Raw genomic sequence first — 57671 nt, 5'->3', positions numbered from 1 at the left:
GGCTGATCAGGGTGGTCGGCCCACCATCAACGTCGGAATTGCCAGAAGCGCGATCGGTCAGGAACGCGCTGCCCGAGCCGTCGAAGTCGGTCTCCGGGTCCTCGCTGCGATCGTCGCCCGCACCCAGCGGACGGCCGCGATCCCAAGCGCCATCGTCCAGGGCGGTGTTCTCCACCGTCCAGCCGGGCGCCGTCTCGAAGTCGAACGAGATGATCTCCTCGCCGACCAGCACCGGGAAGCCGCCCGAGCTCGGCACGCGGACCGTGTCGCCCGTGTCGGCATCGGCCGTGATGAAGTACGCAAGGTCGGTCAGGCCGGGCTGGCCCGGGATCGTGCCAACGAACTCATCGCCATCGGCGACCAGCGGCACCATCTGCGTGTCGCCGTCGATGATCAGGCCCAGCATCTGCGTCCCGAGCTCGAGCGATGCCGTCGAGTCGGTGATGCTGACGCGGACCTCGGCGCTCTGGCCCGAGCTCAGCTGGTCGGGGGCGTCGACAACGGAGATGCTGATGAGATCGAGCTCGGGGCAGTCGATGCCGTGGCGATCGAAGGCCATGCAGATCTCGTCGTAGTTGGGCGTGCCGTTGCCAAGGATGCCGTCGTCGTCATCGATCGTCAGCACCTCGATGGCCGTACGCGGCGTCGCCGAATCGCTGCCGTCGCCGCCGAGCGTGATGATCGACCAGCCGACGAACAGGTCCTGCGCCGTGGCCAAGGCCGCAGCGGAACCCAGCGTGCCGTTCATGTTCAGGCGGATCCAGCGCCACGAGCCGCCCAGCACCTGACCGCAGGTGTGGATGGCCGAGCCGCACGGGAACTGCTGGCGAGCCGCCTCGGGGTTTCGCACCGCGCCGCCACCGGTCAGGAAGCCCTGGCCGACGATGCCGGTGTCATAGAGGTTGATCGCAACCGAGTCGCCGTAACCCTCGCCGAAGGCACCCTGCGACAGGCCCAGCCGGTTCACGATGAAGTGCCCGTACTCGTGGGCGACGACGGTCGAAAACGCCGTGTTCACGCAGCCACCGCCGGCGGTGAAGAAGTTGATCGACAGGTCGGCCCCGCTGAAGAACGCGTTGCAGTTGTCGTTGATGTTGACGTTTGCCGGCGTCTGGCGGTCGAGCCCGGTGAAGCCCGGGGCCCGCGTCTTCATCAGGTCGTACGACAGATTCGTGTGCAGGAAGGTGTTGACCTGGGCCGTGGTGAACTGGTTCGGGCTCGGGTTGAACAGCAGGTCCGCAGGGCCGGGAGGCGTGGTGACCACGCTCGCCGAAAGCTCGGGGCCAGCCACGTCGTTGACGCGCACCCACGGGCCACGCAGCTCGCCGTCGACCGTCACGCTCGACGTGCCCGAGTGCGGGATCACGAACTCACCGTTGATGTCGCTCACCGCGCTCGAGCCGCCTCGCAGCATCACCTCCAGCAACGGCAACCGCTGCTCGGTCGGCGGGTTGCCGGCGGTGTCGGGCAGCAGGCCGGGCGTAGCGCGGCCAGTCGTCGTGCCCTCGACGTCGACGTGCGCGATCGCCGACTGCACGAGCAACTGCTCGCCAGTCTCGGCGTCGACGAACACCTCGTACGCCTGATCGACGACCGGATAGCCCACGTGCTCGGCCGTCACTCGATACGCCGGACGCGTCTGGACCGCGTCTTCGCCCTGGCCGTTGCCATAGAAGGCGACGAGCTCGGGCTGGCTGAAGTTCACGAAGTTCGTGAAGCGGATGTCGTTACGGACGATCGCCGACGCCTGGGCCGGCGTCAGGAACACGAGGTCCTGCAGGTCGCCGGGGCCGTTCTGGGCGAGGTTGCCGGCGGCGTACACCACGGCATGGTCGACGCCACGATCGAGCACCAGCACGCGGCCGATGCCAAGGTGCACGGGGATGCCATCGACCGACTGGTCGAACATGAACGCCGTGAACCTGCCGTCGCGCAGCGTCGTCTGGTGCGCCAGGTTCAATTCCAACTCGCCAACGCCGAACTCCGACCCGTGCTGGGCAAGGAAGTCCATCGCCGCTTGCTCGGCCGTCAGGCCCGTGGTCATCGGCACGCCGTAGAACGCCTCGGTGCGTCCGCTGGAATCCTCGAGCGTGCGCACGCCCGGGTACGTGTCGGCCAGGCTGTCGCCGATGATGATCACGTCGTCGGCCGAAACCGAAGCCGCGGCGACCAGGCCGATGCCCAGGCCCGCGACGAGCCGCAGTGCAACGGCGCTGTTCTTGCTTCCTCGCATGGAAATCCTCCCCTGTTCTCGGGATGTGTGATGTATCGCCGGTGACGCCCGACCGGAGGCCAGCGTCGCACGCGGTCGACCCGACCGCCACCGTCGGTGCAGGGACGATGACGGGACTTGGTTATTACGAGCCCGCTGGCGGCCCCGTTACCTGATAGTTTGGTGTCAATAGGCTCCCCGGGCCACTCCAGCACGCACCTTCTCGAGCCATGACGGTGACCCACCCTTACAACGCGCACGCGCCGAACATCCGTCCGCATAACGCGTGGCTTCCGCATTGATGAAACCACGAATCGGTCACGTCCGTTGGGGCTCCCCGCTCCTGAAACGGATGCGGATCGGCGATGGAGCAGACACAAAAAAGGAGCCGCCCTCCTCAGGCGGCTCCTTCGCGTCAATCAGAGGCGGGCCCGGATCGGCCCCGCGGCTCCGACAGGTTCAGAGACTCAGCAACCCGCGGCGAACTCGTTCTGGAACGCCAGGAAGTCGAAGATGTTCAGCACGCCGTCTCCGTCGAAGTCGGCGGCCAGATCACCAGCGGCGAACGCGTTCTGGAAGGCCAGGAAGTCGAAGATGTCCAGGCTTCCGTTGCCGTCGAAGTCGGCGCGGCAGCCGGTGCCATCATCGCACCGGAATCCCGTCACGCTCACGGCATCCAGCGCGGCCTCGGTGGCCGAGTCGTTGGGGTTGTCAGAGGTGGTGAAGCGAAGCTGGACGCTATCGGTGAGCGAGACGAAGTCGGCGACCGTGATGGTCATCTCCGTCCACTCCTCGCCGCCCGCATCGTGGTCCACCGACTCGATGGTGGTCCAGCCCGAGCCATCGGTGATCTCCACCAGCAGGCGGTCGGCGTCGGTCAGGCCGGCGCGCTGGTCATCGTTCCAGAACCAGCGGGCGTAGCGCAGCTCGACGTCAGACGGAGCACCCGTCAGGTCGAAGACCGGCGAGGTCAGGATGGTCGGACCACCGTCGACGTCCTCGCCACGCTCGTTGCCGGTCACGTAGGCCTGGCCCGAGCCATCGAAGTCGTCATCGGGAGCGCCACGGAAGCCATCGGGCGTGCCGAGCTCCCAGTCGCCCGTGATGGTCGAGCCCGAGACGTTCCAGCCGACGGCCGTCTCGAAGTCGTACTCGCCGTAGTTCAGGTCCTCGCCGACGCGATCGATCGTGTACGGCGCGTCGCCGCCCAGGGCGGGCAGCGTCACGGTCGTGCCACCATCACCGGTCACCTCCATGTAGAAGGTCGGCGCGGTGCCGCACGTGGTCTCGGGCAGGTCGAAGACCCACGTGTCGCCGCTCGCGGACATATCGGCGCGGGTGAAGCCCGAACCGGTCATGTCGTAGTAGATCGAGGGCACGCCAACGAGCATCTCGTCGCCCTCGATGACCTCGATCTCGACGTTGACCTCGGTGCCCGGAAGCACGATGTCCGGAACGTCCGACACCAGCGACATGCCGATAGCCGGGGTCACGCCGGCAACAACCAGCGAGTAAACCGCATCGAGGCCAGCCGTCGCGGGGTTGCCGTCCTGGTTGATCTCGTCGGCGATCACCTCGACCGTCCACACGCCACCCTCGGGCGAATCGACGAACACGTTCTCGACGTTGTCGAGGTCGTTGGCCGAGCCACCGGGCGTGGAGAAGTTGCCGTCGGCCAGGCCGTTGTTGCCCCAGTAGACCGTGCCGCTCGGCGAGGTCACCTTCAGGGTCAGGTCGTTGATGCGGTGCTTGCTCGACGAGGTCGTGCCGCTCACGTCGCGGTACACCATCGTGACGCGCAGGTCCGGCTCGTCGCTGGCGACCTTCAGCGGGTAGCTGTTGGCGCCCAGCGGCGTCAGCGGCTCCGTGGCGTCGACGATGAAGAAGCGCTCGCGCTCGTCGTAGAGCTTGCCGACGTCGGCAAGGCCCCAGCCCTGACGCATGCGGTTCAGGTCGTCGCTCGAGCTCGCGAAGTCATACTGCAGGCCCGTGTTGATCATCATGGCCTTCGACGTGCTGGAGATCGGACGGTTCTCGAAGACCGTACCGCCCGGAACGCCGACCGGACCGAACACGCCCTCGTTCCACATCTGGAAGAACAGGCCGAAGTGGCCGGCGGTGATGGGCGTGGCGCCCGACGTGCCGCCGAACTGCGTGTACGACGTCGGCGAGCCCGTGGTCGCCGCGATGGTCGAGTCGTAGAAGTGGCTCAGGTCGGGCTTGATGCGACCGTCGCGAGCCGGACCCGTGCTGCCCGCCGCGCCGCCGTGGCGGTCATCGCTGCGCGTCAGCGTGCCGAAGTGGTTGATGCCACCAACGGCCACGATGTTTTTCGCCCAGGCCTGGGGACGGCTCGGCGTGCTGCCCGAGTTCGACTGGCTCTGGGTGATGATGATGTTGTGGTCGAACAGGATGTCGTCCATCTCGGCCGAGATCGTCGTGTAGTCGCTCGTGCGCGAGTCGCCCCAGCTGTTGGTCTGGAAGACGGCGCGGTACGGGCCGGACGGATCGACCAGGCGGGCGGTGTGGGCGTAGCGATCGCCCAGCGCGCCGTAGGCCGCCATGATGGTCTGCTCGGCGTCGGGCAGGAAGCCGCGAGCCTGCGGGTTGGTGCCCGGCGCAAACACGATGCTGAACACGCTCGTGCCGTGAGACTGGCTGCCGACCGAACCGTGCAGCAGCGGAGCCGGCGACATGCTGCTGAACTCCTGGTGACTGAGGTACAAGCCGCTGTCCATGACCTCGGCGCGGACGCCCTGGCCGGTGTAGCCGGTCTCGTTCTCGACGTAATCGGCGCCACCGATCATGCGGGCGATGTCGACGTCGAGCTCGGGCTCGCCGCGCACGTCCATGAACAGGACGTCGCTGCGCTGGGCAACCGCCAGGAGCTGCGCATCGGTCAGCCACGCCTGCAGGCGGCCGACCGGCTCGGACTCGAGATCGATCGCCGCGCCGATCGAGCGGATCTGCTGGGCCAGGCCCTTCAGCGAGCCCTCGCCGCGACGCAGCGTCTGGATCGAGTACCGCTGGAACGTGGTCGAGTCACCCATGCCCGCCAGCGCGAGGCGCTGCAGGTCGGGCTCGTCGAGCTTGTACGCCGGGTGGTACTCGCCCACCCACCGCACGAACGGGAGCGCCCGAACGGCGTCAACCATGCTCGCATCGATCGTGACGATCTGCGCCTGGTCGGGCAGGAAGCGCTCGACGGTGCCGCCCAATCGCGCGATGGCATCGCCGTACGCCTCGAGCGGCTGGCTGATGTACTGCACGATGAACGCCTGGTTGCCGTCGACGGCTCGCAGGTCCTGCGGAACGGCGGGGATGAACCCAGCCGGATCGAACTCGGCATAGCGCAGCATGATCGTGCCGCGCTGCTCGACCACGCGCTGCTCGGCGCGACCGTCGAGGCTGATGGCCACCATCGGCTGGCCGGCGTCAACGAAGGTCCGCACGTAGCCGTCGCCCACGCGCACCGTCTGGGCCTGGGTCGGCTGGGCCAACTGCTGCGACGCGAGCGCCAGCCCGCTGCTGGCCAGCAACACCGCCGCCGAAGCGGTCACGACCGTCCATCGATTACTACCACGCTGCATGTGTCGTCCTCTTCCTGATGAGCTGTGGGGTCGCCCGAAGCACGCCCCCCGGGCATGCACGGCAACGCCGGGCGTTCCAGCGCTATATGTCTACCAATACAACAGGCTCGGCCACTGCGTAACCGGCTTCGGGGGTTCCTATACAATGGCGGAAAAGCCGCACCAGGCCAAGCCCAAGTTGCCCTGAATTCGGACAGATTGCGGCATCGCCGGACCATTTGGTCCGGATAAGCCCCAACTGCTACGTCGATCACCCATCAAGACCCGAATCGCATCGCCCGCTGCTCCGGGCGGATCACGAACCGACGGCCAATAGACGACCGGCCCGCGCAGGCAGGCCGGTCGTCCCTTCGCCGTCGCTCGTCAGCATGCCCCCGCGCTCCGTCGGCGGGTGGCAACCCCAAGGCCGAGCCCGAACAACGCCAGCGTCGCCGGCGCCGGCACGGCCGCCCCCGCACCCGCCTCGCTCCGCAGGCCGATGGCCGCCCCGGAGGCGATGATGTCCGCAACGGAGAGATCCCGAACGAGGATTCCCAGATTGAGGCGAGTATCCATGACGCCGTCGTCGAGGTCGCCCAGCAGCATCCGTTCGATGCCCGCTCCATCGATGGGCACCGACAACGCGTGGTCCTCGGTCGCGTCCAGATCGATCATGGACCAGAGCTCGAATTCGAACGGCGTATCGAAGAGCTGGGCGTCGAAGCCGCCCTCGTCGGCGTGGAGGGAGAACAAGTCGTATTCGAGATCCTGGTACAGCAGGCTCGCCTCCCACCCGAAGTTCGCCTCCTCGCCGACGACCTCGCCGCCCGACAGCGTCATCGGGAACCACACGTCGATCTCTTGTTCGAGGAGGAGATCGGCGGCGCCCAACTCGTCCACGGTGATGTAGAACGGGTCCTTGCCGCTCATCCACGTCGACCACTTGGGCTTGTGCTTCTCGGGGCCGCCAAGCGAGCCGGTCGCCGTCACGTTCCACTGCACGCGTCGGGTCCTGATGTTGCTGGTGCCCACGCCCCTCCCGGTCGAAGTGCTGCCAAGGAAGCCCGTGATCGAGTTGCCGCCGTTGAGCGCTCGGCCGGCGGGGGCAGCACCCGGGGCAAACGCAAACTTGGTCTGATTCAGGCCATCGTTATCGCCTGTCCGGTCGGCGCGGAGCTTCCAGCTCCACTTGATGAAGTCTCGCGGCGAGACCCGCTTGAGCAGACGATTACCAGGCTTGCCGATCTCGGGAACCTTGACCTCCGAGCCGGCCTTCGCCGTGCTGCGATGGCTCGGCTGCGCAAGCGCAGGGCTCGCGATCAAAGCCACGAAACCGGTGGCCAACGATGCGATGACGATCGGTCGTACGTTCGAGATCATGATGCACCTCCGTTCTTGTTGCCGGATCTCGCTCGACGCACTCGGTCGAACGATCTCCAACTCCAAGGAGCGCAGGGCACACGCACGACTCACCCCAATCACCACGAAACACGAGCCGCGTGCCGACTGCACGTGGCTCGCTCGATGTCGTTGTTATGTGAAGATGTGCGTTGATCGCCGAGCTCGGATCGCACGGCGGAATGGGCGAGGAGGGATTCGAACCCCCGAAGGCATTGCCAGCAGATTTACAGTCTGCCCCCTTTGGCCACTTGGGTACTCGCCCGCTGGGCCACCATGATAGCCGGCGGATCGCCCGAGGGCCTCACGCGTCGGCGTCGTCGCCCGCCGAAATCTCCGCCGACGCGGTCGATTCGAATTCCAGCGGCGGCGGGTCGACCGGCTGCCCACGCCGCGGCGGCAAGGCGACCGGCTGGGAGCGACCGCCGAGCACCACCGGCACCATCAACGGCTGGCCAGGCTGCGGATCGCCGCCCATCCACGCCACCAGGTCTCGCACGGGGCCGCCCTTGGAAAAGTCGAACTGCCGATATGCCTGCCTGGGCGCACCGCGGCGGACGAGCCCATCACCAACGCCATTGGCCCCGAGGAACCCGGCGACCGCGCCGACGACCTCGGCCATGGGCGTGCCTCCGCCGGGCTCGTGCACGAACGCGCACGGGCACCCGAGCGAAAGTTGCTGCCCGGGCGCGGCAAGGTACACGTCGCCTTCGAAGCCCAATGCTTCCAACAAGCCCACCAGCTCGGCCGGATGCTCCAGGATGGCCGTTGCGTCATCGACGCACCACTCGATGCCGGACGAGAGCGCATCCGCTACTGCCCGCCGCGCATCTTCCAGCAGCTCGTGCAGCTCGTCGGGCCAGGGCACGTCGGCCCAGATCTTCGCCAGGTCGGCCGCGTGCCGATCGATGCCTACCGACGCGGTGTCAATCGCCAGCGCCCGCCCCTCGTCCAACTCGTGCTCGTCGAGGTCGCCCAGAGCCAGCGCGATGGCCTGCAGCCCGATGATCGCCGGCACGCTCTCGCGCCAGCATCCGCCCTCGCCCTCGGTCGGCAGCGCCACCGCCGAGCGCGCAAACTCGGTCCAACGCGCCAGCAGCACCGCCCAGGTCATCGCTTCGGCCATGCCCAAGCGTACGCCAGAGGCTACAGGTCGCCGTCCATTTCTTGCTGGCCGAAGAGCGTGTCGTGGATCGGCGCCAGCGCCTCGAGCGTGTGCTGGAGCACCTGCACCGGCGTTCCGATCGCGTCCACCTCGTGGATGAGGTCCTTGGAATAGAAGTCCAGCACGGGCCGCGTCTCGTGCTCGTAGACCTCCCACCGGCGCCGGATCACGTCCTCGCGGGCGTCGTCGGCCCGGTTCTCTCGAAGGGCGCGCTTGCGCAGCCGGACGAGCATGGCGTTCATGTCGCGGCACACGAGGTGCACGATGGCCTTGACCTCCACGTGCTCTTCGAGCAGCTGGGCCTGCTTGACGTTCCGCGGGATGCCGTCGAGCACCAGGATCTCGGCGTGGGGCTTGTAATAGCTCAGGGTCATCTGCGCGTGGAGGTTTTCCTTCCACATGTCGACCGTCACGTCGTCGGGCACCAGGTTGCCCTTGGACGAATACTCGTAGAACGTCCGGCCCAGCGGGCTGTGGATATCGAGCGTCCGGAACACCTCGCCGCACGACAGGTGGTAGAACCCCGGGATCTGCCCGAGGATCTTGCCCTGGGTGCCCTTGCCCGCACCCGGGGCCCCGAACAGCAACGCGGTTGGAACACGATCGGCCATCGTGGCCTCCCCTTCGCCTGGACTGCGGCGGGCCGAACGAGCCCCGCCCTGAAACACGCCCCCAAGCATAACGCCCACGCGGGTTGGAGGCCGGTTTCGGAGGCCTCCGGGGCGTGGGCGTCTGCGGTCTGGGACGGTTTTCTTGGGACGCTGCCGACCCGCTCCGGCCGGCAGGTCCGATCAGTCGGCCGCGATGACTTCCTGCATCAGGTTCGCCGGCATCGGGCGATACTCCTGGAACTCCATCGACGCCGCGGCCCGGCCCTGGCTCATGCCGCGGAGCGTGGTCGTGTAGCCGAACATCTCGCTCAGCGGGCACTCGCACGTGATCTGGCGGATGCCGGCGCCACGATCCTCGGTGTCGATGATCATGCCGCGGCGGCTCGAGATGTCGCCCGTCACGTTGCCGAAGAACTCCTCGGGCGTCACGATGACGACCTTCATGATCGGCTCGAGCAGCACGCTACGGGCCTTGGAGACGGCCTCGCGGAGCGCCAGGCGAGCCGCCTGCTCGAAGGCAACCTGCGAGCTATCGACCTGGTGGTACGAGCCGTCGACCAGTTCGGCCTTGATGTTGATCAGCGGGTAGCCCGCCGTCACGCCGCTGGCCGCCGTCTGCCGGATGCCCGCCTCGACCGAGGGGATGAATTCCTTGGGGATCGAGCCGCCGACGATCTTGTTCTCGAAGGCCACGCCCTCGACGAACTTGATGCCGTCCTCGTCGGCCTCTTCCTTGGTGTAGGGCCGCAGGTTGATGATCACGTCGCCGAACTGGCCGCGACCACCGGTCTGCTTGACGAACTTGCCGCGGACTTCCTTGGCCTCGCCCTGGATCGCCTCGCGGTAGCTCACGCGCGGCTTGCCGACCTGCACGTCGATCTTCATGTCGCGCGTCAGCTTGTTCTTGATGATCTCAAGGTGCAGCTCGCCCATGCCGGCGATGATGGTCTGCCCAGTCTCGTCGTCGTAGTGGCTCTGGAAGCTCGGGTCCTCGCGGCGGATCGTCACGAGCGCCTCGCTCAGCTTGCGCTTGTCGTCGCTGGTGTTGGGCTCGATCGACATCGAGATCACCGGATCGGGGAAGTCCATCCGCTCCAGCAAGATCGGGTCGCTCGGGTCGCACAGCGTGTCGCCCGTGATCGAGTCCTTGATGCCGATGACCGCCACGATCGAACCCGCGTGGGCGCGATCGAGGGCCTCACGCGTCTTGGCCTGCATCTGGTAGATACGGCTCACGATCTCACGCTTGCCGTTGCCGGGGTTCAGCACGCGGCTGCCCTTCTCGAGCGTGCCCGAGTAGATGCGCGTGTAGGTCAGGTCGCCGTGGCTGTCGGCCACCACCTTAAACACCAGGGCCGACAGCGGGGCCTTGGCATCATGCGGCCGCTTGAGCTTCTTCTCCGAGTCCTTCGGGTCGACGCCCTGCACCTCGGGCACCTCGGTGGGGTTGGGCAGGTAGTCGATGACGCCGTCCAGCAACCGCTGCACGCCGATGTTCTTCAGGGCCGAGCCGCAGAAGACCGGGTTGCACGTCAACGCGAGCGTGCCCTTGCGCAGCGCGCTGCGGATGTCCTCGACCGTGACCGAGTTCTCGTCCTCGAGGTACTTCTCGGTCAGGTCGTCGTCGAGCGAACTGGCCGCATCGACCAGATCGTGACGCCACTTCTCGGCCTCGGCCATCAGGTCGTCGGGGATGTCCTTCTCGGTCACCACAGCGCCCTGCTCGTTGGCATCGAAGTAGTACGCCCGCATGCCCAGCAGATCGATGATGCCCTCGAGCTCGTTGCCCGCGCCGATGGGAATCTGCACGGCGATGGCGTTCGCGCCCAGGCGCTTCTTCACGGAGTTGAAGCTGAACTCGAAGTTCGCGCCGATCTTGTCCATCTTGTTGATGTAACAGATGCGCGGCACGCGGTACCGGTCGGCCTGGCGCCACACCGTCTCGCTCTGGGCCTCGACGCCTTCCTTGCCGTCGAACACGGCGACCGCGCCGTCGAGCACGCGGAGCGAACGCTCGACTTCGATCGTGAAGTCCACGTGGCCCGGCGTATCGATCAGGTTGATCTGGTACTCGACGTCGCTGCGCGTCCAGTGGCACGTCGTCGCCGCCGACTGGATCGTGATGCCACGCTCCTGCTCTTCCTGCAGGAAGTCCATCGTCGCGGTGCCTTCGTGCACCTCGCCCAGCTTGTGGGTCTTGCCCGTGTAAAAGAGGATGCGCTCGGTGACCGTGGTCTTGCCCGCATCGATGTGGGCGGCGATCCCGATGTTACGAACCTTGTTCAGCGGCATCTCGGCCATGGCGTCGTCCTCGTGTCCTCGGTCTGCTCGTCCGCCCGAACGGCGGATCGAATTCGGCGAATCCATCGACCGTCATCCGATCCGGGCACGCGCCCGCGATCCATGATCGGCCTCCCGCCCGGCGTGCCCGGCGGGCCCTGGTTGTCTGGTTCTCATCGGCCCCGGGGCCACGCCCCTCCAGACCGATGACTCGTTCTCGAAGCTCGAATCGTCCGGCCCGATTCGTCGGCTGCCGGGGGCCCCGCCGCCGGGAGCAGCGATCCCATCGCTCTGGGCCATCGACCCATCGCGTGGTCTCGTACATCACCCTGACCGCAGACCATCACCACCGGCGGCCACCGGAAGCCGTGGGCCGAAGGGTAATGCTAGAGCCCAGCGGCTGTCCGTCAAGCGACAGGCCGCCCTAGCGAGCCCCGAGATAGCCCTGGATCTCACGGACCTGGGCCTCGCTCAACCCGGCCCCCAGTGGATCCAGCCGCATCCGCTCGTGGGCCCGCAGCGCCGCAGTCGCGCTCTCGAGTGCCCGCTCGTCCAGCCCGGCCTCCCGCGCGATCCGGAACTGCCGGAACCTGAGCTGCGGGCTGGCCGGGTTCAGGGCCTCAGCCTTTGCCAGGGCTTCGAGCACCTCCTCGGTCTTCGAGCCGTCGGGGTGCAGGGCGGCGAGCACCGTGGCTCGGTAGCCGAAGTTCTGGGCCGAGGCGGGCTCGCTCTCGGTCGCCATCTGCGAGAGCGCGAGGGCCCGCTCGCCCGCCGAGCGGTCTACCGCCATCGCCACGACGAGCCACGCGCGGGAGGCCAGCCGGAGCGTCGGTCCGTCCGCCGGGGCCACCTCGACCGCCCGGTCCGCCTGGCTCGCCGCGGCCAGCGAAGATTGCCGGCCCAGCTCGCCGAGCCCCGCACCCAGGTTGGCCGGGCCCACGGGCCGGCCGATCTCGGCCGACACCTGCTCGGCCACCGCACGGACCACGCGCGGGTCGCCGCCACTGGCCTGGAGCGTGGCGGTGAACTCCGCCGGCCGGCGCGCCGCCGCGGCTGCCCGCTCGACTGCCGTCTGCCACGTCCAGAGCCCGGGCAACGCGAGCACCGCTACCGCGAGCGCCATCACCGCCGGCACCGCCGGCACCGCTCCGACGAGCCGAGCTGCCCGGGCCGGGGCTGCTTCGGTATCCTGACGCGCAACAGCGACCGCCAGCCACGCGGCCCAGAGCGAGGCCGAGCCCACGAGCACCGGCGTCATCTCGATCTGCCCGTGCGCGATCAGCACCAGCGCCGCGGCCCCCGCGCCGAGTGCGATGGCCCGGACCGGCGCGTGCCAGGCGGCCACCGCGATCGCAACCCAAGCCGCCAGCCCGCCGACCCACGCCATCGCCAGGCCGGGGGTCAGCCCGCCGACCGACTCGAGCTCGAACCGAGCACCGATCACGACCGCGATCGCCGGCCCGGCCACGAGCGCCAGCCGCGGCACGCGGCCCGCGTCGTCGGCCTCGACGGTGCTGGCCAGCACCGCCCTCGCCGCGCGCCACGCCGCGAACACCACCAGCGCGAGCACGACCACGCCGACCACGACGCCCATCGAGGCCATCGCGTCGAACACGACGCTGTGCGGGCTGGCCGCGTTCTCGGGGCTGATGGGGTTCTTGGCGATGGCGTAGGCGTCCTTAAAGCCGCCCGGCCCGACGCCCAGGAGCGGGTTGTCGATCGCGATGCGCATCGACGCCTCGACGTAGAACCAGCGGAAGAGCAGGCTCAGCTCGCCCACGCGCTCGCCCACCATGCCGCGTGCGACGAGCGCGAGGAGCGGCCCGATGACGACGACGAACGCGATCGCACCGGCGAGGCGCGCACGCATCCGACCCTCTCGCCAGCGCGTCGGCGCGAACCGCCCGATCGCGACGCACCCCAGGCCCAGCGCGCTCGCGGCCATCGCGCCCTTGCTGCCGCCGTAGACGACCAGGCCGAGCGCGACGAGGGCGCCGACGCCCGCGACGACCGCCGCCCACCGGCGCGCCGAGACGGCGACGGCCGCCAGCAGCACGCCGCCCGCCGCCAGGAACGAGGCGACGACGTTCGAGAAGCCGATCCAGCCGGTGATCTCGGGCTGGCGGAGCCGACGCTCGAACGCCCGCGCGCCGGCCGACCCGGGCTCGAGCCCCTGGGCCGCGAGCATCCGCGCCTCGTCGGCCTCGAACTGCGCGACGGTCGACGGGTGCTCGACCAGGAGCTGGACGAGACCCTTGGCCACGAGCATCGCCGTCAGCCCGGCCAGCAGCGCCGCCACCACGCGGCGGCTCTGAACGTCCGCGCAGCCGCGCGCCAGGCCGCCCGCGCCGGCCAGCGCCGCCAGCCACGCGAGGGCCGGTGAGAGGTCGGCCTGCCTTGGGCCATCGGGCAAGCCATGAACGCACCCGATGACACCAACCAGCACGAGCGCCCCGGCCCAGCCCGTCCACGGCTTCCACCGCGCCGGCGGTGCGAGCAAGAGCACCAGACCGCTCAGCAGGATCGTCAGCACGTCGAGCAGCGCCGCCTCGCGCGGGCCGAAGGCGCCGGCGGGCGCGGCGATGGTGTAGGGATCGAGCCCCCAGCCCGGCACCGGATCAAACGCCACGAGCGCGCGCACACACGCAAGCAGGGCGATGACGATGGTCAGGCCGTGCACCACGCCGGTCGTGCGCGCGCGGTCAGCCATGCGTCTTGCCGCCAATCCCACCCCTGGGCCAGAATTCCAGCACGCCCAGCACCGCCATGAGCACCACCGCCTGCACGCCGATGATGATGGCGCCGGTGGCGTTGACGGTCAGCAGCAGCAGGCCGGACGCGCCGGCGATCGCGCCGAAAGCCCAGAGCACCAGCACCGCCCCGCGCCTGCCGAGGCCGCGATCGGCGATCCGGTGGCTCACGTGCTGCAGGTCTCCGACGAGAGGGCTCTTGCCCTGGCTGAGGCGCAGGCCCACGACGGTCGCCAGGTCGTACAGCGGCACGGCCAGAACGAGCAACGGCAGCAGCACCGCCCACCAGGTCGTGGTTGGTTCGGCGATGCTGACCATGAGCGGTTCGTTCGATCGCGTACCGGCAGCGGGCGAATCTGTGCTGACGTACGTCCCCCGCACGCTCAGGAAACCAAGCACGAAGCCCAGCACGAGCGATCCGCCGTCGCCCATGAAGACGCGCGCCCTCGGGAAGTTGTGCGGCAGGAATCCCAGGCACGCCCCCACCACGCACGCGCTCAGGCCCGCGACGAACCACTGCCCGGCCATCAGCATCGCAATGGTCAGGAACGCGCCGGCAATCGCGGCAACACCCGCGCTCAGGCCGTCCATGTTGTCAAGGAAGTTCAGCGCATTGGTCATCGCCAGCAGCCAGAGCGCGGTGATGGCGATGCTCGCGATCTCGCCTCCGGGGTACGCGTCCAGCAACGTCAGCAGCCGAGAGTCGGTCAGCAGCGGGATGGCGACCGCGGGCAGGGCCATCAGCCCGAGCTTGAGCAGCGGACCAAGCGGCCTGCGGTCGTCGACGAGGCCCAGCACGTGCAGCAGCAGAATGGCGGCGATCAGGACCACGGCGTCGAAGGCCACGGCCGACGGATCGGTCAGCTCGCGGTGCGGGCCGTCGATGATCGGCGAGAGAGCGAGCGCCGCCACGATCGGCACGAGCAGCCCCGCCACCACGCCGATGCCGCCGATGTTGGGAATCCGCCGGGCGTCGGCCTTGACCTGCCCGGCCACGCCCGCGGCGTCGAGCGCGTTCAGCCGCCGGCCCAGGAGCGTGGCCAGACGGGTCGCAACGAGGCTCACCACGAGCGCGACCAACCCCAGGCCCAGCACCAGCCACGGCATGGGGCTGTTGTAGGCCCCGGACGGTCCAACCATCGACGCCGCTCTAGACCGCCCACGTACAGTCGACGTCATCCCAGCCCGAGCGTCGCAGCGTGTCACGCATCCTCGATTGGATGACGGCCCGACGCTGCTCATCTTCGAGCCAGCGGGGGGCCGCGTCGTGCCAGAATCGTGCGGAAACCTGGAACGTCGTGATCCCAGGCTCGGCCGCTGCCCCACGCTCGTCCTCCACCGGGAAGCCGCTCCATCCATCGAACTCGGCGATGTCGAAGTGGGCCTTCTCGTCTACTGCTTCGAGCGTCGCTTGGTCGAAGCTGTTCAGGAGCGAACGCATGAGTCCCGGCTCGTCGGGTCGCCGCCCTTGGATCAACAACACCCGCTTGGCGTCACCACGGTCCCACGGGCCCACGTTGCTGAGCATCGCAAACTCGCTGTGCGGCGTCGACTCGGGCATCGCGCTACCCCAATGGACCGCGGTCGTACCCCGAACGAACGGTCCAGTCTCGGCTGCCACACCCTCCACGCACATCAGCACCGTGCTCGTGCCCAGCATCGATCGACAGGAGCTACGCACGATGTTTGCCGTGTCGTCGGCCAGTCCGTCGGCCGCTTGCGCGAGGTCGCCGAGCAGCCCGAGGCGATCCTCGACGTGCGCAAACAGGTAGCCGTACCGCGCGCCTTCCTCGGGAGCCGCGCGACCCGCGTTGCCATAAGCAGACGTGAACCACCGCGTCGTCGCCCCATGCAGCCGATCAACCTCGTGCTCCAAACCCGCACGGCCATAGAGTTCTTTGACGATGCGATCGATGGCCTCAATCGCCGAGTCTAAGTCGTCGTCCTTGTTCTTCACGCGGAACGCGTGGCGGTACACTTCGGCGTCATTGAGACGATGTATGGCGTCTGCGGCCAGCTTCACGCCCTCTTCCTGACGAATATCCAGCCCGGCGTCGCGGCAGGCATAGCACAGCCGCGAGAGGTCCAGTCGTCGATCGGGCACGGTCAAAGCGAATCTCGCGTGGCCGCCCTCGCGAAAGGCGAATTCCTCCTCGCGACGCATGACTTCCACGTGTAGATTCGTCTTGTGCCGCTCGAAGTACGAACCATTCAACACCGGTGGATCATGATCCAGCCCTCGCAGCGGCAGGGCACGACAGCACATTGCCAGCCAGTCGCGACCGTGCAACAGTTCTTCGGCCGTTCGCCGCGACGTGCATCGAAGTCCCAGTTTCACGTATCCGAAGGGCCCGAAACTCCGTGCACAGGTCTGGTGGATGCACGTGTCCCGGCCCGTCCACGCCCGGTCGGCCTCCGGCCCCACACCTTCAGGTACGGGGATGTTCGACCACCGGCCCGCGATGTAGTCGGCCGCAACGCGTAGCGCCCCGACGCGGTTCATGCCATTGATGCAAAGCAGCAAGCGTGATTCGTCCGAAGCCTTCGCGACCATTGGGCCTCCTCGCGAACTCAGTGCAACGGAGTTCGCCGTTCGGGTGATGTTGGCAGTTTACACGCTTATAGGGCCAGCCCCAGCCTTCGGTTTCAGGGCCGCGACTCGAAGCCCCGCCAATACGCCCCATGGCCCCCGCAAGCGATTTGTCAAGCTTGCTTGACACGTCGCCGATGTCGAGTATACTTGACTCGATGTCGCGGATACTTGACACGCGTCGGGAAGGGAGAATCGCCATGCTGCCGTCGTTCGAGGAGCGGAGCGTCTGGGTGCAACTGGTGGCGCTCGGGCTGGGGCTGGGGGGCTACTTCGCCGCGGCCGGGCCGATGCTGGCCCGGGGGGTGATGGAGATGGGGCCGTACGTGGCCGTCTTCGCCGTGAGCCTGGTGCTGCTGATCGGCGTGATGGTCGCCGGCCACGTGATCGCGGCGGTCTTCGGCGGGACCGATGACGAGACCGACGAGCGCGATCGCCTCATCGGGTGGAAGGCCGAGGCGCGATCGTCGTGGGTGCTGGGGGCGGGCGTGTTCATGGCGATCGGCGCGCTGACCTTCGGCGTCGAGGCGGCGTGGGTGGCCAACGGGCTGCTGCTCGCGCTGTTCGCCAGCGAGATGCTCAAGCTCTTGTTGCAGGCGATCTCGTATCGCTGGGGCGTGTGATGGCCTCCAAGCAGGACGGCCGCGTCGTCAACCACATCCGGCTGTTGCGGGCGGCCGAGGGCGGCATGACCCAGGGCGACCTGGCCAAGCGCGTGGGCGTGAGCCGGCAGACCCTCAACGCCATCGAGGGCGGCAAGTACGCGCCCTCGCTCGAGGTCGCCTTCAAGATCGCCCGCGAGCTGGGGCGGCCGCTGTCGGAGGTGTTCGAGTTCGTCGAGCGCTAGCGGCGGCGACGCATGGCGAGCACGCCGCCGGCCAGCACGAGCGCCGACGCCGGCGCGGGGATGACGCGGATGGTGGCGGCGCCTTCGGTGAGGTCGTCGAGGCGGGACACGGAGAGATACGCGTGCATGTCGACGTACACGGCATACCTCGTGGTCGCCGTTGTCAGGTCGACGTCGAACGGCGCGGCCACATCGATCGGCGCGGTGTAGGTCGCCTGCCAGAACGCGATCGGGTTGGTTGCATCGGCGAAGTATGCTTCGAACGGGTGGTGGACCTGGCCGGCGATGATCTCGTCGTAGCCGGCAGGCGACCGAACGCCGGGATCGGTACCCGGTCCGGCCATTGGAAAGACGAGCTCCGCCCCGCTCCAGCCCTCGCTGCCAGTCGATATGGCGAGGTCCGTGGTGAGGCCGCCCATCGCATAATCCTCGCTCGAATCGAACCCAGCAAACATCGTCACGAGCGTGCTCTCGCCGGGCATCAGCACCGGGTTGTCGACTTCGATCGTGATCGCCGGTTGGGCGAGGGCGGTGCCGCCGATCGCGAGCAGGGCGGTGGTCGCTGTCCTACGCATCGCGGGTCTCCGTTCGATCTGGTTCGCGCCGTCGGCAGAGCGCGGCGAGGCCGAGAGACAGCATGAGGGCCGACGCCGGCGCGGGGATGACGCGGATGGTGGCGGCGCCCTCGGTGAGGTCGGCCAGGCGGGATTCGGAAATGACGCTATCCATCGCCCAGTACACGTCGTACCTTCGCGTGAGTGTCGAAAGCTCGACCTCCATCGGGTCGCGCACATCAACCGGGGCCGTGTAGACAGCTTGCCAAAACGCGATCGGATTGCTGGGATCGGCGTACCCCCAACTGAGGCCGAAGTTAGGCTGGCGGGCCTCGATGCCGTCGTAGCCGGTCACCGAAGGCGTACCCGGAGTTGCGCGTGAGCCGTCCATGGCCCCAACGACGACGGCGTCGCGCCAGCCGTCGCTCCCGACCGATGTGAGCAAGTCTGTTCCAACCTCCGCCATCGCATAGTCCGATGGATCGAAACCCGCGTACATCGTCACCACCGTGCTCTCGCCCGGCATCAGCACCGGATCCTCGACCTCGATCGTGATCGCCGGCTGGGCGAGGGCGGTGCCGCCGATCGCGAGCAGGGCGGTGGTCGCTGTCCTACGCATCGCGGGTCTCCGTTCGATCTGGGTCGCGGCGTCGGCGAAGCGCGGCGAGGCCGAGCGCCAGCACGAGGCCCGACGCCGGCGCGGGGATGACGCGGATGGTGGCGGCGCCCTCGGTGAGGTCGGCGAGGCGGGACTCGGCGACCGGACTGTCTCGGAACGGGTACACCTCGTAGCGCGACGTTTCCGTCGATAGCGCGACGTCGATGGGCCTGGTCACGTCGAGCGGAGCCGTGTAGACCGCTTGCCAGAACGGGATCGGGTTCGTTGGGTCGGCGTAGCTCGTGCTCAGGCCGAAGTTGAGCTGGCCGGCCAAGATTCCGTCGTAGCCGGTCGCCGAGGGCGTGCCCGGCGTCGTCGCGGGACCATCCATCGGGACCACCAGCCTCGCATCGCTCCAGCCCTCGCTGCCCGAGGTGCTCAAGAGATCGGTTTGGACCGCGGCCATGGCATATTCCGATCGAGCGAACCCCGCGTACATCGTGACGAGCGTGCTCTCGCCCGGCATCAGCACCGGGTTGTCGACCTCGATCGTGATCGCCGGCTGGGCGAGGGCGACCTGCATCGGCGTGGCGGCGAGGCACGCGGCGGCGAGAATGACCGAGGGGTTGGCGACGGGATTCTTGGGCACGGCGGGGCTCCCGGAGGTGGTGCGGGCAGACTCGGCCCGCTCCACCCAATCTACCACATGCCGGGGCAAGTCCCAGAACACGAGCCCGAGAAGTTCGCCGCGGGTGTTCCCGGATTACGAACGGGCACCGAAAGACCCGAACAAGGGCCTCGGGGCGGGAAATCGGCCTCGGAGGCGGGTTTTAAGCCAGACAGGGTCCGGATATGGGTCGCCGGAAACAACATCCGGCATGCCTGAAACAATATCCGGGGCCTTCTCCAACGCATCCAGCCGCTCGGATCGAGCCCACGGCGACCCGGCTGCCAGTTCCGGCACGCCGGATGGATCCGTCGGCGGCCCGGCTGCGAGCCCCGGGTGGCCGGGCATGGCACGAGACGCCGCGCCTCCCCCATCGGGGCCCTCCGCGCCCTCTGCGACCTCCGCGTTCGAGCCCCTTCCCGCCGAGACAATCGGGCCCAGCGCCGCTACCCTTGGCACCAATCTCTCTCGGGCCCGGCGGTGGTGGCCGGACGCCCGTGCGTTGCCTTCTTTCGTAAAGGGACAGCCCGCCGTGAAGATCCGAACCGACGAGATCGCCAGCGTCATCCGTACCGAGCTCGAGCAGTACGCCAACGAGCTCGAGGTCTCCGAGGTCGGCCGCGTGGTCGAGGTCGGCGACGGCATCGCCCGCGTCTACGGCCTGGCCAACGCCATGGCCGGCGAGCTGCTCGAGTTCCAGAGCGAGGGCGGCGCGGTCATGGGCCAGGTCATGAACCTGGAGATGGACACCGTCGGCGCCGTCATCTACGGCGACTACCTCAAGGTGAAGGAAGGCGACCTGGTCAAGAGCACCGGCCGCCTGCTCGAGGTGCCGGTCGGCGAGGGCCTGCTCGGCCGCGTGGTCGACCCGCTGGGCCGCCCGCTCGACGACGGCCCGGCCATCGAGGCCGCCGAGTACCGCAAGGTCGACATCATCGCGCCGGGCATCGCCGACCGCCAGCCGGTGAGCGAGCCGCTGCAGTTCGGCGTCAAGGCCGTCGACGCGATGATTCCCGTGGGTCGTGGCCAGCGCGAGCTGGTCATCGGCGACCGCAAGACGGGCAAGACCGCCGTCTGCATCGACGCGATCATCAACCAGAAGCAGTACTGGGGCACCGACGACGCGGTCGTGTGCATCTACGTCGCCGTTGGTCAGAAGGAGTCGACGGTCGCCAGCGTCGTCGAGAAGCTCCGCCGCCACGGCGCGATGGACTACACGATCGTGGTCAACGCCGCGAGCTCCGACCCCGCCCCGATGCAGTACGTCGCGCCGTACTCGGGCTGCGCGATGGGCGAGTACTTCATGTGGCAGGGCAAGGAGGGCAAGACGCCCAAGCACGCCCTGCTGGTGTACGACGACCTGAGCAAGCAGGCCGTCGCGTACCGCCAGCTCTCGCTGCTCCTGCGTCGCCCGCCCGGCCGCGAGGCCTACCCCGGCGACGTGTTCTACCTGCACAGCCGCCTGCTCGAGCGCGCCACCAAGCTCAGCGACGAGAACGGCGGCGGCTCGCTGACCGCCCTGCCCATCATCGAGACGCAGGAAGGCGACGTGTCGGCGTACATCCCGACCAACGTGATTTCGATCACCGATGGCCAGATCTACCTCGAGCCGGAACTGTTCTTCTCGGGCGTGCGTCCCGCGATTAACGTCGGTATCTCCGTGAGCCGCGTGGGTGGTGCCGCCCAGATCGGCGCGATGAAGAAGATCGCCGGCTCGCTGCGACTGGACCTGGCCGCCTTCCGCGAGCTCGAGGCCTTCGCCCAGCTCGGTACCGAGCTCGACAAGGCCACCCAGAACCAGCTCGACCGCGGTGCGCGAATGGTCGAGCTGCTCAAGCAGCCCGAGTTCACGCCCTTCCACGTGGTCGACCAGGTCATCTCGATCTTCGCCGGCACGCGTGGCTACCTCGACGAGGTGGCGCTCACCGACGTCCGCCAGTTCGAGAAGGACCTGCTCGAGGCCTTCCAGACGAGCTACAAGCCGCTGTGGGACAAGATCAACGAGCAGCGGAAGCTGACCGACGAGATCAACACCGAGCTCGACGAGGCCCTCAAGGCGTTCAGCGGCGACTGGCTGCGGAACAAGAAGAGCGGCAAGAAGGACGCCGAGCCGGCGGCCGTCGGCGCCTGAGCCGATCCGCGTTCCAAAAAAGACTCGACCTCGAAGGCCCGCCCCAAGGCGGGCTTCTTCGTGCCCGCGAGAAGATGGGGCGTTTGCGGGCGTTATCGGCTTCGCTTCCCGCGTCCGGGGTGGCTCGCTCCCGCCGGGGCTCGGTCTATCTTTGCGGCATGGCACGCCTCCGACTCGCGATCGTGGGGCTGGCGTCCTGCACGCCGGCGTCCCTTGGCCAGTACGCGTTGCACGAGCTGGCCCCGCCGCCCGGAGCCACCGACACCGTCGTGACGGCGATCGACGAAGACGGCGCCATCGTCGGCTCGGCCCGGTTGGCGACGGGGCGCATCGCCGTGCGGTGGGCGTCGTTCGACTCGATGCCGGAGGTGCTCGGCACGCTCGACGGCGGCGCGACGAGCGAGGCCACGGCGATCTCGGGCGGGCTGGTGGTCGGCGTGAGCGATCGCGCGTGCGGCCAGCGCGGCGCCTTCCTCTGGACGGCCGGCGGCGGCCTCGTCTCGACCGGACCGGCCGCGTGCGTCCGTGTCTCCGCGATCGACGTCAACGCCGCGGGATGGGTGCTGCTGCAGGTGGGCGAGCCGGCATCGCCGGTGGCGTGGCCGCTGGGTGCGGGCACGCCGCGTCCCTTGGACACCTGGGGCCAGCCCGCCTCGTTGTTCCGCATCGAGGACGACGGCGCGGCTCTCGGCAGCTCGCAATTCCACCCCGAGGGCGAGGGCCAGACCCGCGCCATCGAGTGGCCCGCGACGGGGCCCGGCCGGCTGCTCGAACGCCTCGACCCGGACGCGACGGGCACCGACGCCGCACTCGACCGCCACGACTCGGGGCTGATCGTCGGATTCTCGCGCGCCGAGTCCACGAGACGCGCGACCGTGTGGGACGCGGCCGGCGAGCCGACCGACGTGGGCGCATCGCTCGGTGCGGGCGTGGGCTCTCGGCTCAACCGCATTAACGCCGACGGCCTGGCCGTCGGCTGGTCGAGCACTGGCGCCATCGCCTGGGACTCGGACGGCGGCGTGCGGCGACTGGCGGACATGGTCGACGAAAGCGGCGACGGCTGGGAGTTGCTCGATGGTCAGGACGTGAACGACGCGGGGACCATCGTCGGCAACGGCCTCAACCCCGACGGACGTCCCCGCGGCTTCGTCCTGGCCGTGGGCGGGGCCGCGTGCCCGGCCGACCTTGACGGCGACGGCGAGCTGACGATCTTTGATTTCCTGGAGTTCCAGAACCTGTTCGACGCGGGGGACGCACGGGCCGACCTCGACGGCGACGGATCGCTGACGATCTTCGACTTCCTGGCCTTCCAGAACCTGTTCGACGCGGGGTGCTAGCACGTATCAAGGGGGGCCCGACCATGCAACGATTGCGAATCGCGGGCGCCCTGGTCGCGGGATCGGTCATCGCCACAGCGGCGATGGGCCAGTGGATCGCCGAACCGCTCCATCCATCGGGCCTGGCCGGATCCGCTGCGCTGGCCATCGACGAAGACGCCTTCGGGCCGTGGCCAAGGCCGGTGATTGCCGGTTTCGCGCGGTCGGCCAACGACCACGCGGGAACGTGGGCAATTGGCTTCCCGCTCGCCTTCGAGTCGGTCCATCCCGCTGGATGGGAGGACTCGCAGTGCCTCGACGTGCAGGGGGGGCAGCGCGTCGGCTTCACGTCGAACGGCGCCGGCTTCGACGTTAACCGGGCGGCGCTGTGGCAGGGCGACCCCGCGACGTACGTTGGTCTTCATCCCGACGGCGCGCTCGAGTCCCTCGCGTTGGGCGTGTACGAGGGCCAGCAGGTTGGCATCGCGAGATTCGCCGATGCCAATCGCGCGGGCCTCTGGAGGGGAGATGCGGATTCGTGGACCGCGTTGCATCCCGACGGCGCGCTCGAATCCGAAGCGTATGCGGCGGGCGCCGATGCCGACGGGCCCCTGCAGGCGGGCTGGGTGAAGTACGAGGAGGACGCCGCCCGGGCGACGATCTGGCGCGGTACGCCCGGGTCGGCGACCGACGTGCATCCGGACGGCTTCGCGCAATCGTGGATCTACGCGGTCGATGGCGGCGTGCAAGCAGGCGTCGCGCTCGTGACGGGCTTTCCCGATGCGCGGGCGGCGCTGTGGCGCGGGACGGCCGGTTCGTTCGTGTCACTGCACCCCGGCTGGGCCGACTATTCGGTTGCGTATGGCTCGTGGGATCGCTACCAGGTGGGCCTGGCCCGAGATGCGATGGGAACGACGCGCGCCATGCTCTGGCGTTCGCGAGCCGATCGAGCCGAGGACTTGCACGCCGTCCTGCCGGCGAGATTCAGCCACTCCGAAGCTCGCGGCGTGTGGAGCGACGATCGCTTCATCTACGTTGCTGGCATCGGCTACACGATCAGCGGAATCGAAGCGCTGATGTGGTCACGCGAGGTGTCGTGCCACGTCGACCTCGACGGCGACGGCGAACTCACCATCTTCGATTTCCTGGCGTTCCAGAACCTCTTCGACGCCGGTGATCGCCACGCCGACTTCGACGGCGACGGGTTGCTGACGTTCTTCGACTTCCTGGCGTTCCAGAACGAGTTCGACGCGGGGTGCTGATTGCGCTGCCGGGGCGTCCTACGAAACTAATTCGCCCCCGACCAACTCGTAGCGTCCGCCGGCCAGGCCGAGCACGGCGGGAAGATCGCACGCAACGTGGAGCGGTCGTTCGTCGTCCAAGGCACCGAGCACGGCGACGACGAGCGGCGCCGCCTCGACGATGAGCAGACCACGGCCCGGTCCACTGGCCACGCGGCGGACGTCGAGCCGCCCGTCCCAGCGTGCGCACCACGTACCGGCTGCGTCGAGGGGTTCGCCATCGAGCATGACCCGGGCGCCTTCGCTCGGGCGGAGCTGCAACTCGAGCTGAGCGGGCTTGCGACCGGGCCGGCCGAGTGCAACGGCGGCGACGCTCCATCGCACGCGCAAGCACGCAGGCTTGCGGGCCGGCTGCAGCCGTACGCGCCGCTCGAAGGTCGTGCTGGTGTGGGCGGTGGTCATGCTCACGTCACCTTGGCCAGCATCTTGGCGGCCACGCGCAGGCCTCGTCCCTGCGGGCTCGCGAACCGTTGGCCGAGTTGATCGACCGTGGCAAGGAAGTCGAGCAACTCGTCGAGGCGTGCGTTCTGCGCATCGAGTTCCGGGTCGATCGAGCCGCGGGCCACACTTCGCTTGGAGCTCGACTGGTCGCGGATCTCGTGGAGCTGCGCGACGAGGGGCTCGACCTCGCGCTTGAGCCGCTCACGCACGATGGCGCGAAACATCGCCCAGACGTCCTGCTCTGCCTGGAAGTACTCCTTGCGGTCGCCACGCTTGTGGGCCTTGCTGACGATGCCCCACTCGAGCAGGGCGCGCAGCGACATGGACGCGTTGCCGCGAGAGATCTGAAGCCGCTCCATGACCTCGTCGGTGTTCATCGCCCGCCCGGTGATGAAGAGGAGGGCGTGGGCCTCGGCCATCGTCCGGCTGATGCCCCAGGCGCCGGCCATCTGGCCCCACGACGCGACGAAGGCGTCCTGGGCCTCGCGGGCGGCCGCGTCCGGGATGGGGCTGTTCGACGGCTCCATGCCATCAGTATCGCAGAATCAGGCGGCGCAGTCCACTATTGGTTTCAAAAATATCTGAAAAGTCTGCGGCGGATCGCGCCCTTATAGGTGGAAACCCGGTTCTTGAGCGAAGAGGGCTTCGGAGGGAGGCTCGGGCTCGCCATCGCCGACGCGTTTACGATTGGCTGATGCCGAGCGATGCCGACCAGTTTCCCCTGCGGAGCGGGCCAGACGAGCCGCCGACGAGCCCGCCGCCGCCGCAGGAACCCAGGACGCTGGGGCCGCGGCTGCTCGGTGCGATCGTGGCGGGCGTTGCCGCCGCACCCTTGGCCGTGGGCGCGACCCTCACCCCAGCCGCCGAGGGCCACGGCACGCACACCCGGCTGGGGCTGCCCAGTTGCTCGTGGGTGGTGGCGTTCGACGCGCCGTGCCCGACCTGCGGCATGACCACCGCCGTGACGCACGCGGCCCACGGCGACCTGATCGGGTCGTTCCTGGTGCAGCCGGCGGGCGCGGTGTTCTCCGTCCTCGCGGCCTTGGCGTTCTGGTGCGGGCTGCACGGAGCCATCACCGGGGCCGAGACGGTGCGGCAGAGCGCCAAGATCTTCCGCGGCCGCACGTGGTGGCTCGTCGGAGGCATCCTGCTGGCCGCATGGGCGTACAAGATGGTCGTCTTCGAGAGCGGCTGACGCCTGATTCCGGGCCGCCGCCTCGCTCTCTCCTTCCTGTTTCCTCGTCCGGAGGTCGCATGACCGGATCCCGTTCCATCCGATGCTCGGCCGTCGTATCGCTCCTGCTGGCCTGCATGGCCGCGGCGGGATGCAACATCGTGGGCTTCTTCGGCGCCATCGAGGCCGAGCGACGCCGCACGGGCACCATCACGGTCGAGGGCGTGTACGACGGGCTCGAGGGCCAACGGGTCGCGGTCGTGATCGACGCGTCGCGCGAGATCTACATGACCTCGCCGCAGATCGTGGGCGCGATCCTCACGGAGATCATCGCCCGATTGGAGGCCAACGCCGGCGTCGAGAGCGTCGTACCGGCCACCGAGGTCCAGCGCGTGCTGTACGACGAGCCGGGATTGCTCGACCGCACGTTCGACGAGATCGCCGCGCGGTTCGAGGTGGAGCGCCTGGTCATCGTGCAGCTCGACGAGTTCCGCCTGTCGGAGCCGGGCAACCAGTACGTGTGGAGCGGCCAGGCCGCGGGCAACCTCATCGTCATCGAGGCCGACAGCTACCTCGAGGACGACGTCCGCCTCGAGCAATACGTCAACGTGACCTATCCGGACCGCCCCAACACGACCATCGACGATCTCTCGGCCGATGCGGTGGCGCTCGAGCTGCTGCGGCGCTTCGCGAATCGTGCTTCGTGGTTCTTCTACGACCACAAGGAACGCTACCCCGAGTACCAGGAGTACTAGCCCGATGCGCGCCCTCCCGCTGTTCACGCTGCTCGTGCTGGTGCTGTTGAGTGCCGGCTGCAACATCGTCGCGCCCATCGCCGTGCTCGTCCATGGCCCGCCCAAGGTGCCGGCCGAGTACCGCCTCGATCGCCAGCGCAGCGTGGCCGTGGTGATCGACGACCCCGATAGCGTGGTGCCGTCGATGGGCTTCCGGCGCGTCATGCTGTCGTCGGTGCAGGAGCGCCTGGCGTCGGGGGCGAAGATCAGGGAAGTGATCGATGCGCGTGACACCATGGCCGTGCTGCAGCGCGATAGCGCCCAGGAACGCATGAGCCTGGCCGAGATCGGCCGGGCCATCGGAGCCGAGCAGATCGTGTGGGCCCGCGTCGAGGGCTTCAGCCTGGCGGCGCCCACGGGCGAGTACCGCCCCAACGCCCGGCTTCGGGTGAAGGTGATCGATGTCTCGGCCAATGAGAAGGCCTGGCCCGACGAACCGCCCCAGGGCTACAGGCTGGACGTGACCATGCGGGTGCGTTCTGACTTCGTGCCCGCCAGCGGCCCCGAGCAGCGGACGGCCATGGAAGAGCTCGCCGAGTACACGGGCCGGGCGATGGCCGAGCTGTTCTACTCGGTTGAAAAGACCTTCAGCGCCCGCGCCGGGAGCTGAGGCGGCCAACGATCACCCGATGGCCCGAACCCCCTACAGGCTGCTGCACCTCGTCGAAGCAGACCACCCCGGCATGCCGCCGCCCGAGGGCGGGCCGCGGCTGGACCAGCTCGAGCGTGGCGGCGACCTGAGCGCGCTCGCATGTGCCGCGATGCTCGACGCCGAAGACTCGCACGCCCCGGCCGATGTCCACGCCGTCGTCGCGCTCGGACCTCCTGCCGTGCAGCGGCGCGTCGCAGCGTTGGGAGCCGGACCCGTGGCCCGCGTGCCCGTTCCCTTCGGCACGCCGCACTCGACGGCCAACGTCTTGCGGAAGGTCGTTCGTCGGTGCGGCGTGCGGTTCGATGCCTGCGTTGCATGGAGCACGTTTGCGGCGCGTGTCGCGCGGCTGACCGGCTTCGGACCGGGACGCGGCGATCTCGCACCGTTGCTCGAGGCCGACCCGCACCGACCGGACGCCGAAGCGACGAATCCCGAACTCGTCCGCAGCCCGCACGGCGACGAGGGCGAGTTGACGCCGCTGGCCGATCGCGTGATGCGTGCGGCCATCTCGCCCGCGCGGCTGCCGATGGCGGACGCCGGCGCAGCCTCGGACGACGGCATCGTCCGCGTCGCGCTGCTGGCCGACCCGGCGGCCTCGGGTTCGGCGACGCTTGCGTGGCGCAGCGTCGCGCTCGCCGCCGCAGCGTCGGGATCGATAGATCTCGTCTTGCCGACGGGCTGCGCCGCGGCGCGGCGCGTCGCCCGCCTACCCGAGGCCGGCCAGACCCGCATCGTGCTCGACAGCGATGGGCTGCCCCAGCGTCTCGCCCGGGTGCGCCTCGCGCTGGCGGCGTATGGCCCGGCAAGCCACGAGCACGCGAGCCCGGGGCTGGTGGCCTACGCACTGTCCATGGGCGTGGCCGTCGTGGCCGATCGGAAACGCATCGACGGGCTGCACCCCCGCCTTCCCGCGGGCGAGCCGGTCTCGGGCCTGCACGCGCTGCACACGCCCGTGCCCATCGAGATCGCGCGAGCGATGCTGGACGTGATCGGGTCGCCCGCCGCGAGCGCATGAACAACGCCCGCGGCGAGCGGGCGTTGGTGGGTGCTGCGTTGGACCGAGGCGATCAGCGGTTGCGGCGACGCGGGGTCGTCTCGGTCTCGGTCTCGGTCTCGTCCTTGTCCTTGGGCGGCTGGATGGCCAGGAGGCGGTCAACGACGGTCGAGATCTTGTCGCTCCGCAGGCCGGCAGCGCGGATGATGCCTTCGCGATCGACCACGACGTAGTAGGGCCACCATTGCACGCCGTACGCGTCCTTGGTCTGGTCGTTCAGATCGGCAGCCATGGGGAATCGACCGTCGTGGGCCTCGGCGGTCTCCATCATCGAGTCGGAGCCGTTGGTGTTGCAGATGCCCAGGAAGCGGACGTCCTTGCTCGCGTACTTCTCTGCCATCTCGCTGTTCTTGGGCATGGCGGCACGGCACGGCGGGCACCACGTGCCCCAGAAGTCGATGACGACGATGTCGCCGCGCATCGACTTGATGTCGCCGACGTTGGCCTCGCCGCTGAGCTGCTGCCACTCACCGACGTTGAAGCTGGGGGCCGGCTTGCCGATCTGGCTCTGGATCTTGTCCCACGCCGCGTCGTACCGCTCGTTGCCGGGTGTGGCGTAGGTCAGGTCACGGGTCAGCAGGGTCTCGAGCGTGAAGCTCTGCTGGGTCGCCTGCCCGCCCATGTTGCCGTCCTGCCCGGCGTTGACCAGGCCGTTCGAGAGCGCGACCGATGCCGCCATGATCATCACGGCGCCGCCGAGTTGGGTCGTCTTCGAGCACTTGCAGAAGCATGGCATGCGTTGGGTCCTCCACGCGTTGGCCGCCGGCCGCGTCAAGGGCGGGCAGTTCGTCTCGTCATTGCAGCCCGAGCGCCGGGCTCGCCGGTGGTTCGTAACCAGGGTATCGTCGGGCTTCTTCCCTCGATGACCCTGGGATTCCCAGTACGCCCCGTGCGTGGTACGGGTGTTTATGATGGCCCGATGCCCGCGCAGCACTCACCCAGCACCGTCCGCGTCGTCGAAGTCGGCCCCAGGGACGGCCTGCAGAACGAGGCGGGCCGCGTGCCCACGGGCGACAAGGCGAGTCTCGTTCGGGCGCTGATCGCGGCTGGCCTCCCGGAGATCGAGCTCACCAGCTTCGTCAGCCCGAGATGGATCCCCCAGCTCGGCGACGCCGCGGAGTTGCTCGACGTGCTGGCCGGCGATCTCCCCGAGAGCGTGACCTTCAGCGCGCTCGTGCCCAATGCGAAGGGCATGGAGCGATTGCTCGAGGCCAACGAGGCGGCGGTCAAGGCGACCGGCCGCAGGGCAATCGACAAGGTCTGCCTCTTTACCGCCGCAAGCGAGACCTTCAGCCAGAAGAACACCAACGCGACGATCGACGAGACGTTCGAGCGATTCGCACCGGTAGCGGCTTCGGCGCGCGAGCACGGCCTGCAGCTCCGCGGCTACGTGAGCTGCGCCTTCGCATGCCCATTCGAGGGCGTCATCGCCATCGATGCCGTGGTGCGCGTGGCCGAGCGCTTGGCGGGCGACCTGGGCGTCGACGAAGTCTCGATCGCCGACACGATCGGCCGTGCGACGCCGGACGACGTGACGGAGCGCATGGCGGCGCTCGGGCACCTCGGCACCGGCACGCTGAACCTCCATCTGCACGACACGTTCGACAGGGCGGCCGACTGCGTGGTCGCGGGGCTGCGAGCCGGCGTGCGATGTTTCGACGGCGCCGTCGGCGGGCTGGGCGGCTGCCCGTACGCCTCGACGCCCGGCAAGCGGGCGCCGGGGAACATCGCCACCGGCACGCTCGTGCAGACGATCGAGGGCGACGGCTTCGCGACCGGGGTGGACCACGCCGCGCTCGGGGCGGCTCGCGGGCTCGCCGACGAGTTCGTTGCCAAGGCGCGCGCCGGGGCTGCTACGTGATCGCTCGCGAACGCATCGGTAGCGTCGAGCGGATCGCGCTCTCCAGGCCCGAGCGGCGCAATGCGCTGACGCCCGACATGCTGGACGAGCTGGAGGCTCGCATCGGGGACGCGGGCGATGCCGGGGCCCTGCTGCTGCTGGGCGAGGGCAAGGCGTTCTGCGCGGGCTTCGACCTCGACCTCTGCGTGGGTCCGCAGGGAGATGCGAACCTCTCGAGCCTCTTAACGGGCCTCTCGCGGTGCATCGCGGCGCTGCGAGCGTTGCCGATGCCGGTCGTTATCGGCGTGCAGGGCGCGGCCATCGCGGGCGGGTGTGCGCTGCTGGGCGGGGGCGACGTAGTCATTGCCCACCCCGACGCCAAGCTCGGCTATCCGGTGACGCGGCTTGGCATCTCGCCGGCGGTCAGCGCACCGTTCGTCGCCACGCCGCCGGGGCAGGCGCGCCGGCTGATGCTCGATCCGGGCCTGATCGATGGCCGGCGCGGCTACGCCATGGGCCTGGTGCACGAGCTGCACGACGACCCGGCCGCCCGTGCGGCAGAGCAGGCCGACCAACTGGCCGCCAAGCCCCTCCATGCGCTCGCGGCGACGAAGCGGTGGCTCAACGAGCTGGCATCCGCCGACGCCGAGCAAGGCCTCGCGACGTCTCTTGCGCTCGTTGGCAACGCCGAATCGCACGATCTCCTTGCCGCCGCCCTCCAGAAGAAGTGAGACCATGACCGAACTCGCCACGCTCGAGACTGATGGCCCCATCGCGACGCTGACCATGAACCGGCCCGAGGCGCGCAACGCCATGTCGCTGCCGCTGCTCGAGGCGCTGCATGCCCGGCTCGACGAGTTGCCCGAAGACCCGCACGTGCTCGTGCTGACGGGCGCGGGCAAGAGCTTTTGCGCGGGCATGGATCTCAAGAGCGTGCTGGGCGACGAGAGCGCGCCGCCGAAGCTGCTGCACGGCATCGCCCGGCTCACCACGCGCTTGCGCACGCTGCCAATGGTGGTGCTGGCCAAGGTCAATGGCGCCGCCATCGGCGGAGGCTGCGGGCTCGCCTGCGCGTGCGACGTCGTCTTGAGCCACGCCGATGCGAAGCTGGGCTTCCCCGAGGTCGACCTGGGCGTGTGTCCGGCGGTCGTCGCGCCGGTGCTGGTTCGCAAGATCGGCGCCGGGCGCGCCCGGGCGATCCTCTTGCGGGGCGGGCTGATGGACGGTACCGCCGCGCACGAGGCGGGCATCGTCGACGACCTGGCTGCTGATCGCCACGCGCTCGACGATCTCTGCGCCGCGGCGACCGATCGGCTCGCCAAGGGCGGCAAGCACGCGATCGCGGCAACCAAGCGGCTCCTGACACAACTCGATGGCTCGGGCGATGCGGCGTTGGCGGCCGAGGGCGCCGATCTCAGTGCGTCCGTCCTTGCAACTCCAGAAGCTCGAGAAAAACTTGCCGCGGCCTTCCGCGGATAAAAGCCTGTTCGGAGGCCGAAAAACGCACCTGAACTTAGAATACCTTAATGAGGGGTTACGGTAAGTCCGTACACCTCCGTACTCATCACCAAGCTCACACGCGTCGATCCACGGGTTGCATGGCAGCGCAAGTGGTTCGGAGCGATGGTCTCGACATGAGCATGCCCGGCCCCGGCTCCGGACCGGTCGAAGGCCAGCCATTCTGCGGGAGCGACCCCGAAATTCCATTGCAGGCAGCCGGCGTCGACGCGGGCGGCTTCGCGTCGTTCTTCACGAACTTCGGCCAGTACATGCCACGCACGCATTGCATGGTCGATGAGGCCGGTCGGCCCGACTGGCCCTGGATCATCGCCCTCATCGTCCTCACCTCTGGCATCATCTCCGCGTATGCCCGCATCTACTGGTTCTGGATGCGTACGCACCGGGCGCAGGATCCACGCGATCGCAATCACAAGATGTTCGAGCTCGCGAACATCTTCTTCTGGTGCGCGGTCTGCGGATACGTGTTCAGCATTCTGGCGTTCGCGTGGCCGGCGTATCGACTCCTTGCGGCCGCGTTGGTGTTGCTCAATGCATGGTCCTGGAAGTTCGTGCTGGGAGATCTCAAGGACTTCAAGAGTTCGCTCGCAGCGAAGGCCATCGAGCGTCGATTGGGCGAAGAGCTCCGTGATCGCAACGCCACGCTCGAACGCCTCGTTGAAGAACGAACGGCCGAACTCGAGCACGCGCAGCAGCGAGCCCAAGGCGCCAACGAAGCTAAGAGCCGATTCCTCGCGTCGATGAGCCACGAGATTCGCACGCCGATGACGGCCATCGTGGGCTACGCCGAGTTGCTCCGCGACGCGCGTCGCGACGGCCTCAAGATCGACATCGACACGGCGCTCGAGACGATGACGCACAATGCGACCCAATTGCTCACCATCGTCGACGATATCCTCGACGTCTCGAAGGTCGAGGAAGGCCGGATGGACATCGAACGCATGGCCATGAACCCGTTGCGCCTGGCCCGTGACGTGATCGACCTCATGACGCCCAAGGCCCAGGGCAAGAACCTCGAGCTTCGGCTCAGCATCGACACGCCCGTTCCTGCCTCGATCGTCAGCGATCCGACGCGGCTCCGGCAGATCTTGATCAACCTCGTCTCGAATGCCGTCAAGTTTACGAAGCAGGGCAGCGTGAGCCTGCACCTGGCCCACGACGCGGACAACGAGCAGCTTCGATGGATCGTGCGCGATACCGGGGTGGGGATGTCGCCCGACCAGGTCGAGCTCATCCAGAAGTTCGAAGCCTTCACCCAGGCGGACGCATCGACCACGCGGAACTTCGGCGGTACGGGGCTGGGCCTGCGCATCTCGTCTGGCCTGGCCACACTCCTGGGCGGTTCGATCTCGATCGAGTCCGAACAGGGCCGAGGCAGCACCTTCACCGCCTCGGTCGCCACGGGAGCTGAGTACGGCGAGTTGCTCTCGGACGATGCGGCCGAGCAGCGTCAGCGCGAGCCCTTGTTGGTCTCTGATTCGAGCGACACCGACGCTGGCGACGATCGAGACTGCGAGCTTTCGAGCGTGCGGACGCTGGTCGTCGACGATGGAGCCGACAATAGGCGGCTGCTGGTCCACCTCGTCGAGTCGGCGGGTTCCAGGACGGCCACGGCCGAGGACGGTGCCGAGGCACTCGAGGTCTTCGAACGCGCCATCGAGTCGGGTGATCCGTTCGGCCTGGTACTCATGGACATGCACATGCCGGGCATGGATGGCTACGAGGCAACGAGCGAACTGCGATCGCGCGGCCACCGCACGCCCATCTTGGCCGTCACCGCCAACGCGATGATGAACGACCGGCAGCGATGCCTCGACGGCGGCTGCGACGACTTCCTGAGCAAGCCCGTCCAGCGGGATCGGCTCATCGAGGTCAGCAAGCGGCTCGTCCGCCATGCCCGGCTGGCGAACAACGGCGACGGCGCAATGGCAACGCCCCCGCGCGTGTGAGGCGGCGGGGGCGTTGCGAAGGGGTATGGCTTCTCGGGAACGCTTACGGACAGCCCGCGTCGAACTCGTTCTGGAAGGCCAGGAAGTCGAACAGCGTCAGCACTCCGTCGCCGTCGAAGTCGGCACGGAGGTCGCCGCTGTCGAAGGCGTTCTGGAACGCGAGGAAGTCGAAGATGGTGAGCTGGCCGTCGCCGTCAAAGTCGGCCCGGCAGCGGGTCTCGAAGCAGATGTTGTCGATGCTGAACAACCAACCCGGATCCGAGGAATCGATCTCGATCCGCGTCACGCCGTTGAGGTTGTTGAACTCGATATCACGAGCCCACTCGCCGCCGTTCTCGGCCAGGCCTTCGGTGCGGACGAGCGCCGCACCGCGGTAGAAGCGGATCGGGAACTCGAAGCCGGTGCTCGGCGTGCCGGCGCTATGGAAGTCGAGCTCGAACGAGTCGATGGCCGGCGAGAACCGCATCTCCAGGGTCAGGTCGCGATCGCTCTCGTCACCGCCGTCGGTCGCGTTCACGACCGACTTGGTGCCGAAGTAGCTGAGGTAGTCCGACACCGAGGCCGGGCCGCCCGAGCCGACGCTGAAGCGCACGCCCGTGTACTGGTTGCTGACCTGGTCGCCGGCGTCGCGATCCTCGAACTGGATGCAGCCGGGGTTGCACAGCCAGACGATCTGGGCCTCAATCAGGTCGGCCACCTCGGTGGCGGTCATCGACTCGTACTCGAAGCCGTTCAGGAGCGTGCGCTGCGAGCGAGCGCTCACCACGGTCGCGCCCCGGCCAACCACGCTGTTGAAGCGCGAGGTGATCTGGGCGCCGGCTGCGGCGGTCAGGTCGTCGCCGTTGTCGTTCCACTCGTCGCCCGCGACCGAAACAGGACTGGTCGCAACGCTCCACGACGGGTGTGCGCTGCTGTTGAAGACGGGCTTGGGCGCGAAGAAGTCGACCGTGCTGGCCACGTCGAAGGTCGACTGCAGCGAGGGCGAGGCATCCAGGTTCCAGTACGAGAAGTGGACCTTCGCACCACGCGAGACGGCACCGTTGATGGCCGTCTCGAAGCTCCCAGCGAAGCCGTTGGCGGGCTCGTGGATGACGATGCAGCCGTAGTCGCCGCTCCGCACGGCGGCCTCGAGCTCGGCCTTGTCGGCCACGATGAGTCGGTATCGCCCGTCACCGAAGGCCGCATCGGCGGCATCGAGCTCCCACCGGGCGCCGGCGCGGGCCTCGGTAAACACCAGGTTGCCGCTGTCATAGCCCAGCAGGTGCGCAATCTGGTTGCGGACACCGGCGCGGGTCCGCGCCAGGCTGGTCATCGAGGCGTAGTCCCACGCGTTGTAGATCGTGGTGCCGCCCACCGAGGTGGCGATCGTGCCACCGGCGCTGTTCAGGCCCGAGCGGTAGCCGCTGGCCAGCGTCAGGTCGTCGCCGTTGTCGGCGTAGTACGGATCCGAGCCATCGGCGGTGAGGTTGCCAACGCCGCCCCACGACGCATCGCCGATATCGATCTTGTTCTTGGGTGCGAAGTAGTCGGCAGCGGCGGTGTAGCCGAAGATGTCGCCGGACATCAGGTCGTCGCCGTTCCAGTACGAGACGTGCAGGCGACCGCCATCGTCGACCCAGTCCCGCATCGCGGTAATGGTGTCGGCGTCGAACGTATTCAGCGGGTTGTTGACCACCACCACGTTCCACCCGCCAGCGGCGAGCTGGGTGCGGAAGCCGGCCTGGTCGTTGCCGTCGATCAGCGTCACGGTGAGGCCGAGAGCCGTGCAGGCGTCCTCGGCGATGTCGGTCTGCGCGGCGCCGGCCGACTCGTTCTCCCACACCAGAGCCGTTTGAGCGCAGGCAAGGCCCGTCGCCGCGAGGATCGAAGCGGCGGCGGACAGCGTGCGAACATGCGTATGAATCATCGGTTTCTTCTCCTCTACGCTTGGAGCGCCGAGTCGACCCCCGACCCGGGCACCAAGGCGTGTCCCGGGTCATGGAGCGGAAACCGTCAGATTCACTCACGCGGCTTTGGTCAAATTAACTTTTGGCGTTGGTAAATGCCGCCAAGCACCGGCTCAGCGCGAGCGAAGCAGCCGCGCAAGCTCGTCTTCGGACAACTCTTCGATGAGCTGCACGCGCTCCCGCGGGATCCGGACCTCGCCACCGCGGCTTTCTTCCCCGGCCTTGCGTACGACGACCCAGGATTCGTCGGCATCTTCGAGGTAGCCGAGCACCTGCACCGGCCAGTGGGTGCCCGGGGCCGTGCTGAAAATCGTGATTCCCCCTGCAGAACCCGTGGTGCTGTGCCCGCGCTCGGGCTGCTCGGCCCGATGGACGAGGTACACCCGGACGGGCTCGTCTCTCGAGCCCGCCGCGACCGCTCCCAGTCCCGCGAACAACGCCCCGGCCAGGGCCACGCCGCCAACGACCATCCATCGCGTCCGTCGCATGATTCGCCCCTCTCTATGAATCGCTCTGGGAGTGCAGCGCCAGGCAGTTGCCCTCGCTGTCGCTCACGATCGCCCGGAAGCCGTGCGGGCCGATCGGGTGCACGTCCTGCTTCACGCGGCCGCCGAGCCCGGGCACCTTCGCCACGGCGTCGCGGATGCGACCATCGACGTTGAAGTACAGCAGCGCCCCTTCGTCGGCCACCTCGCCCGTCCCAGGCACGAGGCACCCGCCGTTGCCCTGCTCGTGCTCGAGCACGCCGAACTCGAATCCCTCGGACGACTCGCGACCGACCTTGATGGCCAGCACGCCCGAGTAGAACGCGATGGCCCGGTCGAGGTCGACCACGGGCATGTCGAACCAGACGACGCGATTGTGCTTGGTGTTGAAGTCGCTCATGGCCTTCGCTTCATCGGCTCGCCGCGAGTGAACGCACCATCACGACGTGCGGGCCGATGCCCGCCAGCTCGAACGGCTCACCAATCCTCCGAAACTCCAGCTTGTCGTAGAACTTGGCTGCCGAGAGCCTGGCGTTGCACCATGCTTCTGCTCGATCACGTAGGGCGGGCTGAGCAAGACCGAACTCGAGCAGATCGCGTCCGAAGCCTCGCCCTCGGTACTCTTGCAGCGTCGCCATGCCTCGGATGCGCACGCCGGCAGCGTCCGATTCGGGCCTGTCTTCGAAGTAGAACGAAGAGACGGCCACGACCGTCCCGTCCACCTGGACGCCCGCATGAACGCTCGTAGCCGCGTCGTCGTCCGGATACTCGGACTGCCCCGCCGGCAAGCCAGGCCTGAGGATGCGCTGCCTGAGTGGCAGCGCATCCTCGATGGTGATCAGCTCGACAACGACATCACTCACGCCGGCTGCTTCGCCTCGTTCAGCTTCTTGCGGATGACCGTGTGCAGGATGCCACCGTTGCGGTAGTACTCGATCTCGATCGGCGTGTCGATGCGGCACTTGCACGTGAACTCGATCGTCTTGCCGTCGGGCGTGGTCGCCTTCACGGGTACGTCGCAGCCGGGCTCGATGGGGCTGGGCAGCATGATGTCGAAAGTCTCGTCGCCCTTGAGGCCCAGACTCTTGGCACTCTGCCCGTCCTTGAAGACCAGCGGAAGCACGCCCATGAACACGAGGTTGCTTCGGTGGATGCGCTCGAAGCTCTCGGCGATGACGGCCCGCACGCCAAGCAGCATCGTGCCCTTGGCCGCCCAGTCTCGGCTACTGCCCATGCCGTAGTCCTTGCCGGCGACGACGACGAGCGGCGTCTTGGCCTTCTTGTAATCCATGGCCGCGTCGTAGATATACTCGACCGGGGCGCTGGCCAGGTCCTTGCCCTTGGTGAAGTTGCGCGTCCAGCCGCCCTCGGGCTGGTTCCCGCCTTCGGCGGCGATCTTGTTCTTCACGCGCACGTTGGCGAAGGTGCCGCGGGTCATGACGCGGTCGTTGCCGCGACGGCTGCCGAAGCTGTTGAAGTCTCGCTGCGCGACGCCGCTCTCGATCAGGTACTGGCCCGCGGGCGTCTCGGGCTCGATGCGGCCGGCCGGCGAGATGTGGTCGGTCGTTACGCTGTCGCCCAGCAGCGCCAGGCAGCGGGCGCCGCTCACCGGCTCGAAGCCCGGCGCCTGCTCGCCCATGCCCTCGAAGAACGGCGGGTTCTGGATGTACGTGCTGTCGTCCTCCCACGGGTACAGGTCGCTCTCTGAGACCGGCACCTTGTTCCACGTCTCGTTGCCCGTGAAGATGTCTCCATAGCGGCGGGCGAACTGCTCGCGATCGATGCACGAGGCGACGACCTTCTGGACCTCTTCGATGCTGGGCCAGATGTCCTTGAGGAACACCTCCTTGCCATCGGGCGTCGTCGCCAGCGGCTCGTTCACCACGTCGATGTCGACGCGGCCCGCGATGGCGTACGCGACCACTAGCGGCGGGCTGGCGAGGAAGTTGGCCTTCACCTTCGGGTGCACGCGGCCCTCGAAGTTGCGGTTGCCGCTCAGGACGCTGGCGGCGATCAGGTCGCCCTTCTCGATGCCCTCTTCGATCTCGGGCGGCAGCGGGCCGGAGTTTCCGATGCACGTCGTGCAGCCGTAGCCCACGGTCGTGAAGCCCAGCGCGTCGAGGTCCTCGGTCAGGTTCGCCTTGTCGTAGTACTCGGTCACGACCTTGCTGCCCGGCGCCAGGCTGGTCTTGACCCAGGGCTTGCGCGTCAGCCCGAGCGCACGGGCCTTGCGTGCCACCAGGCCGGCGGCGACCATCACGTCGGGGTTGCTCGTGTTCGTGCAGCTCGTAATGGCCGCGATGACCACGGAGCCGTGGTGCAGGCGCACCTTCTGGCCCACGCGCGGCGGGTGGCTGGCCTTCGTTAGCTCGACCACGACGCCGTTCTCGTCGTAGTGGGCCGCGTCATCCGAGCTCGGTGCTGCGTTCTCGGGGTTGACCGCCGAGAACTCGGCCTGCCCGCCCTCGCCGGCCCACCGGTTCAGGTTCACGCTCTCGCTGGGCGGGCGCTTTCCGAACGCGTCGGCCAGTTCCTTGGCCCACCGGGCGTGCATGTCGTGCAGGTCCACGCGGTCTTGCGGGCGCTTCGGGCCGGCCAGGCTGGGCTGCACCTGGCTGAGGTCCAGCTCCATCACGTCGGTGAACTCCGGGTCGGGCTGGCTTTCGTCCCACCACAGCATGTTGGCCCTGGCGTACGCCTCGGCCAGCTCGATCTCTTCCTCGCTGCGGTTGCTCAGGTGCAGGTACTCGATGGTCTTGTCGTCGATGGGGAAGAAGCCGCAGGTGGCGCCGTACTCGGGCGCCATGTTCGCGATGGTCGCGCGATCGGGCAGGCTGAGCGCGGCCATGCCCGGGCCGAAGAACTCGACGAACTTCTCGACCACGCCGAACTCGCGGAGCATCTGCGTGACCGTCAAGACCAGGTCGGTCGCCGTGACGCCCTCGGCCAGCTTGCCGGTCATCTTGAAGCCCACGACCTCGGGCGTCAGCATGTACACGGGCTGTCCGAGCATCACGGCCTCGGCCTCGATGCCGCCCACGCCCCAGCCCAGCACGCCCAGGGCGTTGATCATGGTGGTGTGGCTGTCGGTGCCCACGAGGCTGTCGGGGTAGACCTGACGCTCCTCGCCATCGGCGGTGTTGATGGTGCGCGTCAGGCAGCCGCGCGCGAGGTACTCGAGGTTCACCTGGTGGACGATGCCCGTCGCCGGCGGCACGCAGCGGAAGTTGCTCAGGCTCTGCTGGCCCCACTTCAAGAACTTGTACCGCTCGTTGTTGCGCTCGAACTCGCGCTCGGCGTTGATCGTGAGCGCCACCCGCGTCGCGAAGTCGTCGACCTGCACCGAGTGGTCGATCACCAAGTCGCACGCCACCTCGGGGTTGATCATCGTCGGGTCGCCGCCCAGCCGCTTCATGGCGTCGCGCATGGCCGCCAGGTCGACCACGCAGGGCACGCCCGTGAAGTCTTGCAACACCACGCGGCCCGGCGAGAACGGCATCTCGACCCTGTCGACGTCCTTGGCGTTCCAGTTGGCCAGCCCGGCGACGTCGTCCTGGGTCACGGTGAAGCCGTCGACGTTTCGCAGCATGGCCTCGAGCAGCACGCGGATGGAGTAGGGCAGCTTCTTGACGTGCCCGACCTTCTGGTCGGAAAGGGCCTCGAGGGCGTAGTACGTGTAGTCCCCGCTCTTGCTGGTGCTGAGCGTGCGGCGGCTGTTGAACGGGTTGCTGGCCATCGTGCGGTCTCCTTCGGGGCGAGGTCCAAGGGATCTACACGTAGTATCGCCGCCGTGGACCTATTGGTCCAACTACTGACGCTTACAGTTTTTATAGACGCTGTCTATGCCGAACGCCCGCTAGCCGTCCAGCGGCTCGTCTGGCGGACGCTCCTCCCAGTGGCCGGCCAGGCCCAGCTCTCGGCCGTGCTCGAAGAGGGTCCGCATCTCTTCGGGCACGAACTGGTCCCACTCGGCGTTGCCGTCGTACTCGCGGACGTAGTTGAAGCGGAACCGCACGCCGGCCTCGAGCGTCTCGGCGTAGAGCTTCTGCAGGCTGCCGATGGCGACCTCGCTGATCATGGTGCTGACCGCGCGGCGGGCGATGCCGAGCATGGGCACCCAGCCGAAGTCGACCTCCCTGTACTGCGTCCGCAGCTGGCCGTTGACCAGGGCGTAGAGCGTCGCCGGCGGGACGCTGGAGTCTCCTCGACGGGCCTCGAGCGCCTTGGAGAGCTGTGCCAGCTCGCGCCGCCAGAAGACGTTCTCGCGCAGCCCGCCGTCGACGTGCCAGCGGTCCTTGTCGCGGTCCTCGCGCACGCCGCTCTTGATCTTGATCGGCGGGAAGGCCATCGGCACCGCGGCGGCGGCCAGCAGCACCCGGCGGAACAGCTTGGAGTCCTTCGCCTGGGCGATGCAGCCCATGTCCCAGATGACCATCCGCGTGTCGCTCAGGTCGACCGTCGCCACGTACAGCCCGCGGCCCACGCACTGCTCGGCCACGGCGTTGATGACCTGCTTGGTGATGTGCTTCTCGATCAGCTTCTTGAGCGGCTCGGCGTTGAGCAGCGACTTGCTGAAGGGGATCTGCACCCACAGCCGCTTCTTGTACACGTCGTCGCTGGTGACGGTCGTGTAGATCTCTTCGAGCGCCGCGTCGGCCTCGGCGGTGCCCAGGAAGGCCAGGGGCGCCATGAGCGAGCCCGTGCTGATGCCGGTGACGACGTCGAAGGCCGGCCGATCGCCGCGCTGCGTCCAGCCGTTGAGGTAGCCCGCGCTGAAGGCCCCGAACTTGCCCCCGCCCGAGATCGCCAGCACGGTCAGCGGCCGGTCGGGCTCCTCGGGGCACACCAGGTCGGCAACCGTGCGCGCAAACTCGCCGCTGTAGAGCGCGCGGCAGCGGACCTCGGGTCGTCGTTCTCGCTTGGCCATCCGTGCCGTCCTTCCCGCGTGCGTCGACGCATCCATGATGGATGCGCGTGGCGCGGCGTGCCGGTCAGGCTACGGCGCCGTCGCCATCGCCGCGAACAGGTCCTGCTCGAAGGCCGCCGCCGCGGGCGAGGGCGTGCGGTCCCGCCGGCGGACGAGGGCGAGCCCGCGCACGAGCCTTCCGTCGCGGCAGGCCAGCCCCGCGCTGCCGGTGAGCGCCATCCGGCTCACGAAGCCGACGCCCACCCCCGCCTGCACCATGCGCGCGATGCCCTCGATCGAGCGCAGCTCGACGACGACCTCCGGCGTCACGCCGTGGGCCATGGCGGCCTGGTCGATCACGGCGCGCACGCTGCTGCCCGCCTCGAAGCCGACGACGGCCTGGCCCTCGAGGTCCTTCCACGCGAAGTCGGTCTTGCCCGCCAGCGGGTGCCCGCTCGGGCAGATCAGCCGCAGCTCGTCCTGCGCGCGAGCCACCGTCATCAGCTCGTTGCTCCCAGGGATGTTGACCGGAAGCGTCACGACGCCGAGGTCCAGCTCGCCCTTCAAGAGCGCCTCGGCCACCTGCGTGCTGCCCGCCTCCCGCACGCTCACGCGCAGCTCGGCGTGCTTGCGGCGGAACTGCTGCACGACACCGGGCAGGAGGTACGTTACGACCGTTGCGCCGGCGCCAATGCGCACGGTCCCAGCCTCGAGCCCCGCGAGCGCGCGCACGGCCCGCACGCCGGCATCAACGCTGCGCAGCGCCTGATCGGTGTGCTCGAGCAGCACGAAGCACGCCTCGGTCGGCGTCAGCCCGCGCCCGGTGCGGCTGAACAGGTCGACGCCCAGCTCCTCCTCCAGCTTGCGGACGGCGGCCGAGAGCGTCGGCTGGCTGAGCCCCAGCCGCTGGGCGGCGACCGTCAGCGTGCCGGCGTCGGCGATGGCGCGGAGGTATCGAAGCGGGGTGAGCTCCATGGGGCATGGTTGGCGGCATGGAGCATTGAGGAGGAGTCGCTCGAACGCGGAGGACGCAGAGGACGCGGAGGTGGTCGCTCAGACCCCGCGAACGCACGCGGCCCCTTCGAGCAACCCCTCGATCGCCCGCCGCGCCCGCGTGCCGCGTCGGGCCAGGCCGCCGGCCGCGAGCGCCGGGCCCAGCAGCGCCGCGATCGGCAGCCAGGGCCAGGGCATCAGGCCGAGCAGGGCCAGTACGAGGAAGCCCAGGCCGGCAAAGGGCAGCAGCGCGATGGCGTACGAGGCCACCGTGCTCGGCTGCGTACCGCCGGCGCGCTCGATCGCGTCGCCGAGGAATCGCGCCCCCGTAATGAACACCGCCCCGATCGAGACGAGCCACAGCGGCACGCCCACGGCGGCGATCAGCACGCCCAGGTAGAACAGCGTGCAGAGCAAGCAGAGTCCTAGCACGAGCACGAGCACGAACACCCAGTTGGCCGACGCCGCGTCGCGGGCGAGCGCGTGCTGGCTCGCCGCGGCGGGCGCGCAGCGCGTAACCGCGTCGAGCCGGAGCACGGTGCCGAGCCACGCCAGCTTCACGTTCGACCAGACCGCGATCACGACCGCGGCCGCGATGGTGATGGCGACGAGGACCAACTCGTCGACGCCGGGCAACGGCCAGCGAGACAGCACGAGGGCCGCCATGCCGCACGACGAGGCCGCCGCGATGCCCAGCGCCGCCTGCCGCAACAACACGGCCCCGCCCAGCACGCGCCGCACGTACGCCCCGTCGCAGCGGCGCAGGTCCCACACCGGCCACGACGGCGGCGTTCCCTCCCCGCACTCGGGACAGGGAGCCCCGCGCGGCAGGCGGGCCAGGTCGTACCCGCACGCCACGCATCGCATCCACGCCGGCAGCGATCCGGCGGCGGGCACCGGCGGCGGAGGTGCGGCATCGTCGGGCGCATCCATCGCCCGATGGTTGGTCGCGCCCGCCCCGCCGGGCTCCCCGAGGGCATCGCCGGGCTGCCCGTCGGCACGATCGGGCTATCCGACCGCCCGCTCGGGTCGTCCGGCGGCACGCTCGGGCCCTCCGATCGTGCGGTTGGGTCGTCCGATCGCACGGTCGGGCTCTCCGGCCGTACGCTGGGGGAGCCCGGCCGCCCGATTATCCGGACGCAGCGGCCCTCACGCGTCGGGAAGACGCCTCGCTCGTCGTCATCTGAACGGCTACTGTTTGGTATGCCCGCCGACACCGCCACCCTGACGACCACGACCATCCCCAGCCCCGTCGGCGAGCTGACCCTCGCCTCGATCACCGACGTCGACGGGCCGCGGATCGCCCTCGTCGAGTTCGGCCACCGGGCACCGGCCGCGATGGACGCGCTGGCGACGATGTTCGATGCCCAGGTGCGGCCCAGCGTCGACCCGCCCGAGTGCCCCGCGCTCGCCCTGCTCGTGCAGGAGCTCGGGGCCTACTTCGTGGGCGACCTGAAGCGGTTCACGGTGCCGCTGGAGCTGGCGGGCACGGCCTTCCAGCACGCCGTGTGGAACGCGCTGCTGGGGATTCCGTACGGCCAGACCGTGGGCTACGGCGACATCGCCCGGACCATCGGCAAGGACGCCGGGGCATCGCGGGCCGTCGGTGCGGCCAACGGGGCGAACCGGCTGGCCGTCGTCGTGCCGTGCCATCGGGTGGTCGCGGCCGATGGGAGCCTGCACGGCTACGGCGGCGGCCTGGAACGCAAGCGGTGGCTGCTGGACCACGAGCGGACGGTCGCCGGCGGGCTGTTCGCCAGCGCCGGATAGGCCGCTTTTGTAGAGGCCCGTGCGCGAATCGACCGTTGATACCCTCGCATGCGCGTGACGGCGATCATCCCGAGCCGCGGCGGGCCCGATGGGTCCCTCGCCCGGTGCATCGCGGCCCTGCTGGCCGAGCGCGACGCCAAGCTGCGCGTGATCGCCAGCATCGACGGCCACGAGGCGCCGGCAGACCTCGAGCCCCTGACGCGTGATGGCTCGGTGACGGTCGTGACCGGCGAGCCGGCCGGCCCCGCCGGCGCGCGTAACCGCGGCCTCGCGCACGCCGAGGGCGGTCTCGTGCTCTTCCTGAACGACGACGTCCTCCCCGCGCCGCGGCTGGTCGACCACCACCGCGCCGCGCACCGCGACGGCGCGCCCAAGCTCGTCCTGGGCGACGGGCCCTTCGCCGTGCCGTCGGGCGACCGCGTGCTCGACCGCATGACGCGCGAGACCGCGCTGCTCTTCTTTTACAGCGACATGAACGGCGTCGAGCGCGACCGCGACTGGGGCTTCCGCCACGCGTGGACGCTGAACCTGTCGGTGCCGCGCTCGATCTGTGCGGACTTCGATGGTCGCCTCGCGCAGCCCATGTTCGACGACCTCGAGTGGGCGTATCGCGTCACGACCGAGCACCGAACACCCGTGCTCTACCGCCCCGAGGCCAGCGCGACCCACCACCACCGCTACGAGCCCGGCCAGATCCTCGCGCGCGAGGCGCTGCTGGGCCACCAGGCGCTGCAGCTGCACCGCGTGAACGAGGCGTGCGCCACCGCCGTCTTCGGCGATCGCTTCGACGGCTCGGCCCAGTCGATCGAGGATGCCCGCGCGCTCCTGACCGAGCACGCCGCCGACGAGTACGCCCGCTTCCAGGCGACGGCCCGCGAGCCGGCGATGAGCGCCAACGTGCACGACCTGTTTGCGAGCGCCCGCGGCTGGCGGATGGCCGCCCGCGCCGCCGGCTTCCTCGCGGCCGTCCGCAGCGCGCCGCCGCCGAAGGCCGCCGAGGTCTTCGCCGCGCCCGCGAGCGCGTAGGCCGTGGCCGCGCGTTCGGGGCAGATTGTCTTGTTCGGCAGCCGCCGCCCGCTGGACCAGTTCGCCGGCGTGCCCGGAGCACTCAACGCGCACGGCGTCGAGGTTTGCTATGAGCGCCTGTGGGGTCGCGAGATGCGCTTCGGGCATCACGCGATCAAGGAGGTGCTCGAGGGCGCCCGCGCCGTCGCGTTTGCCGACCTGAGCCACAGTGCCCACCTCGCCCCGACTCGCCTCGCGCGCGCGATGGGCATCCCCACCGTGCTGCTGGTCGACGGCGTCGTCGAACACGCGGCGACGATGCGCAACCCCTGGCTCGGCCCCGACCACCTGCAGCGAACCCCCCACGACCTCGTGCTCGCGATGGGTCCGCTGCAGGCGAAGATCCTGGCCGACCTCGGCAACACCGTCGCGACGACGGGGCTGCCGCGGCTCGACGGCTTCGAGGATCGCCTCGCCGACGCCCGCGCACGAGTCGAGCCAGAGCAGTGGCTCCTGGTCGCCACGGCACTGACGCCTGCGATGGACCATGACGCACTCGCCCGCGTGCGCGCCATGTTGCTGGAAGTTCATGTCCAGGCAACGGCTCGCAGGCTCGATGTGCGGTGGCGCATCGATGCGGCGCTCGCCCGCGACCTCGGCGTCGAACCCGACGCAGCGCCCCTCACCGAGTCGCTCGCCGGTGCACGTGCCAACATCACGACCGCGAGCACGCTGGCCGTCGAGTCGATGCTCGCCGGCGTGCCCACCGCGATCGCCCACCCGCACCCCTGGCCGCTCTGGGTGCCCGCGGCGTGGGTGTGGGCCGAGGCGCTCGACGACTCGGCGATCACGCACCAGCCGATCGAGCACTTGCGCACCTGCACCGACGTGCTCGACGCGATCCTCGACGGCCCCGACCTGGAACGCCAACGCACGATCCTCGACCAGCTCTGCACGCCCAACGCCGCGGCGAACGTCGCGCGCGAGCTGGTGGGCGTACGACGGACCGGCAACGCGAACCCCATCCCCTCGATGGGCCGCCTTCGTGTTGCGCCCGCATCGTGCAAGACCCTCTACGTGGCCATCTGCGATCACGAGCACCCGCGACCGCCGATGGTCGACGCCGCGCTCGACGCCATGACCACGAATCCATGCGACCATCTCCTGTGCGTCGGTCTGAGCCCCTTGAACTTCGCCGATGCCCGTACGCGTACGCTCGATCACCCTCGCGCGCATGAGGTCGTGCCCGACCCGACGCTTCCGACCCACGAACGCGCCCAAGCAATCCTCGACGCCGCGCTCGCGCTGCAGCCCGAGCGCGTCAGCTTCGACGACGATCGAGCGCTGGCCCTGGCGGCCCAGCTCGTGGCCCGCGGCGTGCGCTGCGACGATCCTCGGCTAGCGCAGCGCACCGACCTCGCCGTTCGTTCGACCGAATCCTGGCCTTGGGGTCCTCGCTCGCCCGCAGACGAGTCCGCCGCCGACGCGTGGTTCGAGCGCGAGCTGCGGCAGGCTAGCTATGCGCGCATCGCGACCGATGCGCCCACGGCTGGCTGCGACGCCGTCCTCGTCCGGGCCGGCTCGCCGCGCCCGAGCCCGGCGCTCGTCGAGCAGTGGCGTGATCGCGGCCTGGGTGTTGCCGTCTCACCGAACGGCTGCGTGGAAGCAGGCGTGTATGCGGCCGAGCGCGCGATCGATCGGCTCATCCGGGCTGGATCGAAGCGCATCGCCGTCGTTGTTGACAGCGAACGCACGCCGGTGCTGATCGCCCCCATCCGCCACGGCGCACCCATCATTGGCTGGCTCGACGACGACGCCGAGGAACCAACCACCCACGCCGGCCTGCCCGTGCACGCGTTCGATGCCGGGCCCGAACGATTCTCGCCCGATTCGCTCCTTGCGCTGCACGAGCACGACCTGCCGCGCTGCCGAGCGACCGGGCTGCCGACAGAGTGCATCGATCTAGCGGTAGCTCGCGCGGACCATCTCGACGAGATCGCGCCCGAAGCGGTCCATGGAGAAACGCTCGCGGGCCCGAGTGCCGATCGCCGCTGACCAGCCGCTTCGCCACGCGGCGCTCCTCGACCGCTCGACGATGGCTTCGAGCTCGGACTCGCTCGAGAAGCCGACGGCGCCAACGTCGATTAAGGGCCACGCCGGATCCTCGTGCGGCAGCTTGGGCTTGCCGAGCGGGCAATGCTCCAGGATCGCCATCTCCCGGCGCGTCGGCCCGACCATGCCACCCTGGCCCAGCGTCCGGCCACAGCGGCTCCACAGCGCGGCGACTCGCAGGAGCCCTGGGTGGTCGGCGATCGTGAAGAGCGGCCGCCCGTCGTCGGTCCGTCCGTCCGGCTCGATCGAGCCCACCATTTCGTTGAGCTGGTACCAGCGCGCGCGATCGAGGTCTTCGAACGTGCGTCGCACGATTGGCAGGCCGCCGCTCATGGCCGCTTCGGCCACGCGCTGGTGGTTCTGGCCGCGCACCGAGGCGTGGATCGTGACGCCGGCGAGCTGATACGCCGCGCGCAGCTCTTCGCCGTGCGCAAGCTCGCCGCGTGCGTGCTCGGCCAGCTCGGGGTGATCCTCCCAGCCCTTGCCGTACAGGTGCAACCGCCAGCCTCGGCGTGCACACGCTCCTGCCGCCCAACGGGCTGCCTGCTGGCGGAAGTGCAGGTCGGCCAGCGGGAGCGCGATCTGCTGGAGGATTCCTTCGACCAGCGACGCCACTGGCGTCCGCGTGCCCGTCGCCTCGAGCGCCTTGGTGCATTCGGTCTGCAGTTCGTGGAGCAGCCAGCGCTCCTCGTGCGCCGCCCGCCGCATCGCCTCGGGCACGCGCCGCTCGAGCTCGAGGATGGCCTTGCCGTAGGTGCTCGCGGCACCACCCTGGTCGTACACCCTGCGGACGTACGCCGCCGGCGGTTCGCTGTGACGCGTCATGAGCGCGACGTCGCACCGAAGTCGCTCTCGCGAAGCGTCGACCGGAGCACCGTGGAACTTCATCGGCGAGACCGGGTTGGCCCACGGCAGCATCCGCTCTTCGGGCACGCCCAGCCGATCTCGCAGCTCGGGATACAGCATGCCGACGACGAAGTCGTGCACTCCGCTCCGGGCCAGCCTGCCTCCGGCGAAGTAGTGCCCCATCGCGTCCTGCGACCACGTCACCACCGGAACGTGCGGCGGGACAACCGGACCGAGGTGCGGTCGCATGTAGTTGAGCAACACGACGCCGTCCGGCTCAAAGTCGATCATCGCCCGCGTGTAGTGCAGCTGGGTCTGCTTGGTGTGGTCGTCGGGCTCGACCAGCAGCCTCGCATCGTGGCCGAGCGACGCGAGCACGTCCACGAGGTCGATCGCCGAAGGCCACATGTACGTCGAGAATCGCGACGTCGTCACGAGCAGCCGGAGCGACGCCGCGGTTCGCCACCGCTCGGCGATGGCGGTCCGGTTGGCGCGGTTGCTCGCCCACTGCCGCAGCACGGCAGCGTGTTCACGCATGGTTGCCTGCTGACGAGCGTGGGCCTCACCCAGGATCTTCGCGACGCCCGCCGCGGTGCCCGGAGGCGCGCCGTTGTCGACCACGCTCTTGGGCAGGGGGTTGTCGACGCGCTCATTCAACCAATCCTTCAGCCGCTCCATGGCGGCGGGCCCCACGAACCACTCCACCCCCCGTGCGGCGAGCAGTTCTCTGGCCGCGCCTTCGCCCAGGCGTGCGAGGCCGGCCAGCGCGGCTTCGGCCCGTGGCTCGATCGCCATCACGCGCGGCAGGTACTGGAGCGATCCGGTACGCTCGGCGACCGCTCGGGCGAGGAGCTCGGTCGAAGCGGCGCCGACGATCACCAGCGGCGGCGCGAAAGACTCGCCCGGCGGCCAGATCGTGCCGCCCTTTGGCGCCGGAGGAGTCTCGCCCAGCGCGGCCCCCACGCCCTCGAGAACGCCGCCGCTCAGGTCCCATGCCCGCTGCACCGCGGGCCAAAGCGACGTCGCGACCTGGAACGCGGGGCCGGAAGCTGCGGGCGTACGGACGGCGGGGACGGCGGACATGCCTCGTGCATCGGCCCCGTGTTCGTGCCGGCACCAGAAGATGGTCGATGACGAGGCCGTGAGCGCCCTGCATACCCACGAACCAAAGACCGATGGTGCCCAAGCGCCGGCGTGGCAGCCCAAGGCTCCAAGGCTGGCCGTCGTGCCCCAGCTCCGCGAGCGGCTCCTCGACCGCACCGCCGCCTGGCTGGCTACGAGCGGCATCACGCGTATCGCCCTCTACCCCGGCGGCCGCCACACCCGCGCGATCATCCGCCAGCCCTGGCTCTTCCACGGCATCCGGGTGGCCGCCGTGCTCGACGACCAGCCCACGCGCGACGACATCGCCGGGGTGCCCGTGCTGACGCCTACTGAGGCAGCCGAGAACCCGACGTTTCAGGCCATCGTGCTCAGCACCACCGACTTTGAGGACGCCGTCGGCGAGCGCGCGCGGGCGGCGTTCGCCGGCTCGCCCGTCCGCGTCGTCTCGCTCTACGTGCCGGACGACACGATCTGGGCCGCCGACGCGACCATCGAGCGGCTGGTCGCCGGCGGGCTCTCGCTCGATGATGCGCGCTGGCTGGTGGCAAATCGCAGCGAGCGGCATGACGCCTTGCAGCCGATCATCCCGCCTGCGCGCACCGAGCTGCACGCCCGGAGGTACGAGCTGGCCGCGGATGTTGCGAGGCAGCACGGAGCCGATCGCATCGCCGACGTCGCCAGCGGCACGGGCTACGGATCACGACTGCTGAGCACGATCTCGGGCGCACGGACCGATGGGGTCGACATCGACCCGCTGGCCGTCGACTACGCCGCCAGGCTTCACGGCTGCGACGGCGCCTGCACCTTCCACGCCGCCGATGCGTGCAACACGCCGCTGGCCTCGGGCGCGTACGACCTGGCCGCCAGCTTCGAGACCATCGAGCACGTGCAGGACGCGACGGGCCTCGTTGCCGAGCTGCGGCGCATCCTGAAGCCCGGCGGCCGCCTGGTCATCAGCACGCCCAACCGCATGGGCCCCACGCCGCACCACGTGCACGACTTCGGCTTTGCCGACTTTGCCGCCATGATCGAGAGCGGACTGACGGTCGAACGATGGATCGGCCAGAACCCCACCGACGAGGTGTACAGCCCAGACCTGCCTCCTGGCATGTGGGCGATCGAACCGGTCGCCGCACGCGACGAGCGCTGGCCGACGGGCGGCGGCAAGCCCCAGTTCCTCATCGCCATCGCGCGAAAGGACGGCGGGGCGGACGCCACGCCCCCCGGGCACGTCGACGCCATCGTGTCGTGGATGCGCGCCCGACCGTCGAGTTGACCCCGATGGCGGCCGAACAGGCCTGCTGAAGCCTGTTATCGCGCTCGGCAACTCCCCGCGCCGCACTCGAATTCTCCTGGATGAACCGCGATCGACGCTGGCTCGCACGCTGCGACGGTTATCGTTTCCTCAACGCTACTCGGGGGACAAACCACGAGTCCCGCCCCGCGGGAGAGAGGACACGCCTGATGCGCGCCATTACCGCTATCACCGCCGTCGCCGGCATGGCCACCGCCGCCAGCGCCCAGTTCACCACCGGCATCACCAAGCCCGTCTTCGGCGAGAACCAGCCCGAGGCCTTCTTCAACGAGGGCGACACCAACACCTTCTTGTTCGACATCGAGACCGACCTCGGCGTTCCCGCGACCGCCCCGGGCTTCACCGGGCTGGCCGGTGACGACGCCAACCGCCGCTTCTTTGCGACCGTCCGCAACGGGCCCAACGACGACGTCTACGAGTTCTCGTACGACGATCTGCTCAACCCCACCAAGCTCGTCGAGACCCAGGACGCCATGGGCGGCGACGTCTCCATCGACGGGCTGGCGTTTGACAGCACCACGGGCACGCTCTACGGCACGCGTACGCTCGGCAGCGCGGGCCAGCCCGAAGGCTTGTTCGCCATCGACCTGACCACCGGCGTGCTCACCCTCGTGCTCGACTACCAGGACACCGGCAGCTCTTTCGCGATCGGCGGCATCGACTTCAATGACGACGACGGCCTGATCTACCTGGCCGACGACGACGACACCGGCGGCCGCTGGATCTACAGCGTCGACCCGAGTAACCCCACCGGCCTGACCGAGGTCGTGCGGTTCCCCGACGGCGTGACCGACGTCGACGGCCTGGCCGCGGGCGGCGGCGAGGTATTCCTGCTCACCGACAACGCCGACGCCAACGGCGGGGTGCACCACATCTACGACCTGGCCACCGGCACCTTCAGCACGGCCGACTCGCCCTACCCCGCGCCGGCGGGCACGCCGCTGGCGCCGAACCCCACGGGCGGCGCCGCGTACACCCCCAGCCTGCTCGACGTGGGCGGCTGCCTCCCGGACATCGACGGCGATGGCGAGCTCACGCTCTTCGACTTCCTCGCGTTCCAGAACCTGTTCGACGCGGGCGACCTCGCCGCCGATTTCGACGGCGACGGCAGCCTGACGCTCTTCGACTTCCTTGCGTTCCAGAACGCCTTTGACGCGGGCTGCTAACCCGCCGTCCGATACCCGCCACACGACCGCCCGAACGGGCGGTTTTTTGTTGCGCGGTCGCTCACAGAACGCAACGCGAGCGGTGCCGGTGCACCTTTGAAGCAATACGCATGACCCTCATGACCCACAGCCCGGCAGTACGGTTCGAGCGTTTACGATCCGCGGGAGGACCACGAGCGATCGGCACCAGCACCCGGCAAGCCGCACCGACCGACGCCACGAGCACGCCGCTCGACCGCGGAGAGTTTGCGCGCCTGCTGGAAGGGGCCAGGCCCGCCCTGCTCCTCGTGGCCGCCGCCGAGGTCGGCCGCGCCGGCGCCGACGACGCCGTCCAGCAGGCCGCCATCACGGCCCTGGCCTCGCTCGACCGGTTCGAGCCGGGCACCGACTTCCGAGCCTGGATGGCGACCATCACCCGCAATGCCGCTCGGAACATGCGGCGGAGCGACCAGGCCCGCGGCCGGCGAGAGCGGCGCCTCCGCCTCGTGCCCAGCTTCCGGCGAGACGACGCTCGCAACGCCTTGGAGGACCACCGCGACTTGATCAACGCCCTCGAACAGCTCTCGACCGCACACCGCGAGTGCCTGCTGCTCCGCATCGTGGGCGAGCACGAGTACGCCGAGATCGGCACGATCCTCGGCATCCCGCCCGCCACGGCGCGCAGCCACGTCTACCGGGCGCGGACGCAGCTCCTCGAGCGTCTGACGGAGGACACGCGATGATCTCCGCACACGAGCTCGAACGACTGATCGCCTACGCCGAGGGAGATCTCTCGCCCGACGAGCGCCGCGCCGTCGAGGCCGAGCTGCGCGAGCGTCCTGATATGGCCCGCGCTCTCGAGCAGCTCGACAGCGACGCGCAGGCCGTCCGCGTCCACTTCGACTTTCGGACCGCCGAGGCCCGGCGGTGGAGTCCCGTGCGCCTCGGCGCGCTGGCCGCGGGCATCGCGCTGATCATCTCCATGTCGGCCTACCTGCTGTACACGCCCGTGCCCACGGTGCAGCTCTCCCACGCCCGCGGCGTGCTCGAGGGCTCGTTCCAGCCCGACGTCGTCTGCGACACGCCCGAGAAATTCCGTCAGTACGGCCTCGACGTCTTCGGCGTGCCGCTCACGGCCGACTTCGCGAAGGCGACCACGAGCAACGTCTCGCTGATCGGATGGACCGCCTATGAGGGCCGCTACGGCGAGCAGACCGACGTCGGCGACTCGCCCATCCGCGTGCTGCTGGCGCGAGCACCCGGCGGCGAACGCATCATCGTCGTCTTCCGCCCGCCCGGCACGCTGCGCTTCCTCAGCGAGCACACGCGCGGCTACACGGGCCACAACTCGACCATCGGCGGCCTGGTCGTCGACGAGATCAGCACGCTCGATCGCCCGGTCGTCCTGCCGCTGCTGGGCGCCGAAGGCCAGTAGCGGCTACGGGCACCCGGCGTCGAACGCGTTCTGGAACGCGAGAAAGTCGAAGATCGTCAGCTCGCCGTCGCCGTCGAAGTCGGCCGCGAGATCGCCCGCGTCGAAGAGGTTCTGGAACGCGAGGAAGTCGAACACCGTGAGTTCGCCGTCGCCGTCGAGGTCGGCCCGGCATGCGTCGGGCTCGAACAAGATCGCCTCGACGAAGTAGCTGGCGGCCGCCAGGCTGTCCTGCACCTCTTCGAAGCCATTCGTGCGGTCGCTGGCCGTCGCGTCGATCGCCAACTCGTAGCGCCCGGCGTCGAGGTCGATCTCGATGGGCGCGACCGGCCGCAGCAGCAGCCGCGTGCCGAGGTCGTCCAGCACGGCCTCGACCTGGACCTCGACCTCGAACGTGTCGGTGTTCACCAGGCGGATCGACGCGGTCGCATCGCCCGGCCGATCGCGCGAGACCTCGCCGTCGAAGGCGCGATCAACGAGCAGCTCGAAGTCCTCGATCAGCAGGGTCGACCCCGCGCGAACCGTGAAGGCAAGCTCGTAGAGGCTGGTAGCCGACGCGTCGCCCAGCCCCTGGATGAAGAGCTGCGCCACGGCCGAGCCCGACGCCTCGATCGCGTCGCCATCCGGGCGTGGCGCGTACAGGCTCGCCTGCGCGGCCTCGCTGCGGTTGGACGCGAAGGGCGGGATGACCGCCCGGGCCGAGGCGGTCTCGTCGAACGCGCCGGCCTCCATCGACGACGCCGAGCCGCTGTCGCGCACGGGGTCGTCGAACACCAGCGAGAGAGCGTCGGCCTCGACCACCCGGCGGATCTCGCGATCCTGGGCGAAGGCCGTCGAAACCGAGCCGAGCATCACAACCATGAGCACTACAAGCCGCATCACGCACCTCCGGAGAGCATGATACTGCAGGCGGCCTCGGATCCTGTCAGGATCTCGCGAAGAAAGGGCAGGCGAACCTGGTCCGAGATGACGAAGCGCCTACGGGCAACCCGCCATAAACGCGTTCTGGAACGCGAGAAAGTCGAAGATCGTCAGCTCGCCGTCGCCGTCGAAATCGGCCGCGAGATCACCCGCGTCGAAGAGGTTCTGGAACGCGAGGAAGTCGAACACCGTGAGCTCGCCGTCGCCGTCGAGGTCGGCTTCGCACGGGACGATCCAGAATTCCGCGAAAGCTTCTGCGATCTCGTCGAGCCGCGATTCCCTGAAGTGACAATGCGAGCAGCAATCGGGATAGGCGAAGTAGTGTGCCGTGCGCGTGGCCATGACGATCCGCTGGGGATCATCGACTTCGGGCGCCACGAACGCGCCCTCCCAGAACGGCATCGGATTCGTCGGGTCGGCCACGATATCCGCGAGGCCTTGTATCTGAAATGCGACGATGTCGCGGACGCCCGCCGCATCGATGGTGCCGGGGTGCACCGCAAGGAAATCCATCGGCGGCAGCACGCGCCGCGCCCCGATCGAGGGCGCATGGACCGAGACCATCAGGTCCGTGATGACCGTCGAGATCGCACAGTCGCGCGATCCGTCGAAGTGCGCCAGCAGCCGGATCGTCGCCGTCTCGCCCGGCCGCACTGACTCGGGCTCGACCGTGATCTCCAGCCGATACGCCGACTGGGCCACGGCGGCAGCCGACATCATGCCGACGACGATCGCTCCCAAGCCCCGCTTCATCGCGCACCCTCCCATCAGCATCCCCGCACGAAGTCGATCTGGAACACCAGGAAATCGATCACGGTCAGCGCACCATCGCCGTCGAAGTCTGCCCTCAGGTCGCCGGCCTGGAACAGGTTCGCGAACGTGAAGAAATCGAACACCGTCGTCTCGCCGTCGCCGTCGAGGTCGACCGGGCAGTTGCACGCCGCTTCATCGAGGTCGAACGCGTGCACGGCCCCGGTCTCGACGTAGCCGGTCTGCTGGGTCCGCGCGGTGACGAACGCCCAGCGATCGCCCATGGCGACCGGCCCGCCGTAGTGGCCCGTGGGCCCGAGCAAGGGCCGTAGGTCTGCGACCTGCGCCCATCGTCCCCGCCCGTCGCGTTCGAAGTAGGTAGCCCAGCCCGAGGTCGTCGGTCCCTCGCGACCGGTCATGCCCACCACGGCCCGACCGTCCCGGTAGGCCACGGCCGCGCCGAAGGAGTCGCCCTCTTGGGGCTGCTCGGAGGTGAAGTCGTCTACGTACTGCCACCGATCGTCGGCCAGCGCGAACTCGTACACCGCACCCTGGCCGATGAACGCCCGCTCGGTGCCGTAGGCACCAACCAACAGCGTGCGCCCGTCGCTGGCGAGCGCGTTGCCGAAGAACGCGGCCAGGCCGGGGTCCGGCGGATACAGCTTCTCGATGAACTCGAATTCGACGCCGGTGCGCCGGAAGACGTACACCGCCCCGACGCGGTCGCCGGCCAGTCCGTCGAGAAGCGCTCCCACGAACAACCAGCCGTTCACGAGCTCCATGGTGGCCCCGAAGTATTCGCCCCCGCCCATCGATGCGTCGGGGGCGGTAATGCGCTGGCGATTCGTCCAGCCGGCCCCGGTCTCCTCGAAGACGTAGACGACCGGATAGTCTGACACGACGGCCAGCGACCCCTCGACCTCGACCTGGCCGCCGAAGGCGCTCGGATAGTTCGGCTCGGACGGCTCGATGACGCCCGACTGGGTCCACCGCTCGCCGTCGAAGTCGAAGACGAACGCCGCCCCGGTCTGGTCGCCCGCAACGCTCGCCCTGGTGGCCCCCACGATCATGCGATCGGACTCGACGGCCACGTCGACGCCGAAGTTCCCCGAGCCCCCGGGCGCGTCCGCTCGGATCTCCGCCTCGACCACCCAGCCCCCGGCCGACGCGTCGAACGTCCATGCGGTCACGCCGCCCAGGATGCACGTGCCGGGCGGCATGCCCGGGCACGTTCCCCTGGCCCGGAAGTCACCCACGAGAAGGCCACCGCGGTGCAGGGCGAGGCTCGAACCGAACTTGGTGCGTTCGCTCAGCACCGGCGGAAGCAGCTCCTGCGAGTAGCACTGGGCCAGGGCCGGGCCCGCGGCGGCCACCGCCAACAACACGCCTGCCAGCCACTGGAACCAGGTATTCCGATATCTCCGCTCGCCCATGCGTGAGTTGTACCCCAAGCCGCCCGGCTTTCCAAGGTCATTTCCGGCCGTCGGCCAGGCCCACTACCCTGCCCTCCCATGGCCAACCCCACCACCAAGCCCCCTTCCAAGCCCCGCATCCTCACCGGCGACACGCCCACCGGCCAGCTCCACCTGGGCCACCTCGTGGGCAGCCTCGAGAGCCGCGTTGCGCTGCAGGACGAGTACGACTGCTTCTTCCTCATCGCCAACATGCACGCGTACACCACGCGGGCCGACAAGCCCGAGGGCATCCGCGAGAGCACGCTGGAGATCGTCAAGGACTGGCTGGCCGTCGGCATGGACCCCAATCGCAGCACGTTCGTGTTGCAGACCGAGACGCCGGCCATCGCCGAGCTGACCTGGTTCTTTGCAATGCTCTTGCCCTTCAACCGCGTGATGAAGAACCCGACGCTCAAGACCGAGATCAAGGACAAGGACCTGGGCGATACGTACAGCTTCGGCTTTCCGATGTACGCCGTCGGCCAGTGCGCGGACATCCTCGCGTTCCGGCCGCAGCTCGTACCCGTGGGCGAGGACCAGGTGGCCCACATCGAGATGTGCCGCGAGGCCGCGCGCCGGTTCAACCAGGTCTACTGCGGCGTCGACCCGCACGCCGAAGACAGCGAGCACGAGTCGCTCGGCGGCGTGTTCCCCATCCCCGCCGCGAAGGTCGGCCGCATCGGCCGCCTCGTCGGCACCGACGGCACCCAGAAGATGTCCAAGAGCCTCAACAACGCCATCTTCCTGACGGACACCTTCAAGCAGATCAAGAAGAAGATGGGCCAGCTCTACACCGGCCGCCAGACCATGGACGAGCCCGGCGACATCGACAATGCCCTGTTCGAGTACGTCCGCGCCTTCATCCGCGACGAAACCAGAGTGAAGGAGCTCGAAACCAAGTACGCCGCCGGCGACAACATCGGCGACGGCCACATCAAGGTCGAGGTCGCCGAGGCAATTGATGAACTCATCGCACCCATTCGGGAGAAGCGAGCCGAGCTCGCGGGCGAAACTGGCGACAAGGTGGTCCTTGAAATCCTCCGCGAGCACGCGGCCAAGGCCAACACGGTGGCGGAGGACACGCTGGCACGAGCGAAGGCGGCGATGAAGCTGGACTTCTTCGGGCGCGAGCTCGGCTTCCCGCAAACGCAGAAGTAGCTCGCTACGGACAACCCGCCGCAAACGCGTTCTGGAACGCGAGGAAGTCGAAGATCGTCAGCGATCCGTCGCCGTCGAAGTCGGCCCGGCACGCGGGCGTCTTCGCGGCCGGGCAGTCGTTCCGCAGCACGTCCCACGGCTCATCGACGATGCCCGTCGCGCCGATAAAGTCGATCGCGCCGTCGCCGTTGAAGTCGCCGCCGGCCGTGCGGTAGTACGGCGCGCCGGTCTCGATCAACTCCACGGCGTCGAAGGTGCCGTCGCCCCGGCCGCGCACCAGCCCCAGGCCCGACACGGTCGTCCCGCTCAGAAGCAGGTCGACCGCGCCGTCGCCGTCGTAGTCGCCGATGATGGGCGTGAGCTCGGCGTTGGCGAAGGGGTATTGCGTCGGCGTGCCAAAGGTTCCATCGCCGGCGTTGAGCATCACCTGAGCGCCGTCCTCGGCCAGCACCAGGTCCAGGTCGCCGTCGCCGTCAAGGTCCACAGGCTGGACGTAGGCGAAGTTCGTGTCGGCCGCGTCGTACTGGACGAAGGCGCCGAAGCCGCCGCCGCCGTCGCCCATCGCCACCGCCAGGCGCGGCGCGATAAGCTGCGCTGCGATCAGGTCGGCGTCGCCATCGGTGTCGACGTCGGCCAGCGTGAGCTGGATCGTGTCCCAAGGCAGCACTCGCGGAGCACCGGGCGTGAACGCGCCCGCGCCGTCGTTGGTGAGTAGCACGTACTGGGCGTCGAGCACCAGCGAAACGGCCAGGTCCGCGTCGCCGTCGCCGTCCACGTCGGCGGCGGCCAAGCCAGCCGCGGCTCCCGCGAGCATGAATTCCCCTGCAAGCTCGAAGTCCGCATCGCCGCCGTTACGGAGCACGACGACCGTGCCGTTCTCCAGGCTCGCCGCCAAGTCGGCATCCCCATCACCGTCCC

49 protein-coding genes and 1 tRNA gene (2 of these 50 only partly in view) are annotated in these 57671 nt (G+C 68.9%); 21 read left to right on the top strand and 29 right to left on the bottom strand.

What is annotated here, in order from left to right; translation table 11 throughout:
* From RIA68_12845 to RIA68_12800, 10 genes are all read right to left on the bottom strand, one after another.
* Nucleotides 1–2233 carry the 5' portion of a GC-type dockerin domain-anchored protein gene (locus RIA68_12845; protein ID MEQ8318330.1) on the bottom strand. Its footprint begins 470 nt before the window's first position, so 2233 of the gene's 2703 nt are visible here — the first part of the coding sequence; it begins with the start codon at nt 2231–2233; its stop codon lies beyond the left edge, outside the window.
* Between the two features lie 446 nt (nt 2234–2679).
* Nucleotides 2680–5802 carry a GC-type dockerin domain-anchored protein gene (locus RIA68_12840; GenBank protein ID MEQ8318329.1) on the bottom strand — a complete coding sequence of 1041 codons (3123 nt, stop codon included), beginning with the start codon at nt 5800–5802 and terminating at the stop codon, nt 2680–2682.
* Between the two features lie 363 nt (nt 5803–6165).
* Entirely contained in the window at nt 6166–7161 is a 996-nt protein-coding gene (locus tag RIA68_12835) for a PEP-CTERM sorting domain-containing protein (GenBank protein ID MEQ8318328.1), read from the bottom strand.
* A 201-nt stretch (nt 7162–7362) separates the two neighbouring features.
* A tRNA-Tyr gene (locus tag RIA68_12830) sits at nt 7363–7444 on the bottom strand.
* Nucleotides 7445–7483: 39 nt separating this feature from the next.
* Nucleotides 7484–8305 (bottom strand): hypothetical protein, encoded by an 822-nt coding sequence (locus RIA68_12825; GenBank protein MEQ8318327.1) that lies wholly within the window; start codon nt 8303–8305, stop codon nt 7484–7486.
* A 20-nt stretch (nt 8306–8325) separates the two neighbouring features.
* Nucleotides 8326–8955 (bottom strand): nucleoside monophosphate kinase, encoded by a 630-nt coding sequence (locus RIA68_12820; protein MEQ8318326.1) that lies wholly within the window; start codon nt 8953–8955, stop codon nt 8326–8328.
* A gap of 180 nt (nt 8956–9135) precedes the next feature.
* A complete protein-coding gene (fusA, locus tag RIA68_12815) occupies nt 9136–11256 on the bottom strand; it encodes an elongation factor G (protein MEQ8318325.1) in 2121 nt (706 codons plus the stop codon).
* A gap of 403 nt (nt 11257–11659) precedes the next feature.
* Nucleotides 11660–13945, bottom strand: a complete 2286-nt coding sequence (locus RIA68_12810; protein ID MEQ8318324.1) for an O-antigen ligase family protein — start codon at nt 13943–13945, stop codon at nt 11660–11662.
* Nucleotides 13938–15092: an MraY family glycosyltransferase gene (locus RIA68_12805; protein MEQ8318323.1), complete on the bottom strand. Its 1155-nt coding sequence runs from the start codon at nt 15090–15092 to the stop codon at nt 13938–13940. Before RIA68_12805 ends, RIA68_12810 begins: the two co-directional genes overlap by 8 nt.
* 43 nt (nt 15093–15135) lie before the next feature.
* The gene (locus RIA68_12800) at nt 15136–16539 is read right to left on the bottom strand and encodes a hypothetical protein (GenBank protein MEQ8318322.1); all 1404 of its coding nucleotides are present in this window, start codon (nt 16537–16539) and stop codon (nt 15136–15138) included.
* Nucleotides 16540–16775: 236 nt separating this feature from the next.
* Here RIA68_12800 and RIA68_12795 point away from each other — a divergent pair, with 236 nt between their 5' ends.
* Nucleotides 16776–17198, top strand: a complete 423-nt coding sequence (locus tag RIA68_12795) for a hypothetical protein (protein MEQ8318321.1) — start codon at nt 16776–16778, stop codon at nt 17196–17198.
* The gene (locus RIA68_12790; GenBank protein MEQ8318320.1) at nt 17198–17422 is read left to right on the top strand and encodes a helix-turn-helix transcriptional regulator; all 225 of its coding nucleotides are present in this window, start codon (nt 17198–17200) and stop codon (nt 17420–17422) included. Before RIA68_12795 ends, RIA68_12790 begins: the two co-directional genes overlap by 1 nt.
* Here the strand turns inward: RIA68_12790 and RIA68_12785 are convergent.
* The 3 genes from RIA68_12785 to RIA68_12775 are packed head-to-tail and all read right to left on the bottom strand — an operon-like array spanning nt 17419 to nt 19223.
* Nucleotides 17419–17997, bottom strand: a complete 579-nt coding sequence (locus RIA68_12785; GenBank protein MEQ8318319.1) for a hypothetical protein — start codon at nt 17995–17997, stop codon at nt 17419–17421. The two genes, RIA68_12790 and RIA68_12785, sit on opposite strands and share 4 nt — an antisense overlap.
* Nucleotides 17990–18595, bottom strand: coding sequence for a hypothetical protein (locus tag RIA68_12780; GenBank protein ID MEQ8318318.1), 606 nt, complete (start codon nt 18593–18595; stop codon nt 17990–17992). The genes RIA68_12785 and RIA68_12780 overlap by 8 nt, the downstream gene beginning before the upstream one ends.
* The gene (locus RIA68_12775) at nt 18588–19223 is read right to left on the bottom strand and encodes a hypothetical protein (protein MEQ8318317.1); all 636 of its coding nucleotides are present in this window, start codon (nt 19221–19223) and stop codon (nt 18588–18590) included. Before RIA68_12775 ends, RIA68_12780 begins: the two co-directional genes overlap by 8 nt.
* Before the next feature lie 550 nt (nt 19224–19773).
* Between RIA68_12775 and atpA the strand changes: the two genes are divergently transcribed.
* The 3 genes from atpA (at nt 19774) to RIA68_12760 (ending at nt 23950) form a co-directional block, all read left to right on the top strand.
* The gene (gene atpA, locus RIA68_12770) at nt 19774–21372 is read left to right on the top strand and encodes a F0F1 ATP synthase subunit alpha (GenBank protein ID MEQ8318316.1); all 1599 of its coding nucleotides are present in this window, start codon (nt 19774–19776) and stop codon (nt 21370–21372) included.
* Nucleotides 21373–21530: 158 nt separating this feature from the next.
* Nucleotides 21531–22709: a GC-type dockerin domain-anchored protein gene (locus RIA68_12765; GenBank protein MEQ8318315.1), complete on the top strand. Its 1179-nt coding sequence runs from the start codon at nt 21531–21533 to the stop codon at nt 22707–22709.
* Nucleotides 22710–22732: 23 nt separating this feature from the next.
* The gene (locus RIA68_12760; protein MEQ8318314.1) at nt 22733–23950 is read left to right on the top strand and encodes a GC-type dockerin domain-anchored protein; all 1218 of its coding nucleotides are present in this window, start codon (nt 22733–22735) and stop codon (nt 23948–23950) included.
* Between the two features lie 18 nt (nt 23951–23968).
* Here RIA68_12760 and RIA68_12755 read toward each other — a convergent pair whose 3' ends face one another.
* The gene (locus tag RIA68_12755; protein MEQ8318313.1) at nt 23969–24391 is read right to left on the bottom strand and encodes a hypothetical protein; all 423 of its coding nucleotides are present in this window, start codon (nt 24389–24391) and stop codon (nt 23969–23971) included.
* A 2-nt stretch (nt 24392–24393) separates the two neighbouring features.
* Nucleotides 24394–24957, bottom strand: coding sequence for a hypothetical protein (locus tag RIA68_12750; protein ID MEQ8318312.1), 564 nt, complete (start codon nt 24955–24957; stop codon nt 24394–24396).
* 167 nt (nt 24958–25124) lie between these two features.
* Between RIA68_12750 and RIA68_12745 the strand changes: the two genes are divergently transcribed.
* The 4 genes from RIA68_12745 to RIA68_12730 are packed head-to-tail and all read left to right on the top strand — an operon-like array spanning nt 25125 to nt 28065.
* Entirely contained in the window at nt 25125–25625 is a 501-nt protein-coding gene (locus tag RIA68_12745; GenBank protein MEQ8318311.1) for a DUF2752 domain-containing protein, read from the top strand.
* A 59-nt stretch (nt 25626–25684) separates the two neighbouring features.
* Nucleotides 25685–26359, top strand: a complete 675-nt coding sequence (locus RIA68_12740; protein ID MEQ8318310.1) for a hypothetical protein — start codon at nt 25685–25687, stop codon at nt 26357–26359.
* Between the two features lie 4 nt (nt 26360–26363).
* Nucleotides 26364–27008 (top strand): hypothetical protein, encoded by a 645-nt coding sequence (locus RIA68_12735; protein ID MEQ8318309.1) that lies wholly within the window; start codon nt 26364–26366, stop codon nt 27006–27008.
* A gap of 19 nt (nt 27009–27027) precedes the next feature.
* A complete protein-coding gene (locus RIA68_12730) occupies nt 27028–28065 on the top strand; it encodes a hypothetical protein (protein MEQ8318308.1) in 1038 nt (345 codons plus the stop codon).
* A gap of 52 nt (nt 28066–28117) precedes the next feature.
* Here RIA68_12730 and RIA68_12725 read toward each other — a convergent pair whose 3' ends face one another.
* Nucleotides 28118–28840 carry a TlpA disulfide reductase family protein gene (locus RIA68_12725; GenBank protein MEQ8318307.1) on the bottom strand — a complete coding sequence of 241 codons (723 nt, stop codon included), beginning with the start codon at nt 28838–28840 and terminating at the stop codon, nt 28118–28120.
* A gap of 183 nt (nt 28841–29023) precedes the next feature.
* Between RIA68_12725 and RIA68_12720 the strand changes: the two genes are divergently transcribed.
* The 4 genes from RIA68_12720 to RIA68_12705 all read left to right on the top strand — a co-directional run bounded on the left by RIA68_12720 (nt 29024) and on the right by RIA68_12705 (nt 33411).
* Complete coding sequence (locus tag RIA68_12720) at nt 29024–29965, top strand: hydroxymethylglutaryl-CoA lyase (protein MEQ8318306.1); 942 nt, start codon at nt 29024–29026, stop codon at nt 29963–29965.
* A complete protein-coding gene (locus tag RIA68_12715; GenBank protein ID MEQ8318305.1) occupies nt 29962–30675 on the top strand; it encodes an enoyl-CoA hydratase/isomerase family protein in 714 nt (237 codons plus the stop codon). The genes RIA68_12720 and RIA68_12715 overlap by 4 nt, the downstream gene beginning before the upstream one ends.
* A gap of 4 nt (nt 30676–30679) precedes the next feature.
* Nucleotides 30680–31423, top strand: a complete 744-nt coding sequence (locus tag RIA68_12710) for an enoyl-CoA hydratase/isomerase family protein (GenBank protein MEQ8318304.1) — start codon at nt 30680–30682, stop codon at nt 31421–31423.
* A gap of 119 nt (nt 31424–31542) precedes the next feature.
* A complete protein-coding gene (locus tag RIA68_12705; GenBank protein ID MEQ8318303.1) occupies nt 31543–33411 on the top strand; it encodes a response regulator in 1869 nt (622 codons plus the stop codon).
* Nucleotides 33412–33454: 43 nt separating this feature from the next.
* Here the strand turns inward: RIA68_12705 and RIA68_12700 are convergent, their stop codons facing one another.
* The 8 genes from RIA68_12700 to RIA68_12665 form a co-directional block, all read right to left on the bottom strand.
* Nucleotides 33455–35317, bottom strand: coding sequence for a GC-type dockerin domain-anchored protein (locus tag RIA68_12700; GenBank protein MEQ8318302.1), 1863 nt, complete (start codon nt 35315–35317; stop codon nt 33455–33457).
* A 153-nt stretch (nt 35318–35470) separates the two neighbouring features.
* Entirely contained in the window at nt 35471–35845 is a 375-nt protein-coding gene (locus RIA68_12695) for a hypothetical protein (GenBank protein MEQ8318301.1), read from the bottom strand.
* Between the two features lie 13 nt (nt 35846–35858).
* Complete coding sequence (locus RIA68_12690) at nt 35859–36242, bottom strand: VOC family protein (protein MEQ8318300.1); 384 nt, start codon at nt 36240–36242, stop codon at nt 35859–35861.
* A gap of 10 nt (nt 36243–36252) precedes the next feature.
* On the bottom strand, nt 36253–36705 hold the full coding sequence (locus RIA68_12685) for a GNAT family N-acetyltransferase (protein ID MEQ8318299.1): 453 nt from the start codon (nt 36703–36705) through the stop codon (nt 36253–36255).
* A complete protein-coding gene (locus tag RIA68_12680; protein ID MEQ8318298.1) occupies nt 36702–39578 on the bottom strand; it encodes an aconitate hydratase in 2877 nt (958 codons plus the stop codon). The genes RIA68_12685 and RIA68_12680 overlap by 4 nt, the downstream gene beginning before the upstream one ends.
* A 120-nt stretch (nt 39579–39698) precedes the next feature.
* On the bottom strand, nt 39699–40769 hold the full coding sequence (locus tag RIA68_12675) for a patatin-like phospholipase family protein (GenBank protein MEQ8318297.1): 1071 nt from the start codon (nt 40767–40769) through the stop codon (nt 39699–39701).
* A gap of 69 nt (nt 40770–40838) precedes the next feature.
* Entirely contained in the window at nt 40839–41723 is an 885-nt protein-coding gene (locus RIA68_12670; GenBank protein ID MEQ8318296.1) for a LysR family transcriptional regulator, read from the bottom strand.
* 78 nt (nt 41724–41801) lie between these two features.
* Nucleotides 41802–42674 (bottom strand): hypothetical protein, encoded by an 873-nt coding sequence (locus tag RIA68_12665; GenBank protein MEQ8318295.1) that lies wholly within the window; start codon nt 42672–42674, stop codon nt 41802–41804.
* Between the two features lie 270 nt (nt 42675–42944).
* Between RIA68_12665 and RIA68_12660 the strand changes: the two genes are divergently transcribed.
* From RIA68_12660 to RIA68_12650, 3 genes are read left to right on the top strand one after another with little or no spacing between them, the layout of a single operon-like run.
* On the top strand, nt 42945–43511 hold the full coding sequence (locus RIA68_12660; GenBank protein ID MEQ8318294.1) for a methylated-DNA--[protein]-cysteine S-methyltransferase: 567 nt from the start codon (nt 42945–42947) through the stop codon (nt 43509–43511).
* A 48-nt stretch (nt 43512–43559) separates the two neighbouring features.
* Nucleotides 43560–44537 carry a glycosyltransferase family A protein gene (locus tag RIA68_12655; protein MEQ8318293.1) on the top strand — a complete coding sequence of 326 codons (978 nt, stop codon included), beginning with the start codon at nt 43560–43562 and terminating at the stop codon, nt 44535–44537.
* A gap of 3 nt (nt 44538–44540) precedes the next feature.
* Nucleotides 44541–46571: a hypothetical protein gene (locus RIA68_12650; protein MEQ8318292.1), complete on the top strand. Its 2031-nt coding sequence runs from the start codon at nt 44541–44543 to the stop codon at nt 46569–46571.
* On the opposite strand, the gene RIA68_12645 is transcribed toward RIA68_12650, so the two are convergent.
* Nucleotides 46479–48557 (bottom strand): hypothetical protein, encoded by a 2079-nt coding sequence (locus RIA68_12645; protein MEQ8318291.1) that lies wholly within the window; start codon nt 48555–48557, stop codon nt 46479–46481. The genes RIA68_12650 and RIA68_12645 overlap by 93 nt on opposite strands.
* Here RIA68_12645 and RIA68_12640 point away from each other — a divergent pair.
* The 4 genes from RIA68_12640 to RIA68_12625 all read left to right on the top strand — a co-directional run bounded on the left by RIA68_12640 (nt 48556) and on the right by RIA68_12625 (nt 52473).
* On the top strand, nt 48556–49854 hold the full coding sequence (locus RIA68_12640; GenBank protein MEQ8318290.1) for a class I SAM-dependent methyltransferase: 1299 nt from the start codon (nt 48556–48558) through the stop codon (nt 49852–49854). The genes RIA68_12645 and RIA68_12640 overlap by 2 nt on opposite strands.
* A gap of 188 nt (nt 49855–50042) precedes the next feature.
* Nucleotides 50043–51059 (top strand): GC-type dockerin domain-anchored protein, encoded by a 1017-nt coding sequence (locus RIA68_12635; GenBank protein MEQ8318289.1) that lies wholly within the window; start codon nt 50043–50045, stop codon nt 51057–51059.
* A gap of 110 nt (nt 51060–51169) precedes the next feature.
* Nucleotides 51170–51781 (top strand): sigma-70 family RNA polymerase sigma factor, encoded by a 612-nt coding sequence (locus tag RIA68_12630; GenBank protein MEQ8318288.1) that lies wholly within the window; start codon nt 51170–51172, stop codon nt 51779–51781.
* Nucleotides 51778–52473, top strand: a complete 696-nt coding sequence (locus RIA68_12625) for a hypothetical protein (GenBank protein MEQ8318287.1) — start codon at nt 51778–51780, stop codon at nt 52471–52473. The genes RIA68_12630 and RIA68_12625 overlap by 4 nt, the downstream gene beginning before the upstream one ends.
* Nucleotides 52474–52476: 3 nt before the next feature.
* Here the strand turns inward: RIA68_12625 and RIA68_12620 are convergent, their stop codons facing one another.
* The 3 genes from RIA68_12620 to RIA68_12610 form a co-directional block, all read right to left on the bottom strand.
* Nucleotides 52477–53349 (bottom strand): GC-type dockerin domain-anchored protein, encoded by an 873-nt coding sequence (locus RIA68_12620; GenBank protein MEQ8318286.1) that lies wholly within the window; start codon nt 53347–53349, stop codon nt 52477–52479.
* Between the two features lie 99 nt (nt 53350–53448).
* Nucleotides 53449–54144 carry a GC-type dockerin domain-anchored protein gene (locus RIA68_12615; GenBank protein ID MEQ8318285.1) on the bottom strand — a complete coding sequence of 232 codons (696 nt, stop codon included), beginning with the start codon at nt 54142–54144 and terminating at the stop codon, nt 53449–53451.
* A 14-nt stretch (nt 54145–54158) separates the two neighbouring features.
* On the bottom strand, nt 54159–55574 hold the full coding sequence (locus RIA68_12610) for a GC-type dockerin domain-anchored protein (GenBank protein ID MEQ8318284.1): 1416 nt from the start codon (nt 55572–55574) through the stop codon (nt 54159–54161).
* Nucleotides 55575–55652: 78 nt separating this feature from the next.
* On the opposite strand from RIA68_12610, the gene trpS reads away from it, so the two are divergent.
* Nucleotides 55653–56753: a tryptophan--tRNA ligase gene (gene trpS / locus RIA68_12605; GenBank protein ID MEQ8318283.1), complete on the top strand. Its 1101-nt coding sequence runs from the start codon at nt 55653–55655 to the stop codon at nt 56751–56753.
* A gap of 4 nt (nt 56754–56757) precedes the next feature.
* Here trpS and RIA68_12600 read toward each other — a convergent pair whose 3' ends face one another.
* Nucleotides 56758–57671: the 3' portion of a VCBS repeat-containing protein gene (locus tag RIA68_12600; GenBank protein ID MEQ8318282.1), read on the bottom strand. 283 nt of this gene lie beyond the right edge of the window; 914 of the gene's 1197 nt are visible here — the last part of the coding sequence; the start codon falls outside the window, past its right edge; its stop codon occupies nt 56758–56760.

Source organism: Phycisphaerales bacterium (genome assembly GCA_040217175.1).
In the GTDB taxonomy this organism is placed as follows: domain Bacteria; phylum Planctomycetota; class Phycisphaerae; order Phycisphaerales; family UBA1924; genus JAHCJI01.
Note: the sequence above shows the minus strand (reverse complement) of the source record. Positions and strands in the feature narration are given on the sequence as shown.

Coding starts and splice junctions, on each gene's coding strand:
- RIA68_12785 (MEQ8318319.1), bottom strand. CDS start 17,997: ATGCGTAGGACAGCGACCACCGCCCTGCTCGCGATCGGCGGCACCGCC.
- RIA68_12800 (MEQ8318322.1), bottom strand. CDS start 16,539: ATGGTCGCGAAGGCTTCGGACGAATCACGCTTGCTGCTTTGCATCAAT.
- RIA68_12610 (MEQ8318284.1), bottom strand. CDS start 55,574: ATGGGCGAGCGGAGATATCGGAATACCTGGTTCCAGTGGCTGGCAGGC.
- RIA68_12740 (MEQ8318310.1), top strand. CDS start 25,685: ATGACCGGATCCCGTTCCATCCGATGCTCGGCCGTCGTATCGCTCCTG.
- RIA68_12725 (MEQ8318307.1), bottom strand. CDS start 28,840: ATGCCATGCTTCTGCAAGTGCTCGAAGACGACCCAACTCGGCGGCGCC.
- RIA68_12710 (MEQ8318304.1), top strand. CDS start 30,680: ATGACCGAACTCGCCACGCTCGAGACTGATGGCCCCATCGCGACGCTG.
- RIA68_12640 (MEQ8318290.1), top strand. CDS start 48,556: ATGCCTCGTGCATCGGCCCCGTGTTCGTGCCGGCACCAGAAGATGGTC.
- RIA68_12750 (MEQ8318312.1), bottom strand. CDS start 24,957: ATGGAGCCGTCGAACAGCCCCATCCCGGACGCGGCCGCCCGCGAGGCC.
- RIA68_12825 (MEQ8318327.1), bottom strand. CDS start 8,305: ATGGCCGAAGCGATGACCTGGGCGGTGCTGCTGGCGCGTTGGACCGAG.
- RIA68_12705 (MEQ8318303.1), top strand. CDS start 31,543: ATGGCAGCGCAAGTGGTTCGGAGCGATGGTCTCGACATGAGCATGCCC.
- RIA68_12820 (MEQ8318326.1), bottom strand. CDS start 8,955: ATGGCCGATCGTGTTCCAACCGCGTTGCTGTTCGGGGCCCCGGGTGCG.
- RIA68_12655 (MEQ8318293.1), top strand. CDS start 43,560: ATGCGCGTGACGGCGATCATCCCGAGCCGCGGCGGGCCCGATGGGTCC.
- RIA68_12755 (MEQ8318313.1), bottom strand. CDS start 24,391: ATGACCACCGCCCACACCAGCACGACCTTCGAGCGGCGCGTACGGCTG.
- fusA (MEQ8318325.1), bottom strand. CDS start 11,256: ATGGCCGAGATGCCGCTGAACAAGGTTCGTAACATCGGGATCGCCGCC.
- RIA68_12795 (MEQ8318321.1), top strand. CDS start 16,776: ATGCTGCCGTCGTTCGAGGAGCGGAGCGTCTGGGTGCAACTGGTGGCG.
- RIA68_12730 (MEQ8318308.1), top strand. CDS start 27,028: ATGGCCCGAACCCCCTACAGGCTGCTGCACCTCGTCGAAGCAGACCAC.
- RIA68_12840 (MEQ8318329.1), bottom strand. CDS start 5,802: ATGCAGCGTGGTAGTAATCGATGGACGGTCGTGACCGCTTCGGCGGCG.
- RIA68_12660 (MEQ8318294.1), top strand. CDS start 42,945: ATGCCCGCCGACACCGCCACCCTGACGACCACGACCATCCCCAGCCCC.
- RIA68_12835 (MEQ8318328.1), bottom strand. CDS start 7,161: ATGATCTCGAACGTACGACCGATCGTCATCGCATCGTTGGCCACCGGT.
- RIA68_12765 (MEQ8318315.1), top strand. CDS start 21,531: ATGGCACGCCTCCGACTCGCGATCGTGGGGCTGGCGTCCTGCACGCCG.
- RIA68_12635 (MEQ8318289.1), top strand. CDS start 50,043: ATGCGCGCCATTACCGCTATCACCGCCGTCGCCGGCATGGCCACCGCC.
- RIA68_12780 (MEQ8318318.1), bottom strand. CDS start 18,595: ATGCGTAGGACAGCGACCACCGCCCTGCTCGCGATCGGCGGCACCGCC.
- RIA68_12805 (MEQ8318323.1), bottom strand. CDS start 15,092: ATGCCGTGGCTGGTGCTGGGCCTGGGGTTGGTCGCGCTCGTGGTGAGC.
- RIA68_12615 (MEQ8318285.1), bottom strand. CDS start 54,144: ATGAAGCGGGGCTTGGGAGCGATCGTCGTCGGCATGATGTCGGCTGCC.
- trpS (MEQ8318283.1), top strand. CDS start 55,653: ATGGCCAACCCCACCACCAAGCCCCCTTCCAAGCCCCGCATCCTCACC.
- RIA68_12680 (MEQ8318298.1), bottom strand. CDS start 39,578: ATGGCCAGCAACCCGTTCAACAGCCGCCGCACGCTCAGCACCAGCAAG.
- RIA68_12625 (MEQ8318287.1), top strand. CDS start 51,778: ATGATCTCCGCACACGAGCTCGAACGACTGATCGCCTACGCCGAGGGA.
- RIA68_12665 (MEQ8318295.1), bottom strand. CDS start 42,674: ATGGATGCGCCCGACGATGCCGCACCTCCGCCGCCGGTGCCCGCCGCC.
- RIA68_12790 (MEQ8318320.1), top strand. CDS start 17,198: ATGGCCTCCAAGCAGGACGGCCGCGTCGTCAACCACATCCGGCTGTTG.
- RIA68_12645 (MEQ8318291.1), bottom strand. CDS start 48,557: ATGTCCGCCGTCCCCGCCGTCCGTACGCCCGCAGCTTCCGGCCCCGCG.
- RIA68_12695 (MEQ8318301.1), bottom strand. CDS start 35,845: ATGCGACGGACGCGATGGATGGTCGTTGGCGGCGTGGCCCTGGCCGGG.
- RIA68_12735 (MEQ8318309.1), top strand. CDS start 26,364: ATGCGCGCCCTCCCGCTGTTCACGCTGCTCGTGCTGGTGCTGTTGAGT.
- RIA68_12670 (MEQ8318296.1), bottom strand. CDS start 41,723: ATGGAGCTCACCCCGCTTCGATACCTCCGCGCCATCGCCGACGCCGGC.
- RIA68_12675 (MEQ8318297.1), bottom strand. CDS start 40,769: ATGGCCAAGCGAGAACGACGACCCGAGGTCCGCTGCCGCGCGCTCTAC.
- RIA68_12620 (MEQ8318286.1), bottom strand. CDS start 53,349: ATGCGGCTTGTAGTGCTCATGGTTGTGATGCTCGGCTCGGTTTCGACG.
- RIA68_12745 (MEQ8318311.1), top strand. CDS start 25,125: ATGCCGAGCGATGCCGACCAGTTTCCCCTGCGGAGCGGGCCAGACGAG.
- RIA68_12720 (MEQ8318306.1), top strand. CDS start 29,024: ATGCCCGCGCAGCACTCACCCAGCACCGTCCGCGTCGTCGAAGTCGGC.
- RIA68_12760 (MEQ8318314.1), top strand. CDS start 22,733: ATGCAACGATTGCGAATCGCGGGCGCCCTGGTCGCGGGATCGGTCATC.
- RIA68_12690 (MEQ8318300.1), bottom strand. CDS start 36,242: ATGAGCGACTTCAACACCAAGCACAATCGCGTCGTCTGGTTCGACATG.
- RIA68_12700 (MEQ8318302.1), bottom strand. CDS start 35,317: ATGATTCATACGCATGTTCGCACGCTGTCCGCCGCCGCTTCGATCCTC.
- RIA68_12630 (MEQ8318288.1), top strand. CDS start 51,170: ATGACCCTCATGACCCACAGCCCGGCAGTACGGTTCGAGCGTTTACGA.
- RIA68_12810 (MEQ8318324.1), bottom strand. CDS start 13,945: ATGGCTGACCGCGCGCGCACGACCGGCGTGGTGCACGGCCTGACCATC.